The organism is Pseudomonas sp. HD6422 (assembly GCF_025377065.1).
GTDB classification, from domain to species: Bacteria; Pseudomonadota; Gammaproteobacteria; order Pseudomonadales; family Pseudomonadaceae; genus Aquipseudomonas; species Aquipseudomonas putida_U.
Window position 1 is genome coordinate 115,343 of record NZ_JAHWIW010000002.1, and the last position, 57,671, is coordinate 173,013.

At 65.5% G+C, this 57,671-nt stretch carries 33 protein-coding genes, 1 tRNA gene and 1 pseudogene (1 of these 35 cut by a window edge); 14 read left to right on the forward strand and 21 right to left on the reverse strand.

Annotation, left to right across the window (positions count from 1 at the left end; genetic code table 11):
* The 5 genes from KY379_RS01775 to KY379_RS01795 form a co-directional block, all read left to right on the forward strand.
* Positions 1-287: the final stretch of a non-ribosomal peptide synthetase gene (locus tag KY379_RS01775; RefSeq protein WP_261240149.1), read on the forward strand. Its footprint begins 6,145 nt before the window's first position; only the last 287 of its 6,432 coding nucleotides appear in the window; its start codon lies off the left edge, out of view; its stop codon occupies positions 285-287.
* Positions 284-6,751 (forward strand): non-ribosomal peptide synthetase, encoded by a 6,468-nt coding sequence (locus KY379_RS01780; protein ID WP_261240148.1) that lies wholly within the window; start codon positions 284-286, stop codon positions 6,749-6,751. Before KY379_RS01775 ends, KY379_RS01780 begins: the two co-directional genes overlap by 4 nt.
* Positions 6,752-7,007: 256 nt before the next feature.
* The gene (locus KY379_RS01785) at positions 7,008-16,112 is read left to right on the forward strand and encodes a non-ribosomal peptide synthetase (protein WP_261240147.1); all 9,105 of its coding nucleotides are present in this window, start codon (positions 7,008-7,010) and stop codon (positions 16,110-16,112) included.
* Positions 16,113-16,130: 18 nt separating this feature from the next.
* A complete protein-coding gene (locus KY379_RS01790) occupies positions 16,131-24,581 on the forward strand; it encodes a non-ribosomal peptide synthetase (protein ID WP_261240145.1) in 8,451 nt (2,816 codons plus the stop codon).
* 23 nt (positions 24,582-24,604) lie between these two features.
* Complete coding sequence (locus KY379_RS01795; RefSeq protein ID WP_261240192.1) at positions 24,605-25,576, forward strand: alpha/beta hydrolase; 972 nt, start codon at positions 24,605-24,607, stop codon at positions 25,574-25,576.
* 187 nt (positions 25,577-25,763) lie between these two features.
* Here KY379_RS01795 and KY379_RS01800 read toward each other — a convergent pair whose 3' ends face one another.
* The 5 genes from KY379_RS01800 to KY379_RS01820 all read right to left on the reverse strand — a co-directional run bounded on the left by KY379_RS01800 (position 25,764) and on the right by KY379_RS01820 (position 33,609).
* Entirely contained in the window at positions 25,764-28,214 is a 2,451-nt protein-coding gene (locus KY379_RS01800; RefSeq protein ID WP_261240845.1) for a TonB-dependent siderophore receptor, read from the reverse strand.
* Between the two features lie 113 nt (positions 28,215-28,327).
* Positions 28,328-29,086, reverse strand: coding sequence for a siderophore-iron reductase FhuF (gene fhuF, locus KY379_RS01805; protein ID WP_196172239.1), 759 nt, complete (start codon positions 29,084-29,086; stop codon positions 28,328-28,330).
* Entirely contained in the window at positions 29,083-31,068 is a 1,986-nt protein-coding gene (fhuB, locus tag KY379_RS01810) for a Fe(3+)-hydroxamate ABC transporter permease FhuB (protein WP_133331258.1), read from the reverse strand. The genes fhuF and fhuB overlap by 4 nt, the downstream gene beginning before the upstream one ends.
* On the reverse strand, positions 31,061-31,957 hold the full coding sequence (locus KY379_RS01815; protein WP_133331260.1) for an ABC transporter substrate-binding protein: 897 nt from the start codon (positions 31,955-31,957) through the stop codon (positions 31,061-31,063). Before KY379_RS01815 ends, fhuB begins: the two co-directional genes overlap by 8 nt.
* A 2-nt stretch (positions 31,958-31,959) precedes the next feature.
* Positions 31,960-33,609 carry a cyclic peptide export ABC transporter gene (locus KY379_RS01820; RefSeq protein WP_261240844.1) on the reverse strand — a complete coding sequence of 550 codons (1,650 nt, stop codon included), beginning with the start codon at positions 33,607-33,609 and terminating at the stop codon, positions 31,960-31,962.
* Positions 33,610-33,821: 212 nt separating this feature from the next.
* Between KY379_RS01820 and KY379_RS01825 the strand changes: the two genes are divergently transcribed.
* The gene (locus KY379_RS01825; RefSeq protein ID WP_133331264.1) at positions 33,822-35,075 is read left to right on the forward strand and encodes a lipase family protein; all 1,254 of its coding nucleotides are present in this window, start codon (positions 33,822-33,824) and stop codon (positions 35,073-35,075) included.
* 1 nt (position 35,076) lies between these two features.
* On the opposite strand, the gene KY379_RS01830 is transcribed toward KY379_RS01825, so the two are convergent.
* The 9 genes from KY379_RS01830 to KY379_RS01870 form a co-directional block, all read right to left on the reverse strand.
* On the reverse strand, positions 35,077-35,844 hold the full coding sequence (locus KY379_RS01830) for an ATP-binding cassette domain-containing protein (RefSeq protein WP_133331266.1): 768 nt from the start codon (positions 35,842-35,844) through the stop codon (positions 35,077-35,079).
* A 146-nt stretch (positions 35,845-35,990) separates the two neighbouring features.
* Positions 35,991-37,091 (reverse strand): redox-regulated ATPase YchF, encoded by a 1,101-nt coding sequence (gene ychF, locus KY379_RS01835; protein ID WP_064314338.1) that lies wholly within the window; start codon positions 37,089-37,091, stop codon positions 35,991-35,993.
* A 22-nt stretch (positions 37,092-37,113) separates the two neighbouring features.
* A complete protein-coding gene (gene pth / locus KY379_RS01840) occupies positions 37,114-37,698 on the reverse strand; it encodes an aminoacyl-tRNA hydrolase (RefSeq protein WP_133331270.1) in 585 nt (194 codons plus the stop codon).
* Positions 37,699-37,779: 81 nt separating this feature from the next.
* Positions 37,780-38,379 carry a 50S ribosomal protein L25/general stress protein Ctc gene (locus tag KY379_RS01845; protein WP_133331272.1) on the reverse strand — a complete coding sequence of 200 codons (600 nt, stop codon included), beginning with the start codon at positions 38,377-38,379 and terminating at the stop codon, positions 37,780-37,782.
* A gap of 118 nt (positions 38,380-38,497) precedes the next feature.
* Positions 38,498-39,439, reverse strand: a complete 942-nt coding sequence (locus tag KY379_RS01850) for a ribose-phosphate pyrophosphokinase (RefSeq protein ID WP_003247410.1) — start codon at positions 39,437-39,439, stop codon at positions 38,498-38,500.
* A gap of 48 nt (positions 39,440-39,487) precedes the next feature.
* Positions 39,488-39,562, reverse strand: a tRNA-Gln gene (locus tag KY379_RS01855).
* A 20-nt stretch (positions 39,563-39,582) separates the two neighbouring features.
* Positions 39,583-40,443: a 4-(cytidine 5'-diphospho)-2-C-methyl-D-erythritol kinase gene (gene ispE / locus KY379_RS01860; RefSeq protein ID WP_196172242.1), complete on the reverse strand. Its 861-nt coding sequence runs from the start codon at positions 40,441-40,443 to the stop codon at positions 39,583-39,585.
* Between the two features lie 4 nt (positions 40,444-40,447).
* Positions 40,448-41,065 carry a lipoprotein insertase outer membrane protein LolB gene (gene lolB, locus KY379_RS01865; protein ID WP_133331277.1) on the reverse strand — a complete coding sequence of 206 codons (618 nt, stop codon included), beginning with the start codon at positions 41,063-41,065 and terminating at the stop codon, positions 40,448-40,450.
* Between the two features lie 3 nt (positions 41,066-41,068).
* Positions 41,069-42,790, reverse strand: a complete 1,722-nt coding sequence (locus KY379_RS01870; protein ID WP_261240840.1) for a tetratricopeptide repeat protein — start codon at positions 42,788-42,790, stop codon at positions 41,069-41,071.
* Positions 42,791-43,064: 274 nt separating this feature from the next.
* Here KY379_RS01870 and hemA point away from each other — a divergent pair, with 274 nt between their 5' ends.
* The 6 genes from hemA (at position 43,065) to KY379_RS01900 (ending at position 48,427) form a co-directional block, all read left to right on the forward strand.
* Entirely contained in the window at positions 43,065-44,342 is a 1,278-nt protein-coding gene (gene hemA / locus KY379_RS01875; RefSeq protein WP_261240839.1) for a glutamyl-tRNA reductase, read from the forward strand.
* The gene (gene prfA / locus KY379_RS01880) at positions 44,339-45,421 is read left to right on the forward strand and encodes a peptide chain release factor 1 (protein ID WP_133331283.1); all 1,083 of its coding nucleotides are present in this window, start codon (positions 44,339-44,341) and stop codon (positions 45,419-45,421) included. The genes hemA and prfA overlap by 4 nt, the downstream gene beginning before the upstream one ends.
* On the forward strand, positions 45,421-46,251 hold the full coding sequence (gene prmC, locus KY379_RS01885; protein ID WP_261240837.1) for a peptide chain release factor N(5)-glutamine methyltransferase: 831 nt from the start codon (positions 45,421-45,423) through the stop codon (positions 46,249-46,251). The genes prfA and prmC overlap by 1 nt, the downstream gene beginning before the upstream one ends.
* Positions 46,245-47,000: a molybdopterin-synthase adenylyltransferase MoeB gene (locus KY379_RS01890; protein WP_196172244.1), complete on the forward strand. Its 756-nt coding sequence runs from the start codon at positions 46,245-46,247 to the stop codon at positions 46,998-47,000. The genes prmC and KY379_RS01890 overlap by 7 nt, the downstream gene beginning before the upstream one ends.
* Positions 46,993-47,790 carry a glutamate racemase gene (gene murI, locus KY379_RS01895; RefSeq protein WP_133331289.1) on the forward strand — a complete coding sequence of 266 codons (798 nt, stop codon included), beginning with the start codon at positions 46,993-46,995 and terminating at the stop codon, positions 47,788-47,790. The genes KY379_RS01890 and murI overlap by 8 nt, the downstream gene beginning before the upstream one ends.
* A 118-nt stretch (positions 47,791-47,908) precedes the next feature.
* Positions 47,909-48,427, forward strand: a complete 519-nt coding sequence (locus KY379_RS01900) for an acyloxyacyl hydrolase (protein ID WP_133331291.1) — start codon at positions 47,909-47,911, stop codon at positions 48,425-48,427.
* A 20-nt stretch (positions 48,428-48,447) separates the two neighbouring features.
* Here KY379_RS01900 and KY379_RS01905 read toward each other — a convergent pair whose 3' ends face one another.
* From KY379_RS01905 to KY379_RS01925, 5 genes and pseudogenes are all read right to left on the reverse strand, one after another.
* Positions 48,448-49,146 (reverse strand): SDR family NAD(P)-dependent oxidoreductase, encoded by a 699-nt coding sequence (locus tag KY379_RS01905; protein WP_133331377.1) that lies wholly within the window; start codon positions 49,144-49,146, stop codon positions 48,448-48,450.
* A 13-nt stretch (positions 49,147-49,159) separates the two neighbouring features.
* Positions 49,160-50,582: pseudogene (phrB, locus tag KY379_RS01910) on the reverse strand (deoxyribodipyrimidine photo-lyase).
* Between the two features lie 9 nt (positions 50,583-50,591).
* Positions 50,592-51,461, reverse strand: a complete 870-nt coding sequence (locus tag KY379_RS01915; RefSeq protein WP_133331295.1) for a MerR family transcriptional regulator — start codon at positions 51,459-51,461, stop codon at positions 50,592-50,594.
* Entirely contained in the window at positions 51,451-52,419 is a 969-nt protein-coding gene (locus KY379_RS01920; RefSeq protein WP_196172247.1) for a YbgA family protein, read from the reverse strand. Before KY379_RS01920 ends, KY379_RS01915 begins: the two co-directional genes overlap by 11 nt.
* 104 nt (positions 52,420-52,523) lie before the next feature.
* Positions 52,524-53,510 carry an NAD(P)/FAD-dependent oxidoreductase gene (locus KY379_RS01925; RefSeq protein ID WP_133331299.1) on the reverse strand — a complete coding sequence of 329 codons (987 nt, stop codon included), beginning with the start codon at positions 53,508-53,510 and terminating at the stop codon, positions 52,524-52,526.
* Between the two features lie 195 nt (positions 53,511-53,705).
* Here KY379_RS01925 and KY379_RS01930 point away from each other — a divergent pair, with 195 nt between their 5' ends.
* Positions 53,706-54,611: a TIGR01777 family oxidoreductase gene (locus KY379_RS01930; protein WP_133331301.1), complete on the forward strand. Its 906-nt coding sequence runs from the start codon at positions 53,706-53,708 to the stop codon at positions 54,609-54,611.
* Positions 54,612-54,624: 13 nt separating this feature from the next.
* Positions 54,625-55,638 carry a ferrochelatase gene (gene hemH / locus KY379_RS01935; RefSeq protein ID WP_133331303.1) on the forward strand — a complete coding sequence of 338 codons (1,014 nt, stop codon included), beginning with the start codon at positions 54,625-54,627 and terminating at the stop codon, positions 55,636-55,638.
* 79 nt (positions 55,639-55,717) lie between these two features.
* Here the strand turns inward: hemH and KY379_RS01940 are convergent, their stop codons facing one another.
* Both KY379_RS01940 and upp read right to left on the reverse strand, forming a co-directional pair.
* Positions 55,718-56,992, reverse strand: a complete 1,275-nt coding sequence (locus KY379_RS01940; RefSeq protein ID WP_133331305.1) for a uracil-xanthine permease family protein — start codon at positions 56,990-56,992, stop codon at positions 55,718-55,720.
* A gap of 2 nt (positions 56,993-56,994) precedes the next feature.
* Entirely contained in the window at positions 56,995-57,633 is a 639-nt protein-coding gene (gene upp / locus KY379_RS01945; RefSeq protein WP_133331307.1) for a uracil phosphoribosyltransferase, read from the reverse strand.
* Positions 57,634-57,671 lie beyond the last annotated feature (38 nt).

A 57,671-nucleotide genomic window follows, 5' to 3' on the forward strand; every position in this document is an offset into this window, starting at 1 on the left:
CGGTGCAACGGCAACTGGCGGATATCTGGCAAACCTTGCTCAAGGTCGAGCGGGTCGGGCTGGACGATGACTTCTTCGCCCTCGGTGGGCACTCGTTGCTGGCCACCCGTATGGCTGCCGACATCCGCCAGGCGCTGTTGATCGAGCTGCCGCTGCGGTGCGTGTTCGAGGCCGGCAGCCTGGCGGCCCTGGCGCAGCGCGTGGAGCAGGAACTGGCTGCCGCCGATCTTGGTGGCGAACTCGATAGCATGGCCGCACTGCTGGCCGAGCTGGAGCAAAACCCATGAGCACTTCCCTGGCCCAGCAGGCCCAAGCCCTGCACGACATTGCCCGGCGTGCCAGCGCCTTGAGCGAAGACAAGCAACAGGTATTCCTCGGCCAATTGAACGAGCGGGGCATCGCCATCGGCAAACTGCCGATCGTCGCCTCGCCGCGTACCGACGATTTGCCACTGTCCCATGCCCAGCAGCGGCTGTGGTTCCTCTGGCAGCTGGAGCCGTACAGCCCGGCCTACAACATCGCCAGCAACCTGCGGCTGCGCGGCGCGCTCGATCAAGCCCGCCTGCAGCAGGCCTTCGATGCTTTGGTGGCGCGCCACCAGGCACTGCGCACGCGGTTCCCGGCCAACGCCGGGCAGGCGCGCCAGCATATCGATGCGCCGGCGCCGCTGACCCTCTGTGTCGAAGACCTGTCCCATTTGCCGGCCAGCGAGCGCAGTGGCCGCGCCGAGGCCCTGGCCCGCGAAGAGGCCGAGCGCCCCTTCGACCTGGCGGAGGGCCCGCTGCTGCGGGTCGGCTTGCTGCGCCTGGCCGATGACGACCACGTGCTGCTGCTGACCTTGCACCACATCATCGCCGATGGCTGGTCGCTGAATGTGCTGATCAACGAGTTCGCGGCGCTCTACCGCGGCGATGCCGACTTGCCTGAACTATCGGTGCAATACAAGGATTACACCCTGTGGCAGCGCAGCCTGCTGCGCGCCGGTGAAGGCGAGCGCCAGCTCGTTTACTGGCGACAACAACTCGCCGGGCATTGCGGTGTGCTTGAGCTGCCCCTGGACCACCCGCGGCGCCTGCAGCCGAGCCTGGCCGGGGGGAGCCTGGCACTGCCGTTGTCGCCTTCGCTCACCGAAGCGTTGCGGGCGATGGCTCGTACTGAGCAGATCAGCCTGTTCAGCGTGTTGTTGTGTGCTTTCAACGTGTTGCTGTGGCGCTACAGCGGCCAGCGTGACCTGCTGGTGGGGGTGCCCATCGCCAACCGTCAGCGCCAGGAAACCCAAGGCCTGATCGGCCTGTTCGTCAATACCCAGGTGCTGCGCACGCAGCTCGATCCGCGTCAGCCACTGCGTCAGCTCCTGGCCCAGGTCGGCGAAGCGGCGCGCCAAGGCCAGAGCTTCCAGGACCTGCCGTTCGAACAGCTGGTCGATGCCCTGCACGGTCAGCGCAGCCTCAACCGCAGCCCGTTGTTCCAGGTCATGTTCAATCACCAGCAGCGCCAGTTGGATGCCTTCGAGCAGTTGCCAGGGCTGGCGCTCGAGCCGTTCGTCCAGCTCCAGCGCAGCGCGCGCTTCGACCTGGCCCTGGACACCGAAGAGGACAGCCAAGGCCACCTGTCGGCGCTGTTCACCTACCCGGTGGAGCTGTTCGATGCCGTCACCGTACAGGCAATGGCAGACGACTACCTGGGCATTCTGGAGCAGCTGGTCGAGCAGCCTCAGGCGGTGGTCGGCGAGCTGGGGCTGGCGCGCACTCCGGCTTGGCAGGAGGCGTTCAATGCCACCGACCGGACCTTTCCCGACGCCTGCCTGCACAGCCTGTTCGAGGCCCAGGCCGCGCGCACGCCGGATGCCTGTGCGGTGCAGTGTGGCGGGCAGCGCCTGAGCTACGCCGAGCTGGATCGGCGGGCCAACCGCGTGGCTCACCAACTGGCCGCCTGGGGCGTGGGCCCCGATGACCTGGTGGCGGTGGCCCTGGAGCGCTCGCTGGAACTGCCGGTGGCGCTCCTGGGCATCCTCAAGGCCGGCGGCGCCTACCTGCCACTGGACCCGAGCTATCCGGCCGAGCGCCTGGCTTACATGCTCGAGGACAGCGCGGCGGCGTGGCTGGTCACTGAAAGTGCCGTGCTCGCGAACCTCGCCTCGATCCCGGCGCGGGCGTTGTGCCTGGACCGCGATCATGCAATGCTCGCGGCGCAGCCTGACACCGCCCTGGCCTTGGCACAGAGTGCCGACACGCTGGCCTACTGCATCTACACCTCCGGTTCCACCGGCAAGCCCAAGGGCGTCATGGTGCGTCATGCTGGGGTGGTCAATTTCCTCGCCAGCATGGCCCGCGAACCCGGCATCGTCGCCAGCGATTGTGTGCTCGGCCTGACCTCGCTGTCGTTCGACATCGCCGCGCTGGAGCTGTACCTGCCGCTGCTGCATGGCGCGCGGCTGTTACTGGTCGACCGCGACTGCGCGCGCGACCCGCAGCGCTTGCTGGGCGAGGTCCAGGCCCACGGTGTCAGCATTCTCCAGGCCACGCCCTCGACCTGGCGCATGCTGCTGGCCGGGGAGGGGGGAGCGCTGCTCCAGGGGCGCAAGCTGCTGTGCGGCGGCGAGGCGCTCGACGCTGACCTGGCGGCACGCCTGCGTGCCTGTGGTGGAGCGTTGTGGAACCTGTATGGGCCGACCGAGACCACCATCTGGTCGGCGGTGCAGCGAGTGGACTCGGACAAGGTCTGGCTCGGCAAACCGTTGGACAATACCCAGCTGTACGTGCTGGACGATGAGCTCAACCGCCAGCCCGCCGGGGTCGCCGGCGAGCTGTACATCGGCGGTGCCGGTCTGGCGCGGGGCTACCTGCAGCGTCCGGGGCTGAGCGCCGAGCGTTTCATCGCCGATCCTTTCGGCGCTCCTGGCCAACGCCTGTACCGCACGGGTGATCGGGTGCGTCAGCGCCACGACGGACAACTGGAGTACCTCGAGCGGGTGGATCACCAGGTCAAGGTGCGCGGGTTCCGCATCGAGCTGGGTGAAATCGAGGCACGCCTGCGTGAGGTAGCCGGTGTCCAGGAAGTGGCCGTGATCGCCCGCGATGCTGCCCAGGGCAAGCAGTTGGTAGCCTACCTGTGCGCCGACGCCCACGACGCGGCTCCGTTGCGCCGGCACCTGCAGGGATGCCTGCCGGAACACATGATGCCGGCCCATTTCGTGTTCCTCGCCCAGATGCCGCTGACCCCCAATGGCAAGCTCGACCGTCTGGCCTTGCCAGCCCCCGACCTGGAGCTGCGCGACAGCGCTTTCACAGCCCCCGTGGGGCCTGCCCAGCAAAGTCTGGCGGCGATCTGGCAGGGCCTTTTGCACGTCGGCCAGGTGGGCGCCGACGACAACTTCTTCGACCTGGGTGGCGATTCGATCCTGTCGATCCAGATGGTCGCGCAGGCCCGTGAGGCCGGCCTTGCATTGACGCCCAAGCAGGTCTTCCAGCACCAGACCCTGGCGGCCCTGGCAGCGGCTGCGGACACCGTGCAGGCGGAAGCTGCCATCGATCTGGAACGACCGCTGTTGACGCTCGATGCGCAACAGCTGGCCAGCCTGCGCGCTCGCCATGGCGAGTTCGAGGATGTCTACCCGCTGTCGCCGATGCAGCAGGGCATGCTGTTCCATGCCTTGCAGAGCCCCGAGCAGGGGCTGTACATCAACCAGCTCAGCGTGCGTGTCGAAGGCATGAACCCTGCGCGTCTGGCGGCGGCCTGGCAGCAGGCCATCGGTCGGCATACGGCGCTGCGCAGTGCTTTTCTGGCCAGCGATGGCGAGCTGGAAGAGCCGCTGCAACTGGTGTTGGCCACGGTCACGGCACCGGTCGGGGTGTTGGACTGGTCGCGCCGCGAGATTACCGAGCAGGCCCTCGCCGAACTGGCCCAGGCCGAACGCGACAAAGGCTTCGACCTGGCGCGGCCCCCGCTGCAGCGCCTGCTGCTGGTGGACCTGGGGCAGGGCATGCACCAGCTGATCTGGACCAGCCACCATATCCTCATGGACGGCTGGAGCACGGCGCAGTTGGTCAATGAAGTGCTCCAGGCCTACCAGGGCCAGGCGCCGGAACGCCCGGCACAGCCGTTCCGCCACTACCTGGCCTGGTTGCAGGCCCAGGATGACGCCGCCAGCGAACGTTTCTGGCGCCACTACCTGGCTGAGCTGGAACAACCCACGTTGCTGGCCGGCGCCGTAGGGCGTGGCCACGACGGCCACGGCTTCGCTCAGTGGCACTGCGCCTTCGGTGCGGCACGCAGTGAACAGCTGCAGGTGCTGGCCAAAGACGCAGGGGTGACCCTCAATACCCTGATCCAGGCAGCCTGGCTGGTCTTGCTGCAACGTCACGCCGGCCAGCCGACGGTGTGCGTCGGCGCCACCGTGGCTGGACGTCCCCATGACCTGGCCGGTGCCCAGGACATGCTCGGCCTGTTCATCAACACCCTGCCGCTGATCCAGACCGTACCCAGCGCCCTGTCGCTCGGCCAATGGCTGCAGCAACTCCAGGCCTGCAACCTGAGTCTGCGCGAGCACCAGCACACGCCGCTGTACCAGTTGCAGAGCTGGGCCGGGCAGGGCGGCCAGGCCTTGTTCGACAGCCTGATCGTGTTCGAGAACTTCCCGGTCGACCAGGCCTTGCGCGAACGCAGCAGTGCCGAGCTGCGCCTGAGTCAGGTGCACAACAGCGAAGCCAGCCATTACCCGCTGACGCTGACCGTGCACGCCGGCGCGGCCCTGGAAATCGTCTTCGGCTACCGCCGTGAAGCGTTCGACGCGCCCCAGGTCCAGGCCCTGCAAGTGCAGCTGTTGCACCTGTTGGACCAGATGCTGGCGACGCCAGAGCTGGCCGTCGGCAACCTGCAACTGCTCGACGCGCCGGGCCAGGCGCGGGTGTTGGATTACAACCCGGCGCCGCGCAGCAATCGCAGCGAGTGTCTGAGCCTGGCGTTCCAGGCCCAGGTGGCGCGCAGTCCAGATGCAGTCGCCGTGGCCTGCGCCAGCGAGACGCTCAGCTATGCCCAGCTCAACGTTAGGGCCAACCGCCTGGCACGCCAGTTGCGCCGCCGCGGTGTAGCACCTGGGGTATTGGTGGGTGTGGCGATGGAGCGTTCCTCTGCCTTGCTGGTGGCGTTGATGGCCGTGATCAAAGCCGGCGGCGCTTATCTGCCGCTGGACCCGGACTACCCGCCCGAGCGCCTGGCCTATATGCTCGCCGACAGTGGCGCCGCGCTGGTGCTGAGCCAGAGTTGGCTGGCCGAACGCCTGCCGCTGGCGGCGGACCGACTGCTGTGCCTGGACCGTGACGAGCCGGCCCTGGCCGGCCTCGCCAGCGATGATCTGGCACCGCTGGCCGGGCCCGAGTCTGCGCTGTACCTGATCTATACCTCCGGCTCCACCGGCCAGCCGAAAGGCGCCGGGGTGACCCGCGAAGGCTTCGCCAACCTGCTGCAGTGGTATTCGCGCGAGTTCGACATCGGCGCGCAGGAGCGCTTCCTGGTGATGACGTCGCCGGCGTTCGACCTCACCCAGAAAAACCTCTTCGCGCCGCTGCTTGGCGGTGGCCAGGTGCACATGGCGGCGCCGGGTTACCAACCACTGGCGCTGGTGACGCAGATCGCCGAGCAGGCGATCACCGCGCTCAACTGCACCCCCAGTACGTTCTATCCGTTGCTCGACCTCGGTACTACCGAGCAGTTGGCGAGCCTGCGCCAGGTGTTCCTGGGGGGCGAGCCGATCCGTGGCGAACAGTTGCGCACCCACCTGGCCCACCTGCCGGCGCCGCCGACGGTGCACAACAGCTATGGGCCCACCGAGTGCACCGATGTGGTGGCCTGGCATACCTGGCAGGGTGATGCCGGGGAGGTGCCCACCGGCACAGCGATAGACAACACGCGCCTGTACATCGTCGACAGCCAGTTCAACCTGCTGCCGCCCGGGGTCGTGGGCGAGTTGCTGATTGCCGGTCGTGGCGTCGGTCGCGGTTATCACCGGCGCCCGGGTCTCACCGCCGAGCGCTTCATGGCCGACCCGTTCGCCGCCGATGGTAGCCGCCTCTACCGCAGCGGCGACCTGGCCAGGTTGCGCGAGGACGGCCTGGTCGAGTACGTCGGGCGGGTCGATCATCAGGTGAAGATCCGTGGCGTGCGCATCGAATTGGGTGAGATCGAGGCGCGCCTGGAGCAGCATCCTGCAGTGGAGGAAGTGGCGGTCATCGCCCATGACCTGGGTAGTGGTCCGCAACTGGTGGCCTACCTGGTGCTTGCCCAGGGGCAGACCAATCTGCCCCAGGTGCTGCGCGAGCATGTGCGCCAGGCCCTGCCCGATGCCATGGTGCCTGCCCATTGGCAGGTGTTGGCAGCCATGCCGTTGACCCCCAGCGGCAAGCTCGACCGCAAGGCCCTGCCGGCGCCTAGCGTCCAGGCGCGGGTTTACCGCGCGCCGGAAACGCCATTGCAGGGCGAACTGGCAGGTATCTGGGAGGCGCTGCTGGAGGTCGATCGGGTTGGTCTGGATGACGACTTCTTCGAGCTCGGTGGTCATTCGTTGCTGTTGACCCAGGCCCTGTCACGCATTCAGCAGCGGTTGCAGGTCCGTTTGAGCCTGGCGCAGCTGTTCGACTGCGCCACCTTGGCGGACCTCGCCAGTCACATCGAGACCCGCATGCCGGCAGCGAGCAACGGCACGGGCGATGCGGCGATGATCGATGACCTGCTGGCCAGCCTCGAGCAATCCTGAGGTGTAGTACCGCACACATCGAGCGCCGTGGGCGGCGCTCGATGTGTGCGCCACTACACCTCTCAAGCGCACACCCCGCGGCGCTCGATAGACCGCAACACCTGCGCCCTCGGTAACGGCGGAAGCGGCCAGCAACCTAAAGAAAGCCCCCCACCTTTCGTCCTCTGATTAATGAGCCAGGCGGGCCCTGCGCCCGGCCATGGCCCACCCCCAACCCATGCCGGCGCCGCGCACCGGCAGTGATGGAAAGAATCAGATGAGCACACAAGAATCCCAGGATTTCGTTCGGCGTTTCATTGGCCTGCCCCCCGAGAAGCAGCGGATCTTCTGGCGCAGTCTGCGCGAGCGGGGCGTGGACTTTGGCCTCTATCCGATCCCTGGGGGGCTGGCCCATGAGGCCCAGGTGCCGCTGTCGTACGCCCAGCGGCGGATGTGGGTGCTGTGGCAATTGCAGCCAGACAGTGGCGCCTACAACATCGCCTCGGCGGTACGCCTGGACGGAGAGCTCGACGTGGCGGCGCTGGAACGTGCGTTTGGCGCGTTGATCGAACGTCACTCGTCACTGCGCACCACCTTCGACCAGGATGATCAGCAGCCTTTCCAGGTGATCCAGGACGCCGGGGAGTTCCAACTGCAGGTGCGTGCCTGCGACGAAAGCCAGTTGCAGACCTCCCTGCAGCAGGAGGCGTTGGCTCCGTTCGACCTGCGTCAGGGGCCGCTGCTGCGTGCGGTGTTGCTGCAGACGGGGGAGCAGCGGCAGGTGCTGAGCCTGTGCATGCACCACATCGTCGCCGATGGCTGGTCGATGAATCTGCTGATCGACGAGCTGGTAGCGCTCTACGGCCAGTTCAGCGGTGGCGTGCCGGCGTCCCTGGCCGAACTGCCGATTGCCTATGCCGACTACGCGCTGTGGCAGAAGAGCCTGCTCGAAGCCGGTGAAGCCGAGCACCAGTTGGCCTACTGGCGGCAGGCGCTGGGGACCGAGCAACCGCCGCTGGAGCTACCGGCCGATCGCTTGCGCCCGGCCGAGCAGAGCCTGCGTGGGGCCAGCCTGGAGTTCAGCTTGCCGCCGGCGCTGTGTCAGGGCCTGCAGGCCCTGGCCCGGCAGCACAACGCTACGCTGTTCATGGTGCTGCTGGCGGCCTTCAAGGTGCTGTTGCACCGCTACAGTGGCCAGGCCGATATCCGCGTGGGGGTGCCGGTCGCCAACCGCAACCGCCTGGAGACCGAGCGCTTGATCGGCTTCTTCGTCAATACCCAGGTGTTGCGCAGCCAGCTCGATGGCCAGGTCAGTTTCACCGGGTTGCTGGCCCAGGTGAGAAACACCGTGCTGCAGGCCCAGGCCCACCAGGACCTGCCCTTCGAGCAACTGCTCGATGGCCTGGAACTGAGTCGCAGCCTGAGCTACAACCCGTTGTTCCAGGTCATGTACAACCACCAGCGGCGTGCGCTCGACCGCCTGCAGGGGTTGGCCGGCCTGGAGGCCCAGGTGCTCAGTGTCGGCGCCCCGGTGGCCAAGTTCGACCTTGGCCTGGACACCGCCGAGGATGCCGACGGCAACCTGTTCGCCACCCTCAGCTATGCCACCGACCTGTTCGACGCACCGCGCATGCAGCGCCTGTGCCGTCACTACCAGACGTTACTGGCCGAGGTCCTGGCCAAGCCAGAGGCGGCCCTGGCCGAGCTGTCACTGGTCGATGAGCAGGAGCTGGCCCGCCAGCGCCTGTTCAACGGCCCGCAGACGCCGGCAGTGCCTTACCAGCCGATCCATCAGCGTATCGCTGAACACGCCCGCCAACGGCCGCAGGCCACGGCCGTGCTCTGCCAGGGCCAGCGCCTGAGCTTCGCCGAGCTCGACCAACGGGCCAATCAACTGGCCTGGCACCTGCGCGGGCTTGGCATTGCCGCCGAAGCCCGCGTCGCGGTCGCCTTGCCACGCTCGCCGCAGATGCTGGTGGCGCTGTTGGCCGTGCTCAAGGCAGGCGCGGCCTACGTCCCGCTGGATGCCAGCTACCCCGCAGAGCGCCTGGCCTACCTGATGGAAGATGCCGGTGTGGCGCTGTTGCTCAGCGATGCCGGGTTGTTGCCCGACCTGCCGGTACCGGCGCATCTGCCGGTGCTGGACTTGGCCCGACTCGAGCTGCAGGGCCAGCCGCTGGACTGTCCAGCAGCGCACTGCGAGCCAGGTCAGCTGGCCTACCTGATCTACACCTCCGGCTCTACCGGCCAGCCCAAGGGCGTGGCCGTGGCACATGGTCCCCTGGCCATGCATTGCGCAGCCATCGGCCAGCGCTATCAGATGAGCGAGCACGACTGCGAACTGCACTTCATGTCGTTCGCCTTCGATGGCGCCCACGAGCGTTGGCTGACCACCCTCAGCCACGGCGGCAGCTTGCTGCTGCGCGACGACAGCCTGTGGACCCCGGAGCAGACCTACGCTGCCTTGCACGCGCACCAGGTGAGCGTGGTGGCCTTCCCGCCGGTCTACCTGCAGCAGCTGGCCGAGCATGCCGAGCGCCAGGGCAACCCGCCACCGGTGCGCATCTACTGCTTCGGCGGCGACGCCGTGCCGGAGGCCAGCTTCGAGCTGGTCAAGCGGGTGCTGCGTCCGCAGTTCATCATCAACGGCTATGGCCCGACCGAAACAGTGGTGACGCCGCTGATCTGGAAAGCCGCGCCTGACGAGCAGTGCGGCGCTGCCTATGCCCCCATCGGCAGCCTGATCGGCCAGCGCAGCGCCTGGGTGCTGGATAACGAACTCAATCCGGTGCCGCTGGGCGCGGTGGGCGAGTTGTACCTGGGCGGTGAGGGCCTGGCGCGAGGTTATCACCAGCGCCCAGGCCTGACCGCCGAGCGTTTCGTCGCCGACCCGTTCAGCAAGGGTGGCCGTCTTTACCGCTCCGGCGACCTGGTGCGCCAGCGCGAGGACGGGGTGGTGGAATACATCGGCCGTATCGACCAGCAGGTGAAAGTGCGCGGCTTTCGCATCGAGCTGGGCGAGATCGAGGCCCGCCTGCAACAGCACCCTGAGGTCCGTGAAGCGGTGGTGGTCGCCCGTGATGGGGTCGCCGGCAAGCAACTGGTGGGGTATCTGGTACCGCGCACCGAGTCTGCAGAGGAGGCGGCCCTGGCAGTGGCGGTCAAGGCCTGGCTGGGAGAAAGCCTGCCCGACTACATGGTGCCGGCGCACCTGATGCTGTTGGCCAGCCTGCCGCTGACGCCCAACGGCAAGCTCGACCGCAAGGCGCTGCCGGCCCCGGACCTGAGCCGGTTGCAGGATGCTTTCGTGGCGCCGCAGGGGCCGGTGGAGCCGGTGCTGGCCGACATCTGGCAGCGTTTGCTGGGCGTCGAGCAGGTCGGTCGCGATGACAACTTCTTCCAGCTCGGGGGCGATTCGATCGTCGCCATCCAGGTGGTCAGCCGCGCCCGTCAGGCAGGGCTGCAATTGAGCCCCAAGGACCTGTTCCAGCAGCAGACCCTGGCGGCCTTGGCCGCCGTCGCCCGCCGCGACCGGCTCGCGGTGGTGGATCAAGCACCGGCCCATGGCGAGTTGCTGCCCACACCGATCCAGCACTGGTTCTTCGACCTGCAATTGGCCAATGCCGACCATTGGAACCAATCGCTGTTGCTGACGCCCCGCCAGCCGTTGGCGGCGGACACGCTAGGCGTGGCCCTGCAGGCCGTGCTCGCCCAGCACGATGGGCTGCGCCTGGCTTTCAGTGGTCGCCAGGGACGCTTCCTGCCCCTGGCCGAGTTGCCAGACCCCCTGTGGCTGCGTTCGTTGGCCGATGCCCAGGGTTTGCAGGCCCTGTGCAGCGAAGCCCAGGCCAGCCTCGACCTGGCCAGCGGTGCCCTGCTGCGTGCGCTGTTGGTGCAACTGCCCAACGCTGAGCAGCGACTGTTGCTGGTGGTGCATCACCTGGTCATCGATGGGGTGTCCTGGCGCATCCTGCTTGAAGACCTCGACAGCGCCTGGCGCCAGGCGGTCGAGGGGCAGGTGCCGCGTTTGCCGGCCCGGACCACGTCGTTGCAGCGTTGGTCGCAGCAGTTGCAGAACTACGCGCGCAGCCCGGCCCTGCAGGCCGAACTGGGCTTCTGGCAGGCACAACTGGCCGGTGCCAGTACGACGTTGCCCGAAGATGGCCAGCCGGGCAGCACGCCACAGCTTCAGGCCACCCGCCTGCGCAGCGTGCTGGACCGCCAGCGCACGCGTCAGTTGGTGCAACTGGCGCCCGCCAGTTACCGCACGCAGATCAATGACCTGCTGCTCACCGCCCTGGCCCGGGTGCTGGTGCGCTGGACCGGTCAGCCGACAGCATTGGTGCAGCTCGAGGGCCACGGCCGCGAGCAGGCGGTGGTCGGCGATGCCGATCTGAGCCGTACCCTGGGTTGGTTCACCAGCGTGTTTCCGCTACAGCTGACGCCGCGCAGCGAGCTGGCCGAGTCGATCAAGGCGATCAAGGAACAGCTGCGCGCGGTGCCCAACAAAGGCCTGGGCTATGGCGTACTGCGTTACCTCAGCGATGCCGGCGCCGCCCTTCAGGCCTTGCCGCAGCCGCGCATCACCTTCAACTACCTGGGCCAGTTCGACGCCAACTTCGCTGCCGATGCCGCCTGGCTGCCGGCCAACGAAGCGCGCGGCAGCGACGTCGATGCCCTGGCGCCACTGACCTCTGACCTGGGTATCGATGGCCAGGTGTACGACGGCTGCCTGAGCCTGACCTGGACCTTCAGTGACCAACGATTCCGCGTCGAGACAATCCAGGCCCTGGCCGATGCTTTCACTGCTGAACTGGTGGAGCTGATCGAGCACTGCCTGTGCGTCGGCGAGGCCGGCGTCACGCCATCGGACTTCACCCAGCGTGATCTTGAGCAGCAGGAGCTCGATGCACTGGCCGTGCCGGTGGCCGAGATCGAAGACATCTACCCGTTGACCGCCTTGCAGCAAGGCATGTTGTTCCACTGCCTGTATACGCCGCACAGCGCCGCCTATGTGAATCAGATGCGCGTGGATGTCGACGGCCTCGATGTGGAGGCTTTCGCCGCAGCCTGGCAAGCCGTGCTCGACCGTCACCCGGTGTTGCGCGCCGGTTTCCACTGGGAGGGCATGGCGCGACCGCTGCAGGTTATCCACAAGCAGGCACGCCTGCCCCTGAGCCTGAAGGACTACCGTGCACGCACCGACCTGGACGACGCCCTGGCACACCTGGCCGGGGCCGACCAGGCCGCCGGTTTCGTGCTGAACCAGGCGCCATTGCTGCGCCTGACCCTGGTGCAGGTGAGCGCCCACCGCCACCACCTGATCTTCACCAGCCACCATTTGCTGCTCGATGGCTGGAGCAATTCGCAACTGCTCGGCGAGGTGCTGCAGCACTACGCCGGGCAGACACCGGCCAGCGCCGCCGGCAGCTATCGCGACTACCTGCACTGGCTGCAGCGGCGCGACCCAGCGCTCAGCCAGGATTTCTGGCTGCAGCGCCTGGCCTTGCTCGACGAGCCCACCCGCTTGGCCGCGACCTTGGGCAGGGGCGGTGAGGGCGAGGGTCATGGCGAGCACCAACTGCAACTCGATGGGCAACACAGCCAGCAGTTGGCGGCGTTCGCCCGGCAGCACAAGACCACCCTGAACACCCTGGTGCAGGCAGCCTGGGCCTTGCTCCTGCAGCGCTTCAGTGGGCAGTCGGGGGTGGCTTTCGGCACGACCGTTTCGGGCCGTCCGGCGCACCTGGCAGGCATCGAGCAGCAGTTGGGTCTGTTCATCAACACGCTACCGATGGTATTGGCGCCGCAGCCGCAACTCACCGTCCTGCAATGGCTGCACGCCGTACAGGAGGCCGGCCTGGCCCTGCGGGAACATGAGCACGTAGCGCTGGTCGATGTGCAGCGCTGGGCCGGGCAGCCTGGCGAGGCGCTGTTCGATACCCTGCTGGTGTTCGAGAACTACCCGATCAGCGAAGCGTTGCAGGCTGGAGCGCCGCAGGGCTTGAGCTTTGGCCCGGTGCAGGCGCAGGAGCAGACCAATTACCCGCTGACGGTGCTGGTGACCGCTGGCGAATGCCTGGCAGTGCAGTTCAAATACCAGCACCAGGCGTTCAGCCAGGAGGCGGTCGAGCGGCTGGGCAGCTATCTGCGTCAATTGCTGCTGGGCTTCATGGCCCAGCCCCAGGGCTGTCTTGCCGGCATCGACGGCTTCGATGATGACGAGGGTGAGGCCTTGTTGGCGATTGGCCGGAGTTCGGCTGACCTGCACGTCCCGCCGCTCGGTCTGGCCCAGTGGGTAGAGGCCCAGGTGCGACGCCGTCCCGGCGCGTTGGCGCTGATTGCCGGCGAGCAGCACCTGAGCTACGAGCAGCTCAACCAGCAGGCCAACCGCTTGGCCCACAAGCTGCGTGAAATGGGCGTGCAGCCTGGAGTGCTGGTCGGGGTGGCGCTGCAGCGCACGGCCTGGCTGCCGGTCGCTGTGCTGGCAGTGCTCAAGGCCGGTGGCGCGTACGTGCCGATCGACCCGGACTACCCCCGTGAGCGCCAGGCCTACATGCTCGAGGACAGCGACGCCGGCCTGCTGATCACCGAGCAGGCGCTGCAGGGCAGACTGCCTGTGGTCAGCGCTGTGCAGCAACTGTGCGTCGACAGCGCATGGGGCGATTATCCCGCCTGTGACCTGCCAGCCCTCGCCCAGCCCGAAGACCTGGCCTACGTGATCTACACCTCAGGCTCCACCGGCCAGCCCAAGGGCGTGGCCATCGAGCAGCGCAACGCCAGTGCGCTGATCAGCTGGGCGCAGCGCGTGTACAGCCCGGAGCAGCTGCAGGGCGTACTGGCCAGTACCTCGGTGTGCTTCGATCTGTCGGTGTGGGAGCTGTTCGTGACCCTGGCCAGCGGGGGCTACCTGGTGCTGGCTGACAATGCCCTGGCCCTGCCGACGCTGGCCGCACGCGACCAGGTGCGGTTGATCAACACGGTGCCCTCGGCGATCGCTGCGTTGCTGCGTGCCGGGGAGGTTCCGCCGAGTGTGCGCATCGTCAACCTGGCGGGCGAGGCCCTGCAGCAGAGCCTGGTCGACGAATTGTACGCCCTGGGCCACATCGAGCAGGTGTTCGACCTCTACGGCCCTTCCGAAGACACCACCTATTCCACCTTCTGCCGCCGCCAGGCCGGTGGCCGTGCCAGCATCGGTCGCACGCTGCCCGGCACGGTCAGCTATATCCTCGATCCGACCGGAGTTCCGGTGCCTGCCGGCGTAGTTGGCGAACTGTACCTGGCTGGCGCCGGCCTGGCCCGTGGCTATCTGGGCAAGCCGGGGATGACCGCCGAGAAGTTCGTCGCCGATCCGTTCGGTGCGCCAGGCCAACGCATGTACCGCACGGGTGACCTGGTGCGGTACAACGCCCAGGGCGACCTGGAGTACGTCGGGCGCATCGACCACCAGGTGAAGATCCGCGGCCTGCGTATCGAGCTGGGCGAAATCGAAGCCGGCCTGCTCGCCTTCCCAGGTGTCAGCGCTGCGTTGGTCCAAGCCCAGTCGTTCGCCTCCAGCCAGCAGTTGGTGGCCTATGTGGCCACCGGTGCGGAGCAGGTCTCGGTCGACAGCCTCAAGGCGCACCTACGCCAGTGCTTGCCGGCCTACATGGTGCCGACCCATTTCATGCTGTTGCCCGAGCTGCCGTTGACGCCCAATGGCAAGGTCGACCGCAAGGCATTGCCGGCGATCGAGCGCGACAGCCAGGACGCGGCGCCGGTCGCGGCGGGCAATGACGTGGAGGCGAGCCTGTTGCAGATCTGGCGGGCGGTGCTGGGTGAAACCGAAATCGGCATGCATGACAACTTCTTCGAGTTGGGCGGCGATTCGATCATCTCCATCCAGGTGGTGGGCCGTGCCCGCCAGCTGGGGTTGCGCCTGTCGCCCAAGGACCTGTTCGAACACCCGACCCTGCATGCCCTGGCGCGAGTGGTGCGCGTCGATCAAGGCGAAACCTGCCCCCAGGGACCGGTGACCGGAGAGCAGCCGCTGACGCCGATCCAGCGCAGCTTCTTCGAGCGTCAGCTGGCCCGTCCCGGACACTGGAACCAGGCCGTGCTCCTGCACCTGCGTGAGCCCCTGGCGTTGTCGGTGCTGGAATCGGCGCTGGCGGCGCTGCAGGATCAGCATGACGTGCTACGCCTGGTGTTCGAGGGTGGCGTCGGCTACTACCGCGAGGCTGCCGGCGGGCCGCTGGCGTGGCATCGCCAAGCTGCCGATGGCGATGAGCTGCAACGCCTGTGCGATGCCGCGCAGGCCAGTCTCGACCTGGGCCGTGGGCCGATCTGGCGCGCCATGCTGGTGGACATGGCTGACGGCAGCCAGCGGCTGCTGCTGGTTATCCACCACCTGGTGGTCGACGGGGTCTCGTGGCGCATTCTGCTCGAAGACCTGCACGGTCTCTGCCAGCAGATCGCCGCCGGCCAGGCGCCGCGCTTGCCGGCCAAGACCTGGGCATTCCAGCGCTGGGCCGAGCGCCTGCAGGCCTATGCCGGGAGTGCCGAGGTCAAGGCCGAGCTGGGCTACTGGCAACAACAACTGCAGGGCGCCGAGCGGCCGCTGCCGGGGGCGGACACCCAGGGCAGCCAGGCCAGTGAACATGCGTGCAGCGTGGTCACCCGGCTGGACGCCGAATGCACCCGGCAATTACTGCAGCAGGCCCCGGCGGCCTACCGCAGCCAGGTCAACGACCTGCTGCTCAGTGCCCTGGCCCGGGTACTGTGTGCCTGGACCGGGCAGGACTCTGCCCAGGTGCTGCTCGAAGGCCACGGCCGCGAGGAGCTGTTCGACGATGTCGACCTGTCGCGCACCCTGGGTTGGTTCACCAGTGCCTATCCGCAACGGCTGACCCCTGCCGCCGACATGGCGAGCACCATCAAGACCATCAAGGAGCAATTGCGCGCCGCGCCAGCCAAAGGCATCGGCTTCGGTGTGCTGCGCTACCTGGGCGATGCCGACAGCCGCCAGGCCCTGGCGGCGCTCGGCGAGCCACGCATCACCTTCAACTACCTCGGCCAGTTGGACAGCAGCCTCGACGCCCAAGGCCTGTTCGCCCCGGCCCGGGAAAGCAGCGGCGCCAGCCAGGCCCCCGATACGCCGCTGGGCAACTGGCTGAGCCTCAATGGTCAGGTGATGGACGGCGAACTGGCCATGCACTGGAGCTTCAGCGACCAGGTGTTCGAGCCGGTGGCGATCCAGGCCCTGGCCGAGCGTTACGGCGATGAACTGCGGGCGCTGGTAGCCCACTGCCTGGGCAGTGAGGCCGGTGCCCTGACCCCTTCGGACGTGGTGGGCGTAGCGCTCAGCCAGGACGCCCTCGATGAATTGCTCAGCGACTTCTAACGCCTTATGGAAATCCCTATGACCTCCAGCAACCCACGCCAGAAAGCCAATATCCAGGTGGTTGCACCGATCACGTCGGTGCAGAAGGGCATCCTCGCCTATTCGCTCAAGTGCGGCACCCAGGACCCGTATCACTACCAGCAGGTGTTCAGCCTGCGCGGCGACCTGCAGATCGCCGCGTTTCGGCAGGCGTTGCAGCATACCGTCGACCGCCACCAGGCCCTGCGCGCCGATTACCGCTGGGAAGAAGTGGATGTGCCGGTGCAGATCATCTTCAAGCAATTCCCGGTGGCCTTGTCGACCCTTGACTGGAGTGCCTGCAGCCGCGACGAACAGTGGGCGCGGCTGCGCCAGTTGCTGGCCGACAAACGCGCTGCCGGCTATGCATTCCGCCAGGCGGCCGACCTGTCGTTCAACCTGGTGCGGGTGAGCCCCGACGAGCACTGGTTGGTGTGGAGCTATCACCACATCAACCTCGATGGCTGGGGGCTGGGCGTGGCGCTGCGCGACACCCTGCTCGCCTACCGCCGGCTGGCCGCCGGCGAGGTGCTGGCCGCCCAGGGCGGCACCGACTACGTCAACTACCTGAGCTGGTTGCAGGCACGCCACGACAGCACCCGTACCGAGGCCTACTGGCGCAGCGTGTTCCCCGAGGCCGTGGGCCTGACGCCATTGCCGCACCAGGCGGCCAATCCGGCCCAGGCCGGGCGCTATGGCGAGCGCGGTTTTGACCTGGACGTGGCGGCCACGGCCAGACTGCAGACGCTGTGCCGTCAGGCCGGGGTGACCCTGAATACCGTGGTGCAAGGGGCCTGGGCGTTGTTGCTGGGCCGCTACGCCGGTCAGGATGAGGTGATCTTCGGCACCACGCTGTCCGGGCGCTCCCCTGAGCACGACGGGGTGGAGAACATCGTCGGGCTGTTCATCAACACCCTGCCGGCGCGCATCGCCGTGGTCGACGAACAACCGTTGGGGCAGTGGCTCAAGGGCATTCAGGCCCAGGCTCTGCAGACCCGCGAGCACGAGCACAGCGCGCTGCAGGACATTCTCAAGCTGACCGGCAACGACGCCGGACGCGGACTGTTCGAGAGCATCCTGGTGTTCGAGAACTTCCCCCTGGTCGAAGCCGTACCGCCCCGCGAGCACGAACTGAGCGTCAACCTGTTGCCCTCGCTGGAGCGCGGGGAGGGCGGTTCGGGCACGGCTGGGCGCTCCAACTATCCATTGAGCCTGATGGTCGAACCGGGCAACCGGCTAGGGTTGCTGCTGGCCTGGCACCGTGAGCATTTCAGCGACGAGGCGGCCGGGCAGATCATCGCTCAGCTCACCCATGTGCTGCAGGCCATGGGCCGCGGTGCCGAGCAACACGTGGGTGATCTGCGTCTGCTGGCGCCGGAGCAAGCCAGCAGCGAAACGCAGGCCCTGGAGCCAGGCACGCCGCTGCAGGCTTTCGCCGCAGCCGTGGCGCGCAACCCACAGGCCTTGGCGATCGCCGATGACAGCGAGGCGCTGACCTACGCGCAACTGGACCATGCCAGCGAGCGTGTCGCGGCCTGGTTGGAGGCCCAGCGCTGGCCGCTGGCGACACCTGTGGCGCTGCAGTTGCAGCGCGGCTGCGACTGGGTGGTGGCCTTGCTCGGCGTGCTCAAGGCCGGACTCAGCTATGTGCCGCTGGAGCCCTCGACTCCCGCCGATCGCCTGGCCCGGGTCCTGACGCAAAGCGGCGCGGCGCTGCTGATCGGAGCCCAGGCCGACGCCGTCGGCGACGGTTCGACGAATCTGCGCCGGGAGGCCATCGCCACCCTGCGCGCCTGCCAGGACGCCCGTCAGCCGCGTCCGGTGGCACCGGGCAGCACCGCCTACCTGATCTATACCTCTGGTTCTACGGGGGCGCCCAAAGGCGTCGAGGTCAGCCATGCGGCGTTGCATCAGTATGTGCAGGGCCTGTTGCAGCGTGTGCAGATTCCGCCCGAGGCGAGCATGGCCATGGTGTCCACCGTGGCCGCCGATCTGGGCCACACCGTATTGTTCGGCGCGCTGTGCAGTGGTCGGGCACTGCACCTGTTCAGTGACCGGCAGGTGCGCGATCCCGATGCGTTCGCCCAGTCCATGGCCGAGCGCCAGGTGGGCGTGTTGAAGATCGTGCCGAGCCATCTACGCGGTCTGTTGCAGGCGAGCCGGGCAGCCGACGTGTTGCCGGCCCATGCCCTGATACTCGGTGGCGAGGCCTGTGACTGGCCGCTGCTGGAGCAAGTACGGGCACTGAAGCCTGCCTGCCGGTTGTACAACCACTATGGGCCCAGCGAGACCACGGTGGGCGTGCTGGCCACCGAGGTGCAGCCGCAAGTGCCCCACGGCGTCCGGGTGCCGCTTGGCACGCCACTGGGGCAGGTGCGTGTGCATGTGCTGGACGCCGACCTGAACCCCTTGCCTGCCGGAGCCATTGGCGAGCTGTACGTGGCCGGTCCGACCCTGGCCACGGCTTATCGCCAGGCCCCAGGGCTGACCGCCGAACGCTTCCTGGCCAATCCCTTCGCCAGCGGCGAGCGCATTTACCGCACGGGTGATCGGGTACGCCGCTGCCTGGACGGTTCCCTGGAGTTCTTCGGGCGGATCGACGAGCAGATCAAGCTGCGCGGCTACCGTATCGAGCTGGGCGAAATCGCTGCCACCTTGAAGGGTCTGGACGGCGTTCAGGATGCCGTCGCCGTGCTCGATGACAGCGGTCAGGCCGCCCAACTGCTGGGCTACCTGGTGCTGAGCGAGGGCGCTGACCTGGATCAGGTACGCGCACGGGCCGGCGAATGCCTGCCTGAATATATGCTGCCCTCGCGGTGGATGACCCTGACGACCATGCCGGTGACGGCCAACGGCAAGCTCGACCGCAAGGCGCTGCCGGCCATCGAGGAACTGCGCAGCAGCAAAGTGGCGCCGCGCAGCGCTGAAGAGCAGTTGCTGGCAGAGGTCTGGGCCGATGTGCTCAAGCTGCCGGAAGTGGGCATCAACGAGAACTTCTTCGAACTGGGCGGGGACTCCATTCTCAGTCTGCAGATCATCGCCCGGGCACGACGTCGTGGGCTGAAGCTGAGCTCGCGGCAGATCTTCGAAATGCAGACCATCGAGCAATTGGCCGCCAGCGTCGTCAGCGCCACGCCTGAACCTGCCGCGGCTGGCAAGCCTGCACCCCAGGGGCGTGTCGGCTTGCTGCCGATTGCCCGACGCTTCTTCGAGCGCCAGGTGCCGCAAGCCCATCATTGGAACCAGTCGCTGCTACTGTCCGCCCGCCAGCCACTGGACGCCGAGCGCCTGGCTCAGGCCCTGGAAGCGTTGCTGCGCCATCACGATGCGCTGCGTCTGCGTTTCAGCCAGCAGCAGGGCCAGTGGCAAGGCGAGTTCGCCGCCGTGCCTGCCGGCAGCAGTTTGCTCTGGCAGCGCCAGGCCGCCGACAGCGAAGCTCTGCGCGCCCACTGCGAACAGGCCCAGCGCAGCCTCGATCTGGCGCAAGGGCCGCTGCTACGCGCGTTGCTGGTGGACATGGCCGACGGCACTCAGCGTTTGCTGCTGGTGATCCATCACCTGGTGGTGGACGGTGTGTCGTGGCGTGTACTGCTCGAAGACCTGCAAGCGCTCTATGAAGGTGGCCCGGGCCACTTACTGCCGGCATCCACAGCGTCTTTGCCGCAGTGGCTGCAGTGCCTGGAACGGCACGCCGGGTCGTCGACGCTGCAGGCGCAGCTGCCGTTCTGGCTGGCGCAAGGTACCGAGGCGGCGGGATCGTTGCCATGCCAGGTTCCGGCCCGGGAGCCGAGCAACGCCAGCGCCCGCAGCATCGCCGTGCGCCTGGACGGCGAGCGCACCGCGCAATTGCTCAAGCAGGCCCCGGCCGCCTACCGCACCCAGATCAACGACCTGCTGCTGACCGCCCTGGCCCGTACCTTGTGCCGCTGGAGCGCCAGCCGCGCGTGCCTGATCCAGCTGGAAGGTCATGGCCGCGAGCCGCTGGACGACGCCCTCGACCTGAGTCGCAGCGTGGGTTGGTTCACCAGCCTGTATCCGCTGCAACTGACACCGGCCGAGGGCCTGGGCGACTCGATCAAGGCCATCAAGGAGCAGTTGCGCGCCGTGCCGGAAAAAGGCCTGGGCTACGGGGTACTGCGCTACCTGGGCAGTGCCGAACAGGCCGAGCGTTTGGCCGAGCTGCCGACGCCGCGGGTGACCTTCAACTACCTGGGCCAGTTCGACGGCAGCTTCAGCGACGATGGCCTGCTGACACCGGCCAACGAAGGCACCGGTGCCAACCAGAGCGCCGAAGCGCCGATCAGCAATTGGTTGACCATCAACGGCCAGGTGCATGAAGGCCAGTTGACCCTCAACTGGATCTACAGCGCCGAGCTGTTCGATGCGGCGACCCTGCAGGGTGTGGCCGACGACTACCTGGCCGAGTTGCAGGCGATCATCGAGCATTGCTGCTCGGACGCTGCCGGTGGCTTGACGCCCAGCGATGTCGCCCTGGCACGCCTGGACCAGGCCCAGCTCGACCAATTGGGCCTGACGCCGCGCGCGGTAGAAGACATTTACCCACTCGCACCGATGCAGCAGGGGTTGCTTTTCCATTCGGTCAATGCGCCGTCCTCCGGTTTGTATGTCAATCAAGTCAACGTCCGGGTGCACGGCCTGCAGGTGCCGCGCTTGCGCGATGCCTGGGCTCAGGTGATCGACCGTCATGCCATCCTGCGTACCGGATTCCTCTGGCGCGACGACCTGCGTGAGCCGCTGCAAGTGGTGCGACAGCAGGTGGCCGTGCCCGTCAGCGAATTGGACTGGCGTGACCTCGACGCCGATGTGCAACAGGCCCGGCTGCAGGCGCTGGGGCTCGAGGAGCGGGCCCGGGGTTTCGACCTGGAGCAGGCGCCGTTGCTGAGGATCTTGCTGGTCAGAGTGGCCGAGGATACCCACCACCTGATCTGGACCAGCCACCACATCCTCCTGGACGGCTGGAGCAGCGCGCGCTTGATCAGCGAAATGATGCAGGCCTACCTGGGCGAGCCGCTGCCGGCCGTGGCCGGTCGCTACCGCGACTACCTGGGCTGGCTGGCGCGCCAGGACCAGGCTCGCAGCGAGGTATTCTGGCGCGAACGCCTGCAGGCCCTGGAGGCGCCGACCTTGCTGGCCGAGAGCCTGCCTTGCAGTGCATCGGCCAGCGGTCACGGGGTGACCTATACCCGCCTGGATGCCAGCGCCACCCAACGCTTGCAGGCGTTCGCCCAGGCCCAGCGGGTCACGCTCAACACTGTGGTGCAGGCCGCGTGGATCCTGTTGCTGCAGGCCTACACCGGGCAAACCACCCTGGCCTTCGGCGCCACGGTGTCCGGACGCCCGGCGGCACTGCCTGGCTCCGAGGAAATGCTCGGCCTGTTCATCAACACCTTGCCGGTGATCCAGACCCCGCGCAGCGAGCAACCGCTAGGCGAATGGCTGCGTGAGCTGCAGGCCTACAACCTGGCCCTACGCGAGCACGAGCACACGCCGCTGTCGCAGTTGCAGCGTTGGGCGGGACAGGGCGGCCAGGCGTTGTTCGACAGCATCATCGTGTTCGAGAACTACCCGGTGGACCGGGCGTTCCAGTCCCGCACCGAGCACGGTCTGCGCTTCGAGAAACCGAGCAAGGTCGATGTCACCCACTTCGCCATGGACCTGGCGGTGAGCGTCGGCAGCACCTTGGAAATCGAGTACCTGTACCTGCGCGACAAGTTCGAAAGCGACCACGCCGAGCGCCTGCGTGGCCACATGGAACATCTGCTGCAGGCCGTCAGCGAGGATGCCCATCGACCCTTGGGGCAGTTGGCGCTGGTGCCGATGCCGGCACCCCGGACGCGGCAGGTCGCTGCCGAGCACCTGCCGCTGCACCAGTGCATCGCCGAGCAGGCGATGCGCCAGCCGGACAGCGTGGCATTGCTGTGCCAGGACCGGCAGTTGACCTTCGCCGAACTGGATGCCCAGGCCAGTCGCTTGGCGGCCCATCTGCACAGCCTGGGCCTGCCTGGCCACAGTCATATCGGCCTGGCCCTGCCTCGCTCGGAACAGATGATCGTGGCCATGCTGGCAGTGCTCAAAGCCGGCCATGTCTATGTGCCGTTGGACACCAGCTACCCGCGTGAACGCCTGCAGTATCTGGTGGAAGATGCCGCCATCGGCGTGCTGCTGAGCCATAGCGCATTGGCCACCAAGGTGCCGGCACCAGCCTCGGGACAGGTGTTGTTGCTGGACCAACTCGACCTTTGCGCGGTGCCCACCGACAGTCTTTCGGCGCAGGTGCAGGTCGATGACCTCGCCTACCTGATCTACACCTCCGGTTCCACCGGCCAGCCCAAAGGCGTTGCCGTTGCCCATGGAGCCCTGGCCGCACACTGCGCAGCCATTGGCCAGCGCTACGAGATGAGCCCTGCCGACCGCGAGCTGCTGTTCATGTCATTCGCCTTCGACGGTGCCCAGGAGCGCTGGCTGACCGCGTTGAGCCACGGCGCCAGCCTGGTGATCCGCGATGATGAGTTGTGGACCGCCGAGCGCACCTATCAGGCCCTGCACGAGTACCAGGTGACGGTGGCGGCATTCCCGCCGGTGTACCTCCAGCAATTGACCGAGGAGGCTGAGCGCGACGGCAACCCACCGCCGATGCGGATCTACTGCTTCGGCGGTGAGGCGGTGCCCCAGGCCAGTTTCGAGCGGGCCAAGGCGGCCTTGCGCCCGCAATACATCATCAACGGTTACGGCCCCACCGAAACGGTGATTACACCTCTGCTGTGGAAGGCGTCGTCCGACACTTCTTGTGAGGCCAGCTATGCGCCGATCGGCACTGCCGTGGGCGAGCGGGAGCTGCACGTTCTGGACGCCCGCTTGAATCCAGTGCCGGTGGGCGTCGCAGGCGAGCTGTACATCGGCGGCACGCTGGCGCGCGGCTACCATCAGCGGCCCGGCCTGACCGCCGAGCGCTTCGTCGCCGACCCGTTCAGCGTCGGCGGACGGCTGTACCGCACGGGCGACCTGGTGCGCGAGCGCGCCGATGGGGTCATCGACTACCTTGGGCGAATCGACCACCAGGTGAAGATCCGTGGGTTCCGCATCGAGCTGGGTGAAATCGAAGCCTGCCTGCGCCTGCAACCTGGGGTACGCGAGGCGGTGGTGGTGGCGGCTGAAGCCGTCAGCGGCCAGCAACTGATCGCCTATGTGGTACTGACGCCAGATCAGGCTCCGCAGCAGGCGGCGTTGGATGCGCTACGCCAGCAGTTGCAGGCGAGCTTGCCCGACTACATGGTGCCGAGCCAGTGGTGTGCATTGACGCAGCTACCGCTGATGCCCAACGGCAAGCTCGACCGTCAGGCCTTGCCGGCGCCCAGCGCGGTCGGCCAACGTCCGTTCCGGGCGCCGCAGACGGCTCTGGAGCAGGCCTTGGCCGAGATCTGGCAACAGGTCCTGCAGGTCGAGCGGGTCGGCTTGGACGACAACTTCTTCGAGCTCGGTGGTGATTCGATCCTCAGCCTGCAACTGGTGGCCCGCTGCCGGGCGCTCAAGGCTCAGGGATTCAGCCTGAAGCTGCGCGAACTGATGCAGAAACCGAGCATCGCCCAACTGCTACCGCGGGATGCCGCGGTGAGCAGTCCCGAACTGCTGCTGAGCATGAACACTGCCGGACCGGATGCTCCGCTGCTGTTCTGCGTGCATGCCGGGTTCGGCACGGTGTTCGACTACGAGCCGTTGGCGCGGCGTCTGGATGGCCAATGCCGGGTCTATGGCATCCAGTCGCGGATGCTGCTCGATCCGCAGTGGCAGGACGCATCGCTGCAACAGATGGCCAGTGACTACGTGCACGCCGTGCGCGCCCGCCAACCACAGGGGCCATACCAGCTGTTGGGCTGGTCGCTGGGGGCGACGCTGGCAACGCTGATGGCGGCCGAACTGGAGCGCATGGGTCAGCAGGTCAGCGTGCTTGCCCTGGTCGACGGATACGTACCCAATCCACACGGGCCAGCGCTAGAGGATGACTGGCGGCTTGATCTGCAGGCGTTCCTTGGGCTGATGGCCGAGGGGCGCAGCCTGCCCCCGGTGGCAGCGAGCGAGGAAGACCGCGAAGCGGTTTCGAGCTATGTACAGGCGTTTCTTGCCGAGGGCGCAGACCCGCAGAGCTTCGCTGCCCGTCTGGGCAGCGAGGAATTGACCCAGGTGTTCTGCGTGGCCCGTCGCCTCAAACAACTGTCACGGCAATTGCCGGCTTGTCCGACAGTGCAGGCCCAGCCGCTGTGCTGGTGGATCGGCCAGCGCGAAGCCGACGCTCGGCGTCTGGCTGCCCAGTTAGGACAACAGCCGTTCACCCAGGCGACCCTGGAGGGCGGGCATTTCGAGGTGATGCACAGTTCGGTCTTGCTCGATGCCCTGCAGGGGCTGTTGAGCGAGTCGCTGGAGCGCGCCCGGTGAAACCTTCGATGAGAGAACGTGGTATGGCGTTGAACCCGGAAATCGCAGCATTCCTGGAGCTGGCCCAAGCGGGCCGGTCCCAGGGCAAAGTACAGGCCATGGCTGACCTCAGCCCGGAGCAGGCGCGCAGCGAGTTCGAACTGACCTCGCAGCGTCTCGACCTGGGACCGGAGCCTGTGCACAGGGTGCAGGCCTTGACCATTCCCGGCCCCGGCGGGCCGCTGGCAGCGCGGCTGTATCGCGACGTGGTGGATGATGCTGCACTGCCGGTCCTGTTGTATTTCCACGGCGGCGGCTATGTGGTTGGCAGTCTCGACTCCCACGATTCGCTGTGCCGCGCCCTGGCCCAGCAGGCGCGTTGTGCGGTGCTGGCGGTGGCCTACCGGCTGGCCCCGGAACAGCGCTTCCCAGGGGCCTGCGAGGATGCCCTGCAGGCGTTGCAGTGGTTGCTGGGCAACGCCGCTGAGCTGGCTCTGGACCCGTCGCGTGTGGCCCTCGGTGGCGACAGTGTCGGCGGCAGCCTGGCCACGGTGCTGGCCAACCAGTTGGCGGCCAACCCGGACCTGGCTGACGTGCAACCGCGCTTGCAAGTGCTGATCTACCCGGTGACCGACGCCACCGACCAAGGCGACTCGATGCAGCGGTTCGCCGAGGGTTATTTGCTCGAGGCGCGTACCCTGGAATGGTTCTATCAGCATTATCAGCGCCAGCCCGAGGACCGGCTGGACCCGCGCTTCTCACCGTTGCTCGGTACCGTGCCCGGCACTGCCGCTCCGATGCTGATGCTGGTGGGCGATCACGATCCGCTCTACGACCAGGCCCTGGCTTATGCCGACAAGGCGCGTTCGAGCGGGGTCCGGGTGCGCTGCGAAGTGTACGAGGGCATGACCCACGACTTCGTGCGCATGGGTGCGTTGGTGGATGAGGCTGAGCAGGCCCAGGCGCTGATCGCCGAGGTTTTGTTGGAGGTGTTTGGCTCAGGGGTGTTCGCTTAGGTGGTGCGGGGTTGGGGGGGGGGGGGGGGGGGGGGGGGGCGCGCCCGCCCCCCCCCCCCCCCCCCGCCCCCCCCCCCCCCCCCCCCCAACCCATAGCCCTCAAGCCATGCCGAGCCTCTCCCACGAAGAACCCCAAAAAAAGCTCCGTGCGGCGTCTGCCGTCACGGAGCTTTTTTTCAGCGTTGGTTCACCACTTGTAGGTCAGGCTGCCGATGACCGTGCGGCGGTTGCCGTAGAACACGGTTTCTTCATAGAAACCGGGGGTGAAGTAGCGCTTGTCGAAGAGGTTGCTCGCACTCAGGTCCACGGAAACCCCTTTCAGGTCGTCGGTCAAATGGCCCAGGTCGTAGCGCACGCTGGCGTCGGTGAGGGTGTAGTGAGGGACCTTGACGGTGTTCTTGGCGTTGTAGGAGGAGCCGACATAACGCTGCCCGACTCCCATGCCCAAACCTTCCAGCGGGCCGCCTTGCACGGTGTAGTCGAGCCACAGCGAGGCGGTGTCCTTGGGCACCGAAATCGGTACGTTGCCTTTGAGGCTGTACGCGTTGGCACCGGTGCCCACCGGGTTGGCCTTGGTCACTTCGGCATCGGTGTAGGCATACGAGGCGATCAGGTCGAGGCCGCGGGTCAACTCGGCCTTGCCTTCGAGCTCGACACCACGGGAACGCTGCTCGCCGGTCTGTACCTGGAAGCTGGGGTTGGTCGGGTCGGTGGTGGTGACGTTCTTCTGGGTCAGGTCATACACCGACAAGGTGATGAAGCTGTTGTAGCCTGGCGGCTCGTACTTGATACCCACTTCGTACTGTTCGCCCTCGGTGGGCTTGAAGTAGCTGCCGTCCTGGGCCACGCCCGATGTCGGCTGGAACGAGGTGCTGTAGCTGGCGTAGGGGGTGATGCCGTTGTCGAACAGGTAGGCCAGGCCCACGCGGCCGGTGAACTTGTGGTCTTTCTGTACGCTGCGGACATCGTACAGGTAGCTGTATTCGCGGCCTTCAACCCAGTCCTTGCGCCCGCCCAGGGTCAGGCGCCAGTTGTCGAGGCTGAGGATGTCCTGGAAATACACGCCCTTCTGCGAGACGACGCTCTTGCCATCGGTCTGCAGCGTGCTGCTCCAGGTCGGGCTGGCATTGTAGACCGGGTCGAAGATGTCGACAGTCTGGTTGGAGGTGACGCCACGGCGTGATTCGCGGCCCGAGTAATGGCCGTAGTCCAGGCCGACCAGTACATCGTGACCGATGGCGCCGGTCTCGAAGTGGCCGCCCAGGTTGTTGTCGAGCAGGAAGGTATCGGTTTTCTTCGGCCGCTTCTGGTAGCCGAAGGTATAGGTACGTCCGTCGCTGCCGAGTTGGCCGCTGTTGCGGGCACCGTTGCTGATGTAGTCGACGTCGACCTTCATGTAGCGGGCGTTCTGGGTGAACTTCCAGTCGTCGTTCAGTTGGCGCTCGAAGATGTAGCCGAGGGAGGTGTTCTCGACCTCGTACTTGCTCACGTGCGGGTCGCCCAGGTAGGTGCTCGACGGAATGTGGCCGTACGGTGTATTGGTCAATGTGCCGTTCACCGGAAAGCTCTGTTCGGCGCCGCCCTTGCGGGTTTTCAGGTAACTGGCCAGGACGGTGAAACTGGTGTCATCGTCAGGCTTCCAGGTCAGCGCTGGAGCGACGTAGGTGCGGTCGTCCGGCGAATGGTCGACCTGGGTGCCGCTGTCGCGCTTGAGTGCCACCAGGCGATAGGTGAACTTGCCTTCGTCGTCGAGCCGGCCACCGAGGTCGATGGCGCCTTGCTTGCGGTCGAAGCTGCCGCCCTGGATCTGGATTTCATGGATGGGTTCGTCGGTGGGGCGCTTGCTGGTCAGGTTGACCATGCCGCCAGGGGCCATCTGACCATACAGCACCGAGGCCGGGCCTTTGATCACGTCGAGACGTTCCAGACCGTAGGTTTCGAAGTCGGTGTCGTATTGGTTGAAGCCGCTGCGCAGGCCGTCCTTGTAGATACCGAACAGGTTGAACGAGCGAAAGCCGCGCAGGTAGATGTCCGGCGCTCCCTGGCCACCGGCGTAATCGACGGCGCGGATACCGGGGGTGTAGGCCACCGCGGAGTTGAAGTCCTGCACGCCGCGCTTGTCCATCTCGTCGCGGGTGATGACCGAAATCGACTGCGGCACTTCGCTGATGGCGGTGTTGGTCTTGGTGCCTACCGCCGAGCGCGTGGCGACCACGCCTTCCATGGGTGCGGTGACGCTCTGTACGCCGACGCTGTTGATGTTGGTGTTGGGCAGGGTCAGGGCGTTGTCGTCGGTGCGGTACAGATTGACCACGCCATCGCTGACCGAGTAGCGCACGCCGGTGCCGTCGAGCAGCCGCTGCAAGGCCACGGTCGGTTCCATTTCACCCTGCACGGCCGGAGCGCGCAGCCCGTTGACCAGGTCGCTCTGGTAGAGGATCTGCAGCCCACTCTGCTGACCCAGGGCCACCAGCGCGTTGCCCAGTGGTTGCGACGGGATGTTCACCGCCACGGGGGCTGCCTGGGCCTGTGTGCACAGCATTGCCAGGGTGAAGGCGCCAGCGGCCAGAGGCTGCCAGCGCCGGCGCAGCAACATTGAGAGCAGAGTCGGTTGCGAGGGAGAAGGACTGCGAATCATGTGTCTTTGCCTAGGGTGTGAGAGTGAGATGTGTTTGTTATTAGTAATGAGACGCAAATCACGCAATAAACCGGAAACTTTTATCGCTGCGCATGGCTAAGCCCTAAACCCTCTCAGCCGGCACGGGCTGTACGGGGTGGTCGGCAAGTCAGTGGGCAGTCGGCGCAGTAAGGCAGATCGGGCAGTTGGTAACGCAGGCAGCACACCTTGCGTCGGGGCTGGCCATCGGCAGTTTCGAACTGGTAGGCGCTGTGCAGAGGATTGGCCCGGCCATCGGGCAGTTCGCGGGCGCTGAACAGTGCCCGGACTTCCAGCGCTCGTCTGGGCGCCAGCCATTGCTGCTGCACCAGCAGGTTCATGGCCCAGGCCAGGTAGGCTGCGACGTTGCCCCACAAGGCCCGCGCCGATACCTTGCCGAAGCGCGCCACATGTTCGACGAACGGCGTGAGGTTGTCGTGAAACAGTTGGCACAGTTGCTGGGCAGCTTGGTCGGGGTGGTCCATGACCTGCCCTGGGTCGGGCAGTACGATCAGGATCGGTGTGCCGCGTTCGTTGACGTCGATGCCCAGGTCTTCCAAGGCGATCGGCAAGCGCAGTTCCAGGCTCAGGGTGGCTGCCAGCAACGGCGGGAACAACGCTTCGAAGTAACCCTTGCTCCACAGCGAGATCACCGCACGGCGGTCACAGCCTGGAAAGCGCTGGCTGTAGCAGGCCAACAGCTCGGTCAGGGTCGCGCTTTCCAGCAGTTGGCTGGCGCGCAGGCGGCTGCGCGCGGGGTCGAGGCTCAAGCGCTGGAGGGCCGGCACACGGCTGTCCATGGCTAGCGTCTGCAGGCGCTCGGCGGCACTGGGGGGCAGGGGCGGGCGGTTCATGCCTTGCGCATCAGCCAGATGAAGTACGGGCAGCCGATGCAGGTGGCGAATAGCCCGGCCGGAATCTGGAACGGATAGATCAGGTTACGCCCCAACCAGTCGGCGAGCACCATGATCAGCCCACCGACCAGCATCGCCCCCAGTGCCTGTTGGGGGGCACCACGCAACCCCAGCAGGCGGGCGATGTGCGGGGCCATCAGGCCGACGAAGCTCAAGGGGCCGATGATCAACGTGGCGGCGGCGCTGAGCAAGGCCACCATCACCAGCACGCAGGCGCGTGCCCAGCCGATGTCGACCCCCAGTGCCAAGGCGGTGGGCGTGCCCAGGGGCAACAGCTCGAGCCAGCGCAACAGCAGCGGTGTAAGGCAGGCCAGCAGCACGGCGCAAAGCACCGCCAGGCCGGCCTCGTGGGCGCTGACCTGGTAAGTGGAGCCGGACATCCAGGCGAGCAGCCCGCCAACCCGTGGATCGCCGCTGGACAGCAGCACCGTGACCAACACGCTGAAGGCGGTAGTGATGGCGATGCCACTGAGCAGCACGCGCTCCGGAATGAACTGCGAGCGGGCGTTGAGGATGAACAGCACAGCCATCATCAATAGCGCCCCACCCGTGCCGGCCAGCAGTTGCAGGCCGCGGTCGGGGCTGGCCAGCATAAAGCTCAGGGCGATCACCGCGACGGCGGCGCCCTCGCTGATACCCAGTACCTCCGGGCTGGCCATGGGGTTGCCGGTGAGGCGCTGGATGAACAGCCCCGCCAGCGCCAGCATCACCCCGGCTGCCAATGCTGCGAACACCCGGGGGGCGCGCAGGGGCAACAAGGTCTGCCACTGGTCACTGGCGGTCCAGTGCCAGCCATCGGGGCCTTGGCCTACCAGCAAGGCCACGCCGAGCAGCGCGATCAGTGCCAGGGCACCGATGCTCAGCCACAACCGAGGGCGTTGCAGTGGGCGCTGCAGTGCTGGCCGCGCCACGCTGAGCTGGCGGGCGGCTCGCAGTTGCGGCAGCAGCCAGATCAACAGCGGTGCCCCGAGCAGGGCGGTGGCGATGCCGGTGGGGATTTCCCGGTAGCCCATGGGGTAGCGCAACACCAGTTGATCGGTGAGCCAGAGCAGCAGCGCGCCGATCAGCGGAGCCCAGAACAGTCGCGAGCGCAGGCGCCGTGCGCCCAGCAGGCGGGCGAGGGTGGGCGCGGCCAGGCCAACGAAGGCGATGACGCCCACGGCAGCGACGGTGACCGCGCTCAGCAGCACCGCCAGCATTACCGCCAGCACCCGCACGCGTCCGGCGTTCAGGCCCAGGCTGCGGGCGCCGTTGTCGTCCAGGCCGAGCAAGGCCAGGGGACGTGCCAGCAGGGCCAGCGCGAAGGTGGCGAACAGCACGTAGGGCAGCATGAAACGCACGCTGGTCCAGTCCAACTGGCCCAGCGAACCACTGCCCCAGATGAACAGACCCATCAGGTAGTCGTGGTTGAACAAGGCCATGGCGGCGCTGAAAGCGCCGAAGCACAAGCTGATCACCAGCCCGGCGAGGATCAGCGCTACGGGTGAGAACGCCTGACGGGCGGCCAGGCCGATGACCAGCGCTGCCGCCACCAGGCCGCCGACCAGGGCCGGCCATTCCCGCCCCCATTCCAGCAAACCGGGGGCGAACAGCGTGCACAGCACCAGGGCCAGGTGCGCGCCGGAGGTGATGCCCAAGGTGCCTGGTTCAGCCAACGGGTTGCGCAGTGCCTGTTGCAGTACCGTACCGGCCAGCGCCAGGGCATAGCCGCAGAGCCAGGCAGTGACGATGCGTGGCAGTACGCTGTAATGCAGGATCAATTGACGCATGTCCTGGCTGTCGGGGTTGAGGATCGCTTGCAACCACAGTGCCCCCGGTAGCTGTTTGCCGAAGCTGGCCAGGGTCAGGCCGGTGGCGACCAGTGCGACCAGCACCAGCGGCCAGAACAGCTGGCGCGGTTGCGCGAGGGGCGTGTCATGCATGCTGCGTCTCCGGCAGGTGTTCGAGCAACAGGCGGGTGAATTCGGCGGCGGCGGGCAAGCCACCGAAGAACAGCACCTCCGGGAGCTTTGCCAGGCGTTGCTCACGGACAAAACCAAGGCGGTTCCAGATCGGGTTGTCGGGCAGGCTGTCCTGCAACCCGGCAGCGCTGTTGAAGTAGAGCAGGGCGGCATCGGGAGTGGCGGCCAACTGCTCCAGGCCGATGGTGGCGTAGCCCCACTGGTTGGTGGCGCCTTCCCAGGCGTTGCGTACCCCCACCTGCTCGAGCACGTCGTGGAACAGGCTGTGGCGGCCAAACACCATGGCCCGGCGGTTGTCCACCAGGCTGATCAGGTACAGCGGGCGGTCGCCGAGCCCATGCAGAACGTCGCGGGCCTGCTGCAACTGTTGCTGAAGGCTCTCGATGCAGGCTTCGGCCTGGGCCTCGCGCGCTACCGCACGGGCGATCTGCCGGGTGGTGTCGGCGGCCTGACGCAGCGGTTGGCCCTGCTCACTGACGAACGAATAGGCCTCTACCGGCGCAATCGCCTGCAAGCGATCGCGCAGGGTGCCCTGGTGACTGTTGATGAGGATCCGGTCGGGGGCGAGCTGGGCCAGCAGTTCCAGGTTCGGTTCCTGGCGCAAGCCCAGCTCCAGGACGCCGGCAGGGATGGCGGGAACGCGCACGAGGTGGCGGTAGCGTTCGATCTCCGCAGTGGCCAGCAGCGGCGCGTCCAGCGCCAGCAGGGTCTGGGCGATGCTCCAGTCCAGCGTCACCAGGCGTGGCGCCTGGGCCAGGGCCGGCAGGCAGGGCGCCAGGGCCAACCCGGCCAGACCGAGCAGGCAGCGGCGGCGGCTGATGCCTGGCGCTGGTGTGGAGGGTGTTGGCATGATCAGGCCGCGGTCATTTCATCGAGCACCTTGCCTGATTCGAGTTTGAGCAGATGGTCGGCGCAATCGAAGTAACGGTCGTCGTGGGAAATCACGATGATGGTCTTGCCCATGGCCTTCAGGCTCGGTAGCAGTTCGCTGTAGAAAATGCGGCGGAACGTCGGGTCCTGGTCGGCGGCCCACTCGTCGAACACCAGTACCGGACGTTTCTCGGTCCAGGCCTGCAGCAGCGCCAGGCGCTTGCGTTGGCCGGTGGACAGATCGGTGGTGGAGAACTTGCCTTCCTTGATGTTCACCTTGTGGCAAATTTCCAGGCGTTGCAGGTATTGCTCAGCGTCCACCGGTACTTCTTCGTCGGCCTGGATCAGATCGTCGAACAGGAAGTAGTCGGAGAAGATGGTGGTGAACAACTGGCGGTAGTCGTCGTAGTGCTCGGGGGTGACCGGCTGGCCGTCCTGCAGGATGGCGCCTTGCTGCGGCACGTACAGGCCCAGCAGCAGCTTGATCAGGGTGGTCTTGCCACAGCCGTTCTCGCCAACGATGAACAGGATCTCGCCGCGCTTGACCTTCAGGTTGATCGGGCCGAGCTCGAATGGCGCGGTATCGGGCTGTCGCGGGTAGGTATAGCGCACGTCGCGCAGTTCCAGGCTGTCGATGCTGGTGGGCGCCGGGCGGGTGTCGGCCAGCATCAGGTGCGGTTCTGGCGAGGAGAAGCGCGCCGACAGGTCGGCGATGCGTTTGAAGGCCACTTGGGCACGGCTGACGATGGGCAGAGTGCCGATCAGGTGCTCCAGCGGGCCTTTCATGTACAACAGCACCAGGATGAAGCCGCTGAGCGTGGCTTTGTCGGTGCTGGGCCACAGCGCCTGGAAGGCCAGGGCGACGCCGATGACGATGAAGAACAAGGTCGAGCCGAAGCCCTTGGCGATCACGAACAGTTTGATCGAGCGGACCTGGATGTCGCAGATGCGCTGGGTGGTGCCCTTGAGCTTGTCTTCGAACAGGCGCAGCCGACGGCTACGGTTGATGCGCAGTTCCTTGGCGCCCTCGGAGATGGCGCGGTACTGTTTCTGCAGTTCGTCCTCGTGTTCACGCGCTTCGAAGAAGCCCTTGATGCCACGGACCCGGGCCAGGTACTGCACGGCGCTGCCGATGAGCACGGCGACCACGGTGGTGAGGAACATCGGCAGCGACAGGTTGGCAAGGTAGGCCAGGCAACCCAGGGTAACGCTGAGCGAGACGGCCAGCGGGGCGAGGACGAAGGCGAAGTCGCTGATGGTGTCGACGTCGTGGGTCAGCACCGGGGTCAGCTTGTGGCTGCGGTAGCTCTCCAGTTGGTCGATGGGTGCCGACAGGATGCGCCGGCCCAGTTCGATACGCAGGCGGGCGATCACGTGCTGGCCCACGTAGTTGGTGCCGATGTCGGAGAGAATCGAGCCCACCAGGGCCATGACGCACAGTCCGCCGAAGGCCAGCAGCAGGCCCAGGTTGCCGGCGCTGTCGCTGTGCAGGCTGGCGTTGATGGTGGCCAGCAGTCCGGTGATACTCAGGCCGCCGAGGATTCCGAGCACGATGGATATCATCAGGACGCCGCGCATGGGCTTGATAAGGCGCAGAAGTTCAATGAATGAGCTGCGTGGATGCATGGACATCGTGGCAATCCTTAATTACGGGGCACCTAGGGGTGCCTATACGGGGGTCATCCTTAATAGGACGAACGAGCCCCGCGAAAATTGAGAACTAAATCGCGCCAGATGCGTTTCGTCACACAAGAGCCCTCTGTAACTTCGTCAACCGCCTGTATTGCCTGCTGTCTGGGCTGTTGAGCCGGCACCGGGCAATGGGGCCGTAACAAGGAACCAAGATGCATTGCACGAAACTGGCAGTATTGATCGGGCTGGGCTTCGCCGGTATCGGCCTGACTGCGCCGGCACTGGCGACCCAGCAGGCGAGCCCTGTCCGGGGCACGCCGCTGAGCGTGACGACCCTCAAGCATTTCTCCCGCGCCGAGATCGAGAAACAGTTGGGTGAGCGCAAGGCTTACGTCGGCACCCCGCGCTGCGACGTGCGTCTGGTCGAGGTGGTGTACGCCACGGTCGGCGTGCACCAGGAGCCGGCCAAGGCTTCACAGATGCTGTTGCTGCCCGAGGGTGCCGATTGCCAGGGGCCGGCCCCCTTGCTGGGCTGGGCACGTGGCACCGAGACCCGCCGTGATTCAGCCCAGGCCGAGTTGTTGTTGGCCAATGGCAACAGCCCGTTGATGAGTTTCTTCGCCAGTCAGGGTTATATCGTCTCGGCCACCGATTATCTGGGCCTGGGCAAGTCGGATTATCCCTTCCACCCTTATTTGCACAGCGACTCCGAAGCCAGCGCGGTCATCGATGCCTTGCGCGCCGCCCGGCGTGCCGGGGCGAGTCTGGGGGCCAGGTTTTCCGGCAAAGTGATGCTGGCTGGGTACTCCCAGGGTGGTCACGCGGCCATGGCGGCGCAGCGCGCCATCGAGCGGGACGATGCCCGGGAGTTCGACCTGGTGGCCAGCGCGCCGATGTCCGGCCCCTATGCGTTGCAGCAGACCTTTCTCGATGCCTGGCCAAGTGGCTCGGCCAGTGGCAGCAATGCGCTGGCGCCGTACCTGTTCGCTTATGCCACGGTGAGCATGGAGAAAGTCTACGGCAACCTTTACCAGCGTCCCCAGGAGCTGTTCCAGCAGCCCTATGCCAGCGCTGTGGAGAGCCTTATGCCCGGCTCCGAGGGCATCTTCGAACTGGTCGGGCAGAATCGCCTGCCCATGGACAAGCTGCGCCAGCCGGCCTTTACCCACGACTTCATGGCCAATGCCGACAACCCGTTGCGCCTGGCCCTGGCGCGCAACGACCTGCTCGACTGGAAGCCGCGCACGCCGACCGTGCTGTGTGGCGCACGGCGGGACACGGTGGTGGAGTTCAAGAATGCCCAGACCGCCAGCCGCGCTTTCGCCCGGCAGGGGGTGAAAGTGCCGGTGATCGATGTCGACGACGAGATGGCCGCCGATGTGGATGGGGTGCATGCGCACACCCAATGGGGCGTCTACCTGTGCCTGGGGGCGGTGCGCAGCGCCCTGCTCGATCCGGCGCGCTGAGTCAACGCAGGTAGCTGATCGGCGCCTTGCCTTCGGGATGCGCCATCACCCCCATGGGAATGCCGTAGATGGCCTGGAGCATCTCGGCGTTCATCAGTTCTGCCGGTGTGCCGCTGGCCAGCAGGCGGCCGCCGTGCAAGGCGATGAAGCGGTCGCAGTAGCGCGCGGTCATGTCGATGCTGTGCAGCACCAACAGGACGCCCAGGTCAAGCGCTTGGCTGAGTTCACGCACCAGGGCCAGCACTTCCACCTGGTGGGCCACGTCCAGCGCCGAGATCGGTTCGTCGAGCAGCAGGTAGCGGCTGTTCTGGGCCAACAGCATGGCCAGCCAGACCCGCTGGCGTTCGCCGCCGGAGAGGCTATCGACCAGGCGTTCGGCGAACATCCGTGTGTCGGTCAGCTCCATGGCCCGCTCCACCTGGGCATGATCCTCGTCGCTGAAGCGGCCCAGGGCGCCATGCCAGGGGTAGCGGCCGTAGCGCACCAGTTCGCGGGCGGTGAGTCCATCTGCCGGCGGCAGGTGCTGGGGCAGGTAGGCCACCTGGCGGGCGAAGTCGCGTTGCCCCCAACTCTGCAGCGGCTGGCCATCGAGCGAGATGTGCCCGGCGGTGGGTGCCTGCTGGCGCGCCAGCAACTTGAGCAGGGTGGACTTGCCCGAGCCGTTGTGGCCGATCAGGCCGACCATATGGCCGTGCTCGATGGTCAGGTCGAGTGGCTGGAGCAGGGTGCGTTCAGGCAGGCTGAAGCTGACGGCGTCGAGTGCGAACATGGGGTGCGGTGCGTAGCGGCCCAAGGGAGGGCAACACCCTATACCAGCTTGATAATGATTATCAACAATAAAGCGAGCTGGCTTGCCAGAAAAACAAAACCCCTTGAAGCGGTGGCCTCAAGGGGTTTGGACTGATAGGTTTGGGCTCAGACGTTGAAACGGAAGTGCATCACGTCGCCATCCTTGACGATGTAGTCCTTGCCTTCCAGGCGCCATTTGCCGGCTTCCTTGGCTCCGCTTTCACCCTTGAACTGGATGAAGTCGTCATAGGCCACCACTTCGGCGCGGATGAAGCCTTTTTCGAAGTCGGTGTGGATGACACCCGCCGCCTGCGGCGCGGTCGCGCCTACGCGGACGGTCCAGGCGCGGACTTCCTGCACGCCGGCGGTGAAGTAGGTCTGCAGGTTGAGCAGCTCGTAACCGGCGCGGATCACGCGGTTCAGGCCGGGCTCTTCCAGGCCGAGAGCCTCGAGGAACATGTCCTTCTCCTCGCCGTCGTCCAGCTCGGCGATTTCGGCTTCGATCTTGTTGCACACTGGTACCACCACCGCGCCTTCTTCCTCGGCAATGGCCTTGACTACGTCCAGGTGCGGGTTGTTGTCGAAGCCGTCTTCGGCGACGTTGGCAATGTACATCACCGGCTTGCTGGTCAGCAGGTGGAAGCCGCGGATGACCGCCTTGTCTTCGGCGCTCATGTTCTTCATCAGGCTGCGCGCGGGCTTGCCTTCGGTGAAGTGCGGGATCAGCTGTTCGAGGATGGCCTTTTGTGCCAGGGCTTCCTTGTCGCCGCCCTTGGCGTTGCGAGCGACCTTCTGCAGTTGTTTCTCGCAGCTGTCGAGGTCGGCGAAGATCAGCTCGAGGTCGATGATCTCGATGTCGCGCTTGGGGTCGACGCTGTTGGAAACGTGGATCACGTTCTCGTCTTCGAAGCAGCGAACCACGTGGGCAATGGCATCGGTCTCGCGGATGTTGGCGAGGAACTTGTTGCCCAGGCCTTCACCTTTGGACGCACCGGCCACCAGACCTGCGATGTCGACGAACTCCATGGTGGTCGGCAGAATGCGGTTGGGTTTGACGATTTCCGCCAATGCTGCCAAACGGGCATCGGGCATCGGCACGATGCCGCTGTTAGGCTCGATGGTGCAGAAGGGGAAGTTCTCCGCCGCGATGCCAGACTTGGTCAGGGCGTTGAACAGGGTGGACTTGCCGACGTTGGGCAGGCCGACGATGCCGCAATTGAAACCCATGGGTATTCCCCTCTCTAGGAAATCAGGCCTTCTGGCTGTGCAGCTCACGCATGGCCTTGGCGAAGTCGCCGGCCAGCACGTCCGGCAGCACGCCGAGGGCAAAATCGATGCTGGCGTCGAGCTTCTCCTGCTCGGCGCGTGGCGCGCGGCCCAGGACGAAGTTGGAGACCAGTTTGGCGTCGCCCGGGTGGCCGATGCCAAGCCGCAGGCGGTAAAAGTCGTTCTGGTTGCCGAGCTGCGCGATGATGTCGCGCAGGCCGTTGTGCCCCCCATGGCCGCCGCCGCGCTTGAGCTTGGCAACGCCCGGAGGCAGGTCGAGTTCGTCGTGCGCCACCAGGATCGCTTCCGGCTTGATGCGGAAGAAATTGGCCAATGCCGCCACGGACTGGCCGCTGCGGTTCATGTAGGTGGTGGGGATGAGCAGGCGAACATCGTTGCCCTGATGGCTGAATTTCGCCGTCAGGCCAAAATACTTTTTGTCAGCGGTCAGCGAAACGCGCTGGGCGCTGGCGATGCGTTCTACGAAAAGAGCCCCTGCGTTATGCCGGGTCTGTTCGTATTCGGGGCCGGGGTTACCCAGGCCGACGATCAACTGGATGGCGGTCACGTCAGGGGCTCTTCCTTGGAGTTGGTGGGTTACAGGGCGCGGGGCGCACTGTAACCCGATCAACACCGGCGCGCGAGTGGATTACTCGGCAGCGCCTTCGTCAGCAGCTTCGGCAGCAACGCGCGGAGCGTGAACGTTGGCAACAGCTTTGTCATCACCGTGGGCCAGAGCGACGAACTCTACGCCTTTCGGAGCTTTCAGGTCCGACAGGTGGATGATGGTGCCGATTTCAGCCTTGGCCAGGTCGACTTCGATGAACTCTGGCAGGTCTTTGGCTTCGCAGGAAACTTCGATCTCGGACTCGACGTGGGAGATCTCGCCGCCTTTCTTGACCGGGGCTTCTTCGTTGATGAAGTGAACCGGTACCTTGGCGGTCAGCTTCTGGCCAGCGACGACGCGAACGAAGTCGGCGTGCATGATGAAGCCTTTGGCTGGGTGGCGCTGCAGAGCCTTGACCACTACGTCTTGCTTGGTGCCGTCGACGTTCAGCTGCAGAACGTGGCTGAAGGCAGCTTCGTCTTCGAACAGCTTGGTGATTTCCTTGGCCAGGATGGTCAGGGACTGAGCGTCCTTGTTACCACCGTAGACAACGGCTGGGATGTGAGCGGAGTGACGCAGGCGGCGGCTCGCACCTTTCCCCAGGTCAGTACGCGCTTGGGCGTTCAGGGTGAAATCAGTCATTTTGTTTCTCCAAAATAGCCCCCCGAGGGCGTTTGCGACCAGCGCCAACGGGGATGGCAAAAAAGCCCCGCCCCAACACATGCTGGGGCGGGGCGCTTTTCGTCAACGCGTGTTCCGCTTAGCGGAACATCGCGCTGATCGATTCTTCGTTGCTGATGCGGCGGACCGCTTCAGCCACAACCGGTGCGATATCCAGCTGGCGGATACGGTCACAGGCTTGAGCAGCGGCGGACAGTGGAACGGTGTTGGTCACCACCAGCTCGTCCAGTACCGACTTCTCGATGTTCTCGATCGCGCGGCCCGACAGGACAGGGTGCGTGCAGTAGGCGTAAACCTTCGCAGCGCCGTGCTCTTTCAGGGCTTTGGCCGCGTGGCACAGGGTGCCGGCGGTGTCGACCATATCGTCTACCAGGATGCAGGTGCGTCCTTCGACGTCGCCGATGATGTGCATCACTTCGGAGTGATTGGCCTTTTCACGGCGTTTGTCGATGATACCCAGATCGACACCCAGGGACTTGGCGACGGCACGTGCGCGCACGACACCACCGATGTCCGGGGAGACGATCATCAGGTTCTCGAAACGCTGGTCTTCGATGTCGTCGACGAGTACGGGCGAACCGTAGATGTTATCGACGGGGATATCGAAGAAGCCTTGGATCTGGTCAGCGTGCAGGTCGACGGTGAGTACACGGTCGATACCTACGACAGTGAGCATGTCAGCGACGACTTTGGCGCTGATGGCTACACGTGCCGAACGCGGACGGCGGTCCTGGCGGGCGTATCCGAAGTAAGGAATCACGGCGGTGATTCGGGATGCTGAGGAGCGGCGGAAGGCGTCGGCCATCACTACCAGTTCCATCAGGTTATCGTTGGTCGGGGCGCAGGTCGGCTGAATAATGAAGACGTCTTTACCGCGAACGTTTTCATTGATCTCAGTGCTGATCTCACCGTCGGAGAATTTACCGACAGAGACGTCACCGAGTGGGATATGCAGCTGACGTACGACACGCCGAGCCAGATCGGGGTTAGCGTTCCCCGTAAAGACCATCATCTTGGACACGCGCAGTACCTGAAGGCTGAGGGTATACCTGGATGAGTATAAGGAAAATGGCAGGGGCGGCTGGATTCGAACCAACGCATGGCAGGATCAAAACCTGCTGCCTTACCGCTTGGCGACGCCCCTGTATCTGTTGCTGCGAACTCTTATGAGCTCGACTTCTTGATCAGACTTTGCAGCTTGCGATGCAACATCGAAACATTGCTTCCTTTCGCCACAAACCCTGCTTGGGTCGCTGAAAGAAGGGCCAGAACTTTATCAGCTTCGGCTTTGCTTGGGAAGGCCCCAAACACGCAACTTCCAGTGCCGGTCAATCGAGCATCTGTGAATTTTCCCAGTGAATTCAACGCATTGCGAACTTCCGGGTAACTCTGCTCTACCACCGGTTGGCAGTCATTTCGACTGTTTCCCTCGGGAACGGGGCGCATCTTAAGGGGGAGGGAATCACGTGTCAACTGCGGATGTGAAAAAATTTCTACAGTGCTGACAGACACTTGCGGCACCAGCACGACATACCAGGGCTCGGCCGGGTCGACCGGGGTCAGTTGCTCGCCGACACCCTGGGCGAATGCCGCATGGCCGCGCACGAACACCGGCACGTCGGCACCCAGGGTCAGGCCCAGGGCTGCCAGGCGGTCTTCGTCCCAGTCCAATTGCCACAGATGGGCCAGGCCCAGCAGAGTGGTGGCGGCGTCCGAGCTGCCACCGCCGATACCGCCGCCCATGGGCAGCACCTTGGTCAGCCAGATGTCGGCACCCAGCTGTGTGCCGGACTGTTCCTGCAGCTTGCGCGCAGCGCGCACGATCAGGTTGCTGTCGTGGGGGACCGCTTCGATCTCGGTGTGCAGGCGAATCACACCGTCCTCGCGCAGGGCGAAACGCAGCTCGTCGCCATGGTCGAGAAACTGGAACACGGTTTCCAGCTCATGGTAGCCATCGGCGCGACGGCCGATGATGTGCAACCACAGGTTGAGCTTGGCCGGGGCGGGCAGGGTCAGCGTCTGCATGGAGTCAGTGCCCCAGCTGGCGCGGCTGCCAGTCCTTGACCACCAGGGTCACGTCGAGGTTCTCACCGTGCAGTTTCATGCGTTCGGGCAGCCAGTAGCCGTTTTGCTCGGTATAGCTCAGGTACTGCACCTGCCAGCCGTCCTGGTTCAGGCTGGCCAGGCGGCTATCGCCGTCCAGCGTCAGCTGGCTCTTGGTATCGGGGGCGGGCAGGCCGCGGACCCACCACACCAGGTGAGACACAGGCAATTGCCAGCCCAGTTGCTCTTCGAGCAGCGCTTCAGGGCTGTCGGCTTCGAAGCGGCCCTGGTTGGCCACCTCCAGCACCACGCCGCCGGGACGGCCGGTCAGGCGCGCGGCGCCACGGCCCAGTGGACCGGCCAGGCGGATGTCGTAGTAGTCCTGGCGTTGCAGCCAGAACAACGTACCGCTACCGGAGTCGCGGGGGGCGCGGATACCGACCTTGCCGTTGATCTGCCAGCCGTCGAGGCTGCTCAGCTGGGCCTTGTGCGCTTGCCACTGCTTGGGGTCGCCGTGGCCTTGGAGGGCTTCGCGGCTACCGAAGCCGGCGCAGCCGGCGAGCAGGGCAATCAGGGTGAAGGTGATGCAATGGCGCAAGAACATGGTTTAGAGGGTCTCTGATCCGGTCAGGCGCAGCACGGTCTGGCGCAGGACCGTGCTGTCGGGTTGGGCTTGCAGGGCCTTGCTCCACACCTGGCGGGCTTCACGGCGCTTGCCGTTGGCCCAGAGCACTTCACCCAGGTGGGCAGCCACTTCGTGGTCGGGGAAGCGCTCGAACGCCTGGCGCAGGTAGCGTTCGGCTTCGTCGAGGTTGCCCAGGCGGTAGTTGACCCATCCCAGGCTGTCGAGCACGGCCGGGTCGTCGGGCGTCAACTGGTGGGCTTTCTCGATCAGCGCCTTGGCTTCGGCGTAGCGGGTGGTGCGGTCGGCCAGGGTGTAGCCCAGGGCGTTGAGGGCCATGGCGTTGTCCGGTTCGCGGGCGATGATGGCGCGCAGGTCATGTTCCATCTGCGGCAGGTCATCGCGCTTCTCGGCCAGCATGGCGCGGGTGTAGAGCAGATTGAGGTCGTCCGGGAAGCGCTTGATGCCTTGCTGCAGCACCTGGTCGGCCTGGGCGTCCTTGTTGTTGTTGCTGTAGCTTTCCGATTCGATCAGGTACAGCTGGATGGCGTAGTCCGGCTGCGCCTCGCGGGCTTCGGCAAGCAGGCGCGAGGCTTCTGTGCCACGACCATTGGCGATCAGGATGTCGGCCTGGCGCAGCTGCGCCGGCAGGTAATCCGGGCCAGGACCGACCCGTGCGTATTCGCGCAGGGCGCCTTCGGGGTCGTTGCGCTCTTCCTGGATTCGGCCGAGGTTCAGGCGTGCGGCATCGACGTTGCTGTCGCGCTCGATCAGCTCGCGCAGGTAGTTCTCGGCTTCGTCCCAGTCCTTGTTCTCCAGGCAGACCAGCGCCAGCGAGTAACGCAGCTCGTCGTCTTCGGGGTACTGCTGGACCAGGCTGAGGAATTCGCTTTTGGCGTCGGCGATGCGGTCCTGTTCGACCAGGGTGCGGGCGTAGGTCAGGCGCAGGCGCTTGTCATCGGGATTGTCACGAATCGCCTCGCGCAGCAGCGGCAGGGCTTCGGGGCCGCGGTCGAGGGCCTGAAGCAGGCGCGCACGGAGCAGGATCGGCGCTATCTCGCCGTTTTGCGGTGGATGCGACTCGAGCAGGTCGAGGGCCTCTTCGGCCTTGCCGTCCTGGTTCAACAACAGGGCCTTGCCGAATACCAGCTGGCTGTTGTCCGGGTACTTGACCAGAAGTCGCTCGAAGCTCTGCATCAGGCCGTCGCGGGTGCTCTGGTCGGTTTCGGCGGCAGACAGGGCGAGGAAGTCGAAGTGGGTGTCGCCCTGGCCTTGAAGCACCTTCTCCATGTAGGTCATGGCGTCGTCGTAGCGACCGGCGCGGGCCAGTTGGATGGCGGCGGCGCGTTGGGCGTCGAGGTTCTGCGGGTCGTTGCGCGCCCAGACGAGGGCGTTTTCCAGGGCCGGCTCGTCGGCGCCGAGGTATTCGGCGATGCGATAGGCTCGCTCGGAAACGCCAGGATCCTGGGTCTTCTGCGCTTGGTCGGTGTAGTTGGCCAGGGCGATGTCGAAGCGGTTGCGCTGGCCGGCCAGCTCTGCGACCAGCAGGCTGTAGAGGGTGTCCTGCTTGAACGAGCCGTACACCACAGGCTTGTCGGCTGCGCCCTTGCCTGCCTCGGCGACGGGAGGCTCGGCCTCGTGCGGGGCCAGGCTCTGGCAGCCCTGGAGCAGGGCGAAGGCAAGCAGCAATGCGTAGGGTCTGTTCATAAAGGAGGCTTAGGAGGACTAACCGGCGGTCGGAGCATGATGACACAAGCGCGGGGGCAAACCCACCTGTGGCGCGTCTGGTTAATTGCGACCTTTTGAGGAGGGGCGGGTTCCTTGGGGTTTGGTTTGAGAGCTGGGGTGGCGCTCGATTTTGCCCCCACCCCACCTCTCATGCCAGGCACCCACCACTATCACGACAATAGCGAACGGTGGTTGTTCTAAAACCTGCGAAGTAGGACAATTATCGGCTTCACGTCCCAACCAGCGACCTTGCATGGCCTTTCTTGCACTTGGTATCAACCATAAGACTGCCTCGGTAGACGTACGCGAGCGCGTGGCGTTTACCCCGGAGCAGCTGGTCGACGCCCTGCAGCAGCTCTGTCGACTCACCGCCAGCCGCGAGGCGGCGATCCTGTCGACCTGCAACCGCAGCGAACTCTATATAGAGCAGGATCACCTGGCTGCCGACGCCGTGCTGCAGTGGCTGGCCGACTATCACCAGCTGAGCCTCGATGAGCTGCGCGCCAGTGCGTACATCCATGAGGAGCACGATGCCGTCAAGCACATGATGCGTGTCGCCTCGGGCCTGGACTCGCTGGTGCTGGGCGAGCCGCAGATTCTCGGTCAAATGAAGTCCGCTTATGCCGTGGCCCGCGAAGCCGGCACCATCGGGCCGTTGCTGGGCAGGCTGTTCCAGGCCACCTTCAGTGCCGCCAAGCAGGTGCGCACCGACACCGCCATCGGCGAGAACCCGGTTTCGGTGGCGTTTGCCGCCGTCAGCCTGGCCCGACAGATCTTCAGCGACCTCGGTCGCAGCCAGGCGCTGTTGATCGGCGCCGGCGAAACCATCACTCTGGTCGCCCGCCACCTGCACGAGCAGGGGGTGCGTCGCATCGTCGTGGCCAACCGGACCCTGGAACGTGCCAGCATCCTGGCCGAGCAGTTCGGCGCGCATGCGGTACTGTTGGCCGACATTCCCCAGGAACTGGCCAACAGCGACATCGTCATCAGCTCCACCGCCAGCCAGCTGCCGATTCTCGGCAAGGGCGCGGTGGAAAGTGCGCTCAAGCAGCGCCGGCACAAACCGATCTTCATGGTCGACATCGCCGTGCCGCGGGATATCGAGCCGGAGGTGGGCGATCTCGACGACGTCTACCTGTACACCGTCGACGACCTCCACGAGGTCGTTGCGGAAAACCTCAAGAGCCGCCAGGGCGCGGCCCAGGCTGCCGAAGAGCTGGTCTCGGTGGGCGCCGAGGATTTCATGGCGCGCCTGCGCGAACTGGCGGCGGTCGATGTGCTGCGTGCCTACCGCCAGCAGAGCGAACGCCTGCGCGATGAAGAGCTACAAAAGGCCCAGCGTCTGCTGGCCAACGGCGGCAACCCCGAGGATGTGCTGGCGCAACTGGCCCGGGGGCTCACCAACAAACTCCTGCATGCGCCGAGCGTGCAGTTGAAAAAGCTCTCGGCCGAGGGGCGCGTCGATGCGCTGGCCATGGCCCAGGAACTCTTTGCCCTCAATGAGGGCTCGACGGACAAAACCCCGCAATGAAAGCGTCGCTGCTGAACAAACTGGACACGCTCCAGGACCGCTTCGAGGAACTCACCGCTCTGCTCGGTGACGCCGAAGTCATTTCCGACCAGACCCGCTTCCGCGCCTATTCCCGGGAATATGCCGAAGTCGAGCCGGTGATCGGCACCTATAAAGAGTGGCGCAAGGTCCAGGACGACCTCGAAGGTGCCCAGGCGCTGCTCAAGGACGCCGACCCCGACCTGCGCGAGATGGCCATCGATGAGGTGCGCGAAGCCAAGGAGCAGTTGCTCGCTCTGGAATCGCAGTTGCAACGCATGTTGCTGCCCAAGGACCCCAACGATGGGCGCAACGTGTTCCTCGAAATCCGTGCTGGCACTGGCGGCGACGAAGCGGCGATCTTCTCCGGCGACCTGTTCCGCATGTATTCGCGTTATGCCGAAAAACGCGGCTGGCGTCTGGAAATTCTCTCGGAGAACGAGGGCGAGCACGGCGGCTACAAGGAAATCATCGCCCGCGTCGAGGGCGACAGCGTGTATGGCAAGCTCAAGTTCGAATCCGGCGCGCACCGCGTACAGCGGGTGCCAGAGACCGAGTCCCAAGGCCGTATCCACACCTCAGCATGCACCGTGGCAGTGTTGCCCGAGCCGGACGAGCAGGTGGCCATCGAGATCAACCCGGCCGACCTGCGCGTGGACACCTACCGCGCCTCCGGCGCCGGCGGCCAGCACGTCAACAAGACCGACTCGGCGATCCGCATCACCCACCTGCCCACCGGCATCGTCGTCGAGTGCCAGGAAGAACGTTCCCAGCACAAGAACCGCGCCCGCGCCATGTCATGGTTGTCGGCCAAGCTCAACGACATGCAGACCAGCGCCGCGCAGAACGCCATCGCCAGCGAACGCAAGCTGCTGGTCGGTTCGGGTGACCGCTCCGAGCGCATCCGCACGTACAACTATCCACAGGGACGGGTGACCGACCACCGCATCAACCTGACCCTGTACTCCCTCGACGACATCCTCGCCGGTGGTGTCGATGCCGTGATCGAGCCGTTGCTGGCTGAATACCAGGCCGATCAACTGGCGGCTCTGGGGGACTGATGACCATCATCGCCAGCTTGCTGCGCAATGCGCAGCTACCCGATTCGCCGACCGAGCGCCTGGACGCCGAGTTGCTGTTGGCTGCAGCCATCGGCAAGTCGCGTGCCTTCCTGCATACCTGGCCCGAACGCATCGTCAGCCGCGAGGCGGCGGAGACCTTCGCCGGCTACCTGCAGCGGCGCCGCGCCGGTGAGCCGGTCGCCTACATCCTCGGCCAGCAGGGCTTCTGGAAGCTCGACCTGGAAGTGGCCCCGCACACCTTGATTCCGCGTCCGGACACCGAGTTGCTGGTGGAGGCTGCGCTGGAGTTGCAACCAGCTACTGCGGCCAAGGTGCTCGACCTGGGTACCGGTACCGGTGCCATCGCCTTGGCCCTGGCCCATGATCGTCCGGCCTGGCAGGTCACCGCGGTGGATCGGGTCGATGCGGCCGTGGCCTTGGCCGAGCGCAACCGTCAGCGTCTGGGCCTGGGCAACGTGCAGGTGGGTGCCAGCCATTGGTTCGACGCCTTGGTCGGGCAACGCTTCGACCTGATCGTCAGCAACCCGCCTTACATCGCCGCCGAAGACCCGCACCTGGTGGCCGGCGATGTCCGCTTCGAGCCCAGCAGTGCCCTGGTTGCCGGCTCCGACGGCCTGGACGACCTGCGCCTGATCGTCGCTCAGGCACCTGGCCACCTGTTGCCCGGAGGCCGCCTGCTGCTCGAACATGGCTACGACCAAGCCGAGGCAGTGCGTCAGTTGCTGACTGCGCACGGCTTCGTCGAGGTCGTCAGCCGGCGTGATTTGGGTGGCCATGAACGCATTACCTTGGGGCGCCTGCCATGCTGACCGACCAGGAACTGTTGCGCTACAGCCGGCAGATCCTGCTGGCCCAGGTGGATATCGAAGGCCAGTTGCGGCTCAAGCAGGGCAAGGCGTTGATCGTTGGTCTGGGCGGGCTGGGCTCGCCGGTGGCGCTGTACCTGGCGGCCGCTGGCGTGGGCGAGCTGCATCTGGCCGACTTCGACACGGTCGATCTGACCAACCTGCAGCGGCAAGTGATTCACGACAGCGCCAGTGTCGGCATGGCCAAGGTCGATTCGGCGATCCAGCGCTTGCAGGCGATCAACCCTGAAGTGACCCTGGTGCCGCATCGCCAGGCGCTGGATGAGGACTCCCTGGCCGACGCGGTGGCGGCGGTCGATCTGGTGCTGGACTGCTCCGACAACTTTGGCACCCGCGAGGCGGTCAATGCCGCTTGCGTCAAAGCGGGCAAGCCGCTGGTCAGCGGCGCGGCGATTCGCCTCGAAGGCCAGCTTTCGGTGTTCGACCCTAGGCGCGACAACAGCCCTTGCTACCACTGCCTGTACGGTCATGGCAGCGAGGCTGAGCTGACGTGCAGCGAGGCCGGCGTGATCGGTCCGTTGGTCGGTCTGGTCGGTAGCCTGCAGGCGCTGGAGGCACTGAAGCTGCTGGCCGGATTTGGTGAGCCGCTGGTGGGCAGGCTATTGCTGATCGATGCCCTCACCAGCCGCATGCGCGAGCTGCGGGTAAAGCGCGACCCGGGGTGCGCGGTCTGTGGCAGTCAGCATGGCTGAGCGATCGGCGCCGGTGGGGGTGATGGACTCGGGGGTAGGCGGACTGTCCGTGCTCGCCGAGATCCAGCGCCTGCTGCCCAACGAGTCCTTGCTTTACGTGGCTGACTGCGGCCATGTGCCCTACGGCGAAAAATCTCCGGATTACATTCGCCAGCGATGCCGGCATATCGCCGGGTTCTTCCGCGACCAGGGGGCCAAGGCCATGGTCCTGGCATGCAACACCGCTACCGTGGCGGCGGTCGCTGACCTTCGCGAACGCTACCCCGACTGGCCACTGGTGGGCATGGAGCCAGCGGTCAAGCCGGCGGCGGCGGCTACGCGCTCTGGCGTGGTGGGCGTGCTGGCCACCACCGGCACCTTGCAGAGCGCCAAGTTCGCCGCCTTGCTCGATCGCTTTGCCTGCGATGTGCGTGTGGTCACCCAACCTTGCCCAGGTCTGGTCGAGCGCATCGAGGCCGGTGATCTGACCAGTGCGCATCTGCGCCAGCTGCTTTGCAGCTATGTACAGCCCTTGTTGGATGCCGGGTGCGATACGTTGATCCTCGGCTGCACCCATTACCCCTTCTTGCGCCCGATGTTGGCCGACATGGTGCCTGCCGACGTTGCCATCATCGACACGGGCGCCGCCGTGGCCCGCCAGCTGGAGCGCCTGCTCGCCGCTCGCAGTTTGCTCGCCGCGGCGCCTGCACGGCCTGTGCGCTTCTGGAGCAGTGCCGATCCCCAGGCCCTGCGCAGCGTGCTGCCCACCCTCTGGCAAGCGGATGCTGCAGTGCTGCCGCTGGCTTTGTAAAAAAAATGTGAAAAACTGCGGTTTTTTACTGAACTATCGTTCCAGCGCCGATTTCTATGCTAATGCCCGATGAACGGGCCGAACACTAACAACAGCATCAGGAAGAAGGGCGTTTCTCATGAAGAAACTGATCGGCTTGGCGGCGGTTGCCGCCCTGGCAATGGGGCAGATGGTGTCGGCGCAGGCGGCTGACGTGACGTTCGCGGTGGGCCAGACCGGCGACTCCACCATGGTCTATCGACTCGGGTTGCAGTCGAACTGGGACGCGAGCTGGTGGCAGACCAGCGTCGGCCGTATCACCGGCTACTGGGATGCCGGCTATACCTACTGGGACGGTGACGAGACGGCCAGCAACCACAGCCTGTCGTTTGCACCGGTGTTCGTCTACGAATTCGCTGGCGACTCCGTGAAGCCTTACATCGAGGCAGGTATCGGCGTGGCGGCGTTCTCCAGCACTGAGCTGGAAAGCAACGAATTGGGCTCGTCCTTCCAGTTCGAGGATCGCATCGGCTTCGGCCTGCGTTTCGCCGGTGGACATGAGCTGGGTGTGCGCGCCATCCACTATTCCAACGCTGGGATCAAGCAACCCAACGATGGGGTCGAGGCCTACACCCTGCATTACCGCCTAGCGCTCTGACCGTCAGGCATCGTGGCCGCTCAGTCGGGAAGCGGCCACATGTCCTGCATTTCCAGTACTTCCAGTACCAGCTCCGCTTCACGCTGCGGCAAGCGCCGCAATAATTCTTCGGCTGCCGTCTGCGCCGTCCACGGCTCGGGAATCGCAGGTACCGGGGCCACCGGTGCTTTCAGCGATTGCGGCGCTACCACCGTCAGGTCGATGCCTCGTTCTTTCAGTCCTGGGCGCTGCAGACGCACCCATTGCGGCGCGCAGTTGCCGGCGTTCGGCCCTTGGGAGGGTGTGTGCAGCTGCACCGCCGAGTAGCGGCTGAACACTGCCATGACCTGTGGCTGATCGCCTTTCTCCAATAGGGCCATGGCAGCGCCCAGACACTGCTCGGTCGCTGTCAGGTTGGTGCTGGCGATGGCCTCGAACAGTTCGTTGGCCGGCAGGCCGTGGGACAGGTAGTCGCACGTACCGGCATTGACGATCAAAACGTCCAGGGCGCCCCAGTTGTCGGCAATCTGCTGATGAGCGGCCTCGGCCAGCTCAGGCAGCGGCAGGTGTCCGGGAAGACGCAGCAGTGATTGGCCGTGACCGACGGCCAGATTGTCCAATGTGTCGCTGTCCTTGCTGCTGGCGGCGACGCGATGCCCTTGTTCGAGCAACCGCTCCACCACGGCCAGGCCCAGTCCGTTGCTGGCTCCTGTGACCCAGAACCTTCGCGAATGCTTCACCATGTTCCCCTCTTCACTGCCGGTGTGACAGGCCTTTGAACGCTGCCAGTGCACGTCGGCGACTACTTGCAAGATCGACGATAGGTTCGTGGTAAGTATTAGCCAAATTATCGGCAAGCATTAGTGGTGCATGAATCTTTTTGTTGTCCAAGCTATTCAGTTGGGGTAGCCAGTGGCGAATGAAGTTCCCCTCCGGATCGAAGCGCTCGGACTGCGATTGCGGGTTGAAGATGCGAAAATACGGCACCGAGTCAGTCCCGGTGGAGGCGCTCCATTGCCAGCCGCCGTTGTTCGCTGCCAGGTCGCCGTCGATCAGGTGGCGCATGAAATGCCGCTCGCCCAGGCGCCAGTCGATCAGCAAGTTCTTGCTCAGGAACATGGCCACCAGCATGCGCAGGCGATTGTGCATCCATCCCGGTGTGCAATAGCTGCTGCATCGCGGCATCGATGATCGGGAAGCCGGTGCGGCCTTCCTGCCAAGCCTCGAGGTCCTCCGGGGCATCGCGCCAGGGCAACGCCTCGGTGTGGGGGCGGAAGGCACGGTGCTGCGCGACCTGGGGGTAGCCCACCAGAATGTGCTTGTAGAATTCGCGCCACAGCAGTTCGTTGACCCAGGTCTGTACGCCCTCGCTGCCGCTGTCGAACTCGCCGCGGTTGCTGCTCAGCGCCGCGTGCAGGCACTGGCGGGGCGAGATCACACCGGCGGCCAGGTAGGCCGAGAGTTGGCTGGTGCCCGGTTTGGCGGGCAGATCGCGCAGTCGTTGATAATCCTCGACGACTTCGTCGAGAAAGCGCGTCAGCCGTGTTTGCGCCTCCTGTTCGCCTGCCGGCCATAGCTCACGCACGCTGTCGGCGGGTTTATCGAAACCGTCGACCTGCCATGGGATCGGGTCGCTGCCGATGTCCAGCGGTGCCTGGCGCCGGACTTTGCCAGCCAGCGCCGGCAGACTGCGGTGCAGGTGTTCGAGGCAGGCTCGTTTGAACTGGCCGAATACCTGGAAGTAACCGCCACTGCGCGTGAGGATCGTACCGGGTGCCAGCAGGAGCTGGTCGAGGTAGCTGTGGGGCTGGATGCCGGCACCGGCCAGTTGCGTGCGCACGGCGTCGTCGCGACGGCGTTCGTTCACGCCGTATTCGTCATTCCAGTGCACCGCCTCGATACGGTGCTGCCGACAGACGGCCAACAACGTGGCGGCGGCCTCGTCCCAGGTGTCGATCTTGCGGATCAGCAGCGGAATGTTCAGTGCATCCAAGGCTTGGCGCATCTCGCGCAGATTGCGCAACCAGAAGTCGACCTTGCAGGGGGCATCGTCGTGAGCGTGCCACTGGCCGGGGCTGATCAGCCACAAGGCAATAGTGGGGCCGCGTTCGCAAGCGGCGCTGAGGGCGGTGTTGTCGGTGATGCGCAGGTCGCTGCGTAGCCAGATCAGTTGCATGGCGCCTCTCTAGGAATGCAGGGTTTGCAGCGTCCGCAAGGCGGACTGCGGTGTGTCGAACAAGTGCAATCGAGGCCCTCCGAGGTGGCGTAGTTGCGCTTCGTGCAGCGGCAGGCAGGCCCCCCCAACCAGGGTAGGGACCGTCAGGGCGGCCAAGGTGCGTTGCAGGGCCCTGGCATCGAGGCGTGGACCCAGGTGCAGCACAACCGCGCGTGGCTGCAAGGCGGCGACCGCACGTTCGAGCTGGGCGCTGCCGACGGGGCGCTCCAACACGTCCACCGCGATACCGTTGTTGCTGAACAGCCAGGCGTAAAGCCACAGGCTGAGGTCCTGGGGCCGGTCGCTGTCTTCGGCCAGGAGTACCGTGGGGCCCTGCAGGGTTTGGTTGTCGTGGTACACGCGAGCCCCCAGCTTGCTGCGCAGCCAGGTCTGGAAGAACACTTGTTCGAGCTGGGCGTTGAAGAACGTGTTCCAGCGCAGGTCCAGCGCCTGCTGCAGGGGCAGCAGCAGTTGTTCGCAGAGGGTGATGGCGGGGTACAGGGCCGTCATCTGATTGAATTGCTGGTCGAGTGCCCGTTGCGACAGGTTGGCGATGGCCTCGATCAGATGCTGCTGACGTACTCCCCAGTCGCCTAGGGCAGCTTCTTCGACCGGTCGGTCGAGCAGTTCCCGCACCTGCCCCACCGAGGCGCCGCGTGCGAGCCAGGCGAGTACGGCCTCCACGCGTTCGAGCTGCGCCTGGGAATACAGGCGATGGCCTTTGGCGGTTCGGGTCGGTTTCAACAGACCGTAGCGCCGTTCCCAGGCCCGCAGGGTCACTGGATTCACCCCGGTGCGTCGCGCCAGTTCCCCGATCGGCAGCAAAGTCTCAGACAGCATTGCGCAAGCCCAGGCTCTCAGGATGAGGCTGCAGGTACGCTTGCTGTAGCAGGTACGGGTCGGGGTGCTTGCGCAGGTGGTGCTTGAGCAAGGTCAGCGGCACCACCAGCGGCACCACGCCCTGCTGGTACTGGCCGATCACATCTTGCAATTCGTGCTTGTCCTGGGCGCTGAGGGCGTCGCGCAGGTAGCCGCTAAGGTGCTGCAGCACGTTGCCATGGGTGCCGCGGCTGGCGCAGCGGCGCAGGGCCTGCATCAACTGGCTGAAGTAACGGGGCCCGGCCACTGCCGGGTCATCGTCCCGGCTCATGCTGCCGAGCATGCGGCCAAGCTCGCGATAGGCCTGGGGATTATTGGCCATTAGCAGGTATTTGTAGCGTGAGTGAAAGCGGATCAAGGCGCCGCGGCTCAGGCCTTCGGCCAACTGGCGCTGCCAATCGGCATAGGCATACACGCGACTGATGAAGTTCTCGCGCAACACCGGATCGTGCAGGCGGCCTTCTTCCTCGACCGGCAGGTCCGGGCGCTGGGCGCAGAAGGCGGCGGCATAAGCGCCGCGACCGCCCTGATGGGCAGGATGGCCGTCGTCCTGATAGACCTTGACCCGCTCCAGCCCGCAGGACGGGGATTTCTGCATGAAGATGTAGCCGCAGATATCGTCGAGCCGCTCGGCCATCTCTTCGCCATAGCTGCGCAGGCTGTCGGCGAGGTCGGGGCCGGGCGTGCGCGTGCCGACTACGCCGGGGCGGGCAGGGTCGCCCACCAGGCGAATAGGGTCGCGGGGGACGCTCAGACCGATCGCCACTTCAGGACATACCGGCACCCACTCGAAGTGGGCCTCCAACTGCGAGCGGCACAGGTCGGATGACTTGTGGCCGCCGTTGTAGCGCACACTGTGCCCGGTCAGGCAGGCACTGATGCCGAGGCGAGGTCGGCGCTGAGCGGTCGGATCTGGCATGACGGCCTCCATGAACTTGTACACTAATAAATTTTTGTACAAGTACATTTCAGCATAGCCGACGTAGCAAGCAAACCCTATTTTGGTGTTAAACCGCTAAATGGTTATTCCAGATGCTCCAGAAGCCGGCGGGCCGCTTCCTGGCCGCTGAGCCAGGCGCCTTCGACGCGACCGGACAAGCACCAGTCGCCGCAGGCGTACAGACCTTGGTCGGCATCGGCGAGAGCGCCCCATTCATGATTGCCTGCCGGGCGCGCATACAGCCAACGATGCGCCAAAGCAAAGGTTGGCGCGGGCACGACGCAGCCTACCAGCTCGGCGAATTCGCCCCAGAGCTGCTCGATCACCTCATCCTTGGACAGGTCGATATGTTGCTTGCTCCAGCTTGATGTCGCATGCAGCACCCAGGTATCGAGATGTTCGTCACGGCCGGGTTTGCTGCGGTTGCGCGCCAGCCAGTCGAGCGGGTTGTCCTGCACGAAGCAACCCTGCATGGGGGTATCCAAGGCAGTTTCGAAACCCAGGGCAATTGCCCAGGTCGGCTCCATCTGCACACCGGCGGCCACCGCCGCGAGTTTCGGCGTAGCGGCCAGCAGCGGTGTCGCCTGTGGGGCTGGCACGGCGATCACCACCCGACTGTAGGGACCGTGGCTGCAGCCCTCGGTGTCCTGCAGATGCCAGTACTGCTTGCCGCGGAAGACTTCGGCAATGCGGCAGCCGAAGTTGACCGTGACGTCCTTGAGCAAGCCACGGGTGATCGCGCTCATGCGCGGCACGCCGACCCAACGGGTCTGTTCGTCGGGGGAGGGTGTCAGCTCGCCGTCCCGGTAGTTGTACAGCTGCGGCTTCCATTGCTCGGCCCAGCCGGCGGCGACCCACTGCTGCACCTGCTCGACGAAGCGCCGGTCGCGGGCAGTGAAGTACTGGGCGCCGAGGTCGAGGGCTCCGGCATCGCTGCGTTTGCTGGCCATGCGACCGCCACTGCCGTGGCCTTTGTCGAACAAGTGAACGGATTGCCCGGCCTTCTGCAAGGCCTGAGCGGCGGACAGGCCGGCGATACCGGCACCGATGATGGCAATAGGTACTGTCATGATGGCCTCTTCGAACCTTGCTTTACGCAGACTACGCTGTCAGTTAAACCTGTACAATGATCAATGTCTGTATAAGGTTATTCCGCTTCATAGGACAGGTTGGCCTATGTCCTATCCTTATCCGAGAGCGTTCGGTCTAGAAAAGTGCCTTGATCTTAAAAATAGACCATGGCCGCAGCTTGCGAGGACACACCAATGCATATATTGCTGACGGGTGGTACCGGCTTGATCGGCCAGCACCTGTGCCAATTCTGGGTCGCCCAAGGTCACCGGCTGACCGTGTGGAGTCGTCGCCCCGAGCAGGTTGCGCGACTGTGTGGCAGCGGTGTGCGTGGCATCGCTCGGCTGGAAGACATCGCCGTCGACGACCAGGTGGATGCCGTTATCAACCTGGCCGGAGCGCCCATCGCCGACCGGCCCTGGACCGCTGGCCGGCGCAACCTGCTCTGGGCCAGTCGGATAACCCTGACCGAGCACTTGCTCGAGTGGTTGGGCCGTCGCGAGCAGCGCCCCGAGGTGCTGATTTCCGGCTCCGCAGTAGGTTGGTATGGGGATGGCGGGGAACGCGAGTTGACCGAGTCATCGCCGCCGGTCCGCGAGGATTTCGCCAGTCAGCTGTGCATCGCCTGGGAAGAAACCGCCCAGCGCGCTCAGGCCTTGGGTATCCGTGTGGTCCTGGTGCGAACCGGCCTGGTACTGGCCAGCGACGGCGGCTTTTTGTCGCGCCTGCGTCTGCCGTTCAAGCTCGGACTGGGCGGCCCGTTGGGCAATGGCCGACAATGGATGCCCTGGGTCCATATAGATGACCAGGTCGCCTTGATAGATTTTCTCTTGCAGCATAAGGATGCCAGCGGTCCTTATAATGCCTGCGCGCCAGAACCGGTGCGCAATCGCGAATTCGCCAAGCGCCTGGGTCGCGCCTTGCATCGGCCGGCGTTCGTGCCAATGCCGAGCCTGCTGCTCAAGGCTGGACTGGGCGAGTTGTCGACCCTGCTGCTAGGCGGCCAGCGGGCGCGCCCGGTACGTCTGCTGGCGGCAGGATTCACCTTCCGCTTCAACGATCTGCAATCGGCCCTGGACAATTTGTCCAGCCGCCTCTGACATAGGACGCTGCATGACCGATCACGCTCTGTTGCTGGTCAACCTGGGTTCCCCAGCTTCCACTTCGGTTGCCGATGTGCGCCGTTATCTCAATCAGTTCCTCATGGATCCCTACGTCATCGACCTGCCATGGCCGGTGCGGCGCCTGCTGGTATCGCTGATCCTGATCAAGCGCCCCGAGCAGTCGGCGCATGCCTATGCTTCGATCTGGTGGGAGGAAGGCTCGCCGCTGGTGGTGCTGACCCGCCGCCTGCAGGCGGCAATGGTCGAACACTGGCCCCATGGCCCGGTGGAAATCGCCATGCGCTATGGCCAACCGGCCCTGCCCGAAGTGTTGGCCCGTCTTGCCGCTCAAGGCGTGCGCAAGGTCACCCTGGCGCCGCTGTATCCGCAATTTGCCGACAGCACCGTGACCACCGTGGTGGAGTTGGCGCGCCAGACCCTGGCCGAACGCTCGTTGCCTCTGGAACTACGAGTATTGCAGCCGTTCTACGAGCATCCCGAATATATCGAGGCGTTGGCTGCCAGTGCGGCACCCTACCTGGAGCAGGACTACGATCACCTGCTGCTGAGCTTCCATGGCTTGCCCGAGCGGCATCTGAAGAAGCTCGACCCCACGGGAACCCACGATTTCCAGGCGGCCGACTGCTGCCAGGATGCCAGCGCCGAGATGCGAGCGGTGTGCTATCGCGGCCAGTGCCTGGCCACCGCCAGGGCGTTCGCGACGAAGATGGGCATCGCCGAGGGCAAGTGGTCGGTGTCGTTCCAGTCGCGCCTGGGGCGGGCCAAGTGGATCGAGCCCTATACCGAGGCGCGTCTCGATGAGCTGGCCAAGGCCGGGGTGAAGAAGCTGTTGGTGATGTGCCCGGCGTTCGTCGCCGACTGCATCGAAACCCTCGAAGAAATCGGCATGCGCGGTAGCGAGCAGTTCGTCGAGGCGGGAGGCGAGGAATTGGTCTTGGTGCCGTGCCTGAACGACCACCCGCAGTGGGCGAGTGTGTTGGCGGGGATGTGCGAGAAAGTCTGAGTGTCTGAGCGGGCCTTATCGCCGGCAAGTTGGCTCCTACACGTGTAGGAGCCCGCTTGTCGGCGATGAAGACGAGGGCTCAAGACACCTGGTCGTCGAGTTTCTTGTGCTTCCAGCTGTCGTTGCCGGGCAGGATGAGGTTCAGGGCAATCGCGACCACGGCGCACAGGGCGATGCCTTTGAGGCCCCAGTCATCCGGGCCGTCGCCGCTGCCGACCAGCACGCCGCCGATACCGAACACCAGCGTCACGGACACGATCACCAGGTTGCGTGCCTCGGCCAGGTCGACCTTGTGGCGGATCATGGTGTTCATGCCTACCGCGGCGATGGAGCCGAACAGCAGGCAGAGGATGCCACCCATCACCGGCACTGGAATGCTCTGCAGCAGCGCGCCGAACTTGCCGATGAACGCCAGGGTGATGGCGAAGATCGCCGCCCAGGTCATGATCTTCGGGTTGTAGTTCTTAGTCAGCATCACCGCCCCGGTCACTTCGGCGTAGGTGGTGTTGGGTGGGCCGCCGAACAGACCGGCTGCGGTGGTGGCCAGGCCATCGCCGAGCAGGGTGCGGTGCAGGCCAGGTTTCTTCAGGTAGTCACGACCGGTCACACTGCCGACTGCGATCACCCCGCCGATGTGCTCGATGGCCGGGGCCAGCGCCACCGGGACGATGAACAGGATCGCCTGCCAGTTGAACGCGGGGGCTGTGAAGTTGGGCAGCTCCAGCCAGGGCGCGGCGGCGATCTTCGCGGTGTCGACGACGCCAAAGGCGAACGACAGGGCAAAGCCGACCAGCACGCCGGCAATGATCGGCACCAGGCGGAAGATGCCTTTGCCGAACACAGCCACGATCAGGGTGGTCAGCAGGGCAGGCATGGAAATCAGCATGGCGGTCTTGTACGGCAGCAATACGCTGCCGTCACCGGCCTTGCCCATGGCCATGTTGGCGGCGATCGGGGCCATGGCCAGGCCGATGGAGATGATCACCGGGCCGATCACCACCGGCGGCAGCATGCGGTCGATGAAACCGGTGCCCTTGATCTTCACCATCAGGCCCATGAAGGTGTACACGAAGCCTGCGGCCATGACCCCGCCCATGGTCTCGGCCAGGCCGAACTGGCCTTTGGCGAGGATGATCGGGGTGATGAAGGCGAAGCTCGAGGCCAGGAACACAGGGACCTGTCGGCCGGTGACCAGTTGGAACAGCAGGGTGCCGATACCGGCCGTGAACAGCGCCACGTTCGGATCGAGGCCGGTGATCAGCGGCATCAGCACCAGGGCGCCAAATGCCACGAAGAGCATCTGCGCGCCGGAAACGACCTGGCGCCAGAGCGGGTCGTTGAAGCCGTCCTGCATGGTCAGGCGTCCTTCTGCTTGGTGCCGAAGATCTTGTCGCCGGCATCGCCCAGGCCCGGGATGATGTAGCCATCCTCGTTCAGACGCTGGTCGATCGAGGCGGTGTAGATCCGTACGTCCGGGTGGGCCTTCTCGACCGCCTCGATGCCTTCGGGGGCGGCGACCAGGACCATGGCGCGGATATCACGGCAGCCGGCTTTCTTCAGCAGATCGATGGTGGCGACCATCGAGCCGCCGGTGGCGAGCATCGGGTCGATGATCAGGGCCAGGCGCTGATCGATTTCCGGGGCGAGCTTTTCCAGGTAGGTATGCGCTTCGAGGGTTTCCTCGTTGCGGGCAACGCCCACGGCGCTGACCTTGGCGCCAGGGATCAGGCTGAGCACGCCGTCGAGCATACCGATGCCGGCGCGCAGAATCGGTACGACTGTGATCTTCTTGCCGGCAATCTTCTCGACCGGCACTTTGCCGCACCAGCCGTCGATTTCGTAGGTTTCCAGGGGCAGGTCCTGAGTCGCTTCGTAGGTCAGCAGCGCGCCAACTTCCTGGGCGAGCTCGCGAAAATTCTTGGTGCTGATGTCGGCGCGGCGCATCAGGCCGAGCTTGTGGCGGATCAGCGGGTGGCGGATCTCACGAGTGGGCATAGGGGGGGCTCCGAAAGGCGGGCAAAAAAACCGCGCTA

Coding starts and splice junctions, on each gene's coding strand:
- KY379_RS01780 (WP_261240148.1), top strand. CDS start 284: ATGAGCACTTCCCTGGCCCAGCAGGCCCAAGCCCTGCACGACATTGCC.
- KY379_RS01785 (WP_261240147.1), top strand. CDS start 7,008: ATGAGCACACAAGAATCCCAGGATTTCGTTCGGCGTTTCATTGGCCTG.
- KY379_RS01790 (WP_261240145.1), top strand. CDS start 16,131: ATGACCTCCAGCAACCCACGCCAGAAAGCCAATATCCAGGTGGTTGCA.
- KY379_RS01795 (WP_261240192.1), top strand. CDS start 24,605: ATGGCGTTGAACCCGGAAATCGCAGCATTCCTGGAGCTGGCCCAAGCG.
- KY379_RS01800 (WP_261240845.1), bottom strand. CDS start 28,214: ATGATTCGCAGTCCTTCTCCCTCGCAACCGACTCTGCTCTCAATGTTG.
- fhuF (WP_196172239.1), bottom strand. CDS start 29,086: ATGAACCGCCCGCCCCTGCCCCCCAGTGCCGCCGAGCGCCTGCAGACG.
- fhuB (WP_133331258.1), bottom strand. CDS start 31,068: ATGCATGACACGCCCCTCGCGCAACCGCGCCAGCTGTTCTGGCCGCTG.
- KY379_RS01815 (WP_133331260.1), bottom strand. CDS start 31,957: ATGCCAACACCCTCCACACCAGCGCCAGGCATCAGCCGCCGCCGCTGC.
- KY379_RS01820 (WP_261240844.1), bottom strand. CDS start 33,609: ATGTCCATGCATCCACGCAGCTCATTCATTGAACTTCTGCGCCTTATC.
- KY379_RS01825 (WP_133331264.1), top strand. CDS start 33,822: ATGCATTGCACGAAACTGGCAGTATTGATCGGGCTGGGCTTCGCCGGT.
- KY379_RS01830 (WP_133331266.1), bottom strand. CDS start 35,844: ATGTTCGCACTCGACGCCGTCAGCTTCAGCCTGCCTGAACGCACCCTG.
- ychF (WP_064314338.1), bottom strand. CDS start 37,091: ATGGGTTTCAATTGCGGCATCGTCGGCCTGCCCAACGTCGGCAAGTCC.
- KY379_RS01845 (WP_133331272.1), bottom strand. CDS start 38,379: ATGACTGATTTCACCCTGAACGCCCAAGCGCGTACTGACCTGGGGAAA.
- ispE (WP_196172242.1), bottom strand. CDS start 40,443: ATGCAGACGCTGACCCTGCCCGCCCCGGCCAAGCTCAACCTGTGGTTG.
- lolB (WP_133331277.1), bottom strand. CDS start 41,065: ATGTTCTTGCGCCATTGCATCACCTTCACCCTGATTGCCCTGCTCGCC.
- KY379_RS01870 (WP_261240840.1), bottom strand. CDS start 42,790: ATGAACAGACCCTACGCATTGCTGCTTGCCTTCGCCCTGCTCCAGGGC.
- hemA (WP_261240839.1), top strand. CDS start 43,065: ATGGCCTTTCTTGCACTTGGTATCAACCATAAGACTGCCTCGGTAGAC.
- prfA (WP_133331283.1), top strand. CDS start 44,339: ATGAAAGCGTCGCTGCTGAACAAACTGGACACGCTCCAGGACCGCTTC.
- prmC (WP_261240837.1), top strand. CDS start 45,421: ATGACCATCATCGCCAGCTTGCTGCGCAATGCGCAGCTACCCGATTCG.
- KY379_RS01890 (WP_196172244.1), top strand. CDS start 46,245: ATGCTGACCGACCAGGAACTGTTGCGCTACAGCCGGCAGATCCTGCTG.
- murI (WP_133331289.1), top strand. CDS start 46,993: ATGGCTGAGCGATCGGCGCCGGTGGGGGTGATGGACTCGGGGGTAGGC.
- KY379_RS01900 (WP_133331291.1), top strand. CDS start 47,909: ATGAAGAAACTGATCGGCTTGGCGGCGGTTGCCGCCCTGGCAATGGGG.
- KY379_RS01915 (WP_133331295.1), bottom strand. CDS start 51,461: ATGCTGTCTGAGACTTTGCTGCCGATCGGGGAACTGGCGCGACGCACC.
- KY379_RS01920 (WP_196172247.1), bottom strand. CDS start 52,419: ATGCCAGATCCGACCGCTCAGCGCCGACCTCGCCTCGGCATCAGTGCC.
- KY379_RS01925 (WP_133331299.1), bottom strand. CDS start 53,510: ATGACAGTACCTATTGCCATCATCGGTGCCGGTATCGCCGGCCTGTCC.
- KY379_RS01930 (WP_133331301.1), top strand. CDS start 53,706: ATGCATATATTGCTGACGGGTGGTACCGGCTTGATCGGCCAGCACCTG.
- hemH (WP_133331303.1), top strand. CDS start 54,625: ATGACCGATCACGCTCTGTTGCTGGTCAACCTGGGTTCCCCAGCTTCC.
- KY379_RS01940 (WP_133331305.1), bottom strand. CDS start 56,992: ATGCAGGACGGCTTCAACGACCCGCTCTGGCGCCAGGTCGTTTCCGGC.
- upp (WP_133331307.1), bottom strand. CDS start 57,633: ATGCCCACTCGTGAGATCCGCCACCCGCTGATCCGCCACAAGCTCGGC.